This window comes from Pedobacter sp. ok626 (genome assembly GCF_900100435.1).
Classification (GTDB): Bacteria; Bacteroidota; Bacteroidia; order Sphingobacteriales; family Sphingobacteriaceae; genus Pedobacter.
The window spans coordinates 1-57671 of record NZ_FNEX01000001.1 but is presented as its reverse complement, the minus strand read 5'-3'; the positions used below and the strand labels follow the sequence as shown (position 1 = coordinate 57671).

Here is a 57671-nt window from a genome sequence, read left to right as displayed (position 1 = left end):
GGAAACCCATCACGAATGATCTGTGTATATTTCCCATCTAGTCCTTGAATACGAATGCTTGAATTACCACTGGTTGCAGAAGTTTGTTGCGTTTGGATACCAGTGCTTTCAGCAAGCATCATTCTGATGTCTCCGGGCTTCATATTACCTTTCTCATCAAGCTCTTCCCCAGCAATCACCTCTACTCTTGTGGGGATATTATCAATGGTTCGACTCCCTCTTGTTGCGGAAACGACTACCTCATCCAATTCTTCTTCTCCCTCTGCTGCTTCCAATGTGATTAGCATCGGGGCTGTTTGCACTAGTGGAAAAGTTAAAGTATCAGTTCTGGTCTTAAAACCGATATAACTAAACCGTAGAATCTGCTTGCCTGACGGTACATTATTCAAAGTGATTAAGCCATCAGTTGCCGAAATTGAACTGATATTTGTACCCTGAATTTTTAGCGTTGTTCCGGGTATAGTTTGATTTGTCTTTGCATCTTTAATGATCGCTTTATAAGTATTTTGAGCATAGACAGAAACTGTAAAAAACAGCGCTGCCATAAGCACAACTAATTTCTTTATCATGTATTTTATAATTAAGTAATTCGAATAAATTCAGCCTCAAATGGCTGCACTAAAATTCTAACTTAATTTTGGCGGTTGCCAAATGAATGATGTAGTCTGGGTAAGTTCAACAGGAAGATAAATACTGTCATGCTGAACCGGCCTTAAATAAGTTCCAAAAGTGATTGCCGAATAGGAAGTAATGGTGAAACCTACGCATCTCCCACAAACATAAAAAGGTGAACAATCTTTACAACAATCATCATCCTTATCAATACATTTATGTGCTTTCTCCTCCTGATGATACGCTTGATCATCCTCTAATGCACAACAGGGAACTGTTGTTAAGAAAAGTACGATTACAGATAAAATCAGGGCTATGAACTTCACTTGGTAAAAATATATAATTCAGATCAATTCCTCTTCTATTCTTTCAAGTATCCTTTATCCTTAAGTTTAGTGATCAATTTTTGGCCTATTTCTTTACCCCATTCCCGACCTGAAAGTATCGCTTTTTAAGAAATCAAATGAGTTTTTTGTACTTGTATAGTTTAAGCATCGGGCAGCACACGAACATAACTGGTGTCGTCCTCATTGTCATTTAAACCTACTAAAGTTCTATTGCACTGCTAATCTTTATCCTATAAATCTTTTTTATCAAACTTCCTCAACGATATAAATAACGGTATTACAACCCAGACAAATAAACCAAAAAAAGAAAGCGCCACTCCAACCTGATTTCCAAAAAACTCTCTAAATATTGCCCCTGTATAGCCCATTAATGCGGAAATATCCATTTGCAATAAGATTTGAACACGCCCTAAATCAATCGGATTAAGAAAACTAAAAAAGACCATCGCTCTTTCCAGCGGGTAGTCCTGAAACTGAAATAAAAAAAATAAGACCAGTGCATCAAAAATGAGAGAAAAATAGAGCCACAGCAGTATGGATAGCCCTATTCCTCTCGCTTTATCGCGGGTAATACCCGCAGCTAGCAGGGCTATACTTACAAAAATAATCGTTAAAAATAGCCCTGTTAAAATCATGGTGATGCCCGTTGCATCGGCATGATACAACAGAATGGGTATCCCCGCTCCAATAAAAAAAGCGAGTGACAATGATGCCGCCAGTCCACCAAATAAACTTAGCCAAATGGACTTTCTTTTTACAGGCTGGCTAACCAGTAACTCTATAAATTCAGAACTATTGTAAATATAAATTGTCGAAAAAATAATACTGATTAAGGGTACCAATATGAGTATAATGTTTAAAAGACTGAGCAAGCCCTTTGCAGAATTACTTTCCAAATTAAAGACACTTAAGGAAATCAACAACAAGAGAAAGGTATAGATTAAAACTATCTTGTTTTGAATGATATCTACGATTACGTATTTTAATATTTTTTTCATCTTTTAAGCGACCATAATTTTAACAATTGCTTTTGACAGCTTTTCTTCCCCGGTATCCGTCATTAACTCTGAAAGTTTTTTATAAAACATCAGCCTTCCATCCTCCATATAAAAGACCTCGGTGATCAGGTCATCCAATTCACTTAAAACGTGTGAGGTGATTAAAATCAATTTGCCTTTTTCCTTTTCAAGAATGATCTTATCCTTCAATTTTTCAGAAGATATCGGATCCAGTCCAGCAGTAGGTTCATCCAGAATTAAAACATCAGGATTGAATAGAAATGCCAGGCAAGCACTCACTTTTTGTCGAGTACCACCCGAGAGGGTATGCATTTTTTTATTCATTAATGCGCCGAGGTCAAAGCTTTGTATGAGATCCTCATCTAAATGCATCTTACTGTCTTTTCTGATATCCTTCATCATTTCGATAACGTTTGCAATCGTCATATTTTCTGGGTAGCGACCGATCTGTGGCATGTATCCTACCTGACTTCTATATAACCATTCACGATTTATAGGCCGACCATTGAATTCAATGGATCCGCTGTCTGGGACAACCATCCCTAAAATTGATTTGATCAGCGTGGTTTTTCCGCAGCCATTTGGCCCCAGCAGGGCTATACACTCACCCTTGTTAAACGAAACAGAGATGTCATTTAAAGCCTTTAATTTTCCAAAGGTTTTCGTAATATTTTTTGCTACTATCATAAAGATATGGGTCTCATTACCGGTTTGTTATCCCTTAAATTTTCTGGAGTCACACCCGGCAGAATTTTTTCTGTTTTATCTAATAAGGAAACAATTAGACTTCTAAAGAGCATTAGAGCGGCCGGATTGCTATCTATAATCATAGAATACATGCTTACGGGATGATAAGGTACATCACCAATATTATCCTTAAAGAGGTCGTATCCTTCGTATTTATCCCAGTAATTTCCGGTAAATGTATTCAGTACCAAGGATCCGTTTGTCCCGATATCGAACGTATTCCCAATAAAGTTATTCCTGCTGAAATCATTATTGTCACAACTGGCCTGAATTTTAACAGCCCATCCATTGTTATTAAAGATGTTCTTGTACAGCTTAATTCTACTACAGCCCTCCATATGTAACCCAACCGTATTTTTAGTAAAATGATTACCGGAGATATCGCTATCGGTAATGTCTTTCAATAAAATTCCGTAGGCTGCGTCGCCCCAATTGTCTAAAAAATGGTTATTATACATATGAATATGGTTGCTATACATCACAGCAACCCCTGCTTCATTGCGTTCAAAAATATTGCTCACATAAGTATTGCGATTAGAAAACATGAAATGAATACCATAGCGTACGTTCTGTGTGCTTACATTTTTCCAGATCAGAGAGTTTTTCACAAACTCAAAATACAGTCCATCGCGATGTCCTTTTATTTTATTGCCTATGATAATCAGACTATCAGACCGCCAGCAATGGATGCCATTTCCACTTTGGACTTCATCTTTCCCATAAGCCGTTATCGAGTTATCTTTTATAGTGCATCGTTTACTATTCTGAACGTAAATACCAAAATTTGTATCCTCCAAAATATTATTTAATGCCGACACCTTGTAGCTGTCGTAAATCATTATTGCCCCCAGATCCTTGATCTCTGAGCGTCCAGTATGCTGTAATTTAAAGCCTTCTACAGTTGCATTCCTCGTTTTTATTGAAATAATGGCATATTTATTTTCGCCATCAAGCACCGGATAATTGATACCTTTTAAAGTAATCGATTTTTGAATGATGATATTTTTCTCTTGGTATAAGCCCGGATCAACAAGGACAGTATCTCCATTTCGAGAAAGATCTATCGCCCTTTGTATAGACGACACACTTCTCGATTTACCCACCTTGATAACTTTGGCATCAGCGGAGAAAACTGCACAGCAGCTGATCAGGATGATATATAGGACTTTTTTCATTTAATCGTTGGCATCAGTGAATTCAATTGCACCACTCCACCTTGTATAGATTGAGTAGTTGCTTTTAATTGCTTTTCTGTAAGGAAAGCAGCAATGTTACTTCGCATGGGAGACCTAAGCGTTTCGCCCTTAAACAAAAAGGCTTTTTGAAGATCAATGAACCCATGAGGCTCCTCATAGTCCACCAGATACATGCCTTGAACATCCGAATTTTTAACCGTTACCCCTTTCACAAATTCCATCAGGCAATGCAGATCATCAAATTTATAGATCTTTCCCTTTTTTGTAATCATCTCCGCTCCAAAGCGTTTATCCACAACCCCCATTTTACAAAAACTGCAAGCATCTGTACCTACTTTAATTGGTTTTGGCGTAACACTACAGGATGCCATCAGTAAAATCAACGACAAGAACAATAGAACTGGTGTTTTTCCCTTCATAACGACCGCATTTTTCTTATGTTTATATTGAAGTACTATTGCTGTTAGCAAACCGATTCCTACACCAATAAATATCCAGCCCCCAATGTCTGGAATTGAGTAAGCCCCAAAATTCAACAATTGCTTATAGCCAATAAGCGGCGGCTGATAACTCATCCCAGGAACGTTTATGGCGGCATTTGGATCCAGGTCATGCCCATACTGGTATTCCCATCGCCAAAAATCAGCCATTGCAACAATTCCAAAAATTACAAAGAGGGTAAATAACCCCGATAACCATTTAACAGTTCGAAGAAAGATGGCCACTGCAAGCGAAAACACAGCAAAAAAAGTAATGATATATGGCAACAAGGTAAATTCCAAAAAATCTTCCGTATGGAGCGTCTTCATTCCGATGTAATGATTAAGTCCATTGATGATGTCAACATTTCCAGCTAATTTGTGGGGATACATTTTAAGCACAAGTCCTTCAGGATATTGTGGTGCTGCCAACTCTATTTGCCAAAGTGGAACAAAAAGTACCACGAATAAAGCTAGCCCGCATACCAACACTATTTTTCTATTTGTGTCAGTTAAGTCTGTAGATTTCATAATTATAAGATCAGATAAAAATAGCCCTGGCCATGCATGAAGCATGAGCCGGGCTATTCAAAACTACTTTTTAAGTACTTCGTCTGCTGCTTCAGAGTTTTTACCAAGACTAAAAGAAATCGGCACTTTCGACCCTTTTACAGAAACCCGAACATAACCCTGCATTTCCTGGTGTAAAGCACTACAGAAATCGGTACAATAAATTGGGAATATGCCCGCTTTCTCCGGAACCCATTTTAGGGTCGTAGTTTCGCCAGGCATAATCAACAGTTCGGCATTCTTATTACCTTTTACGCCGAAACCATGAGGTACATCCCAATCCTGCTCCAGGTTAGTAACATGAAAGTAAACTTCATCGCCAACTTTTACGCCTTCAATATTGTCAGGAGAAAAGTGTGAACGCATTGCTGTCATGTAAACATGTATTTTGTTTCCCTCTCTAACTACTTTCGAGTTTTTCTCTCCCATGGTTACATAAGGATGCTTGTTCTCATCCAACCTAAAAATCTTCTGTGAATTTTTAGAAATTAACTCTGCGGGAACCATTTGAGCGTAATGCGGTTCACCGATAGTTGGATAATCCAGCAACAATTTCATCTTGTCACCACTGATATCAAAAAGCTGTGCGCTTTGGGACAGTTCGGGGCCCGTAGGCAGGAATCTATCCTTTGTGATCTTGTTGTAAGCAACCAGATATTTTCCATATGGCTTTTTAGTATCACCACCTGGAATAGTCAAGTGTCCTGGCGAATAATAAGTTGGCTGTCTGTCTAAAACTTTTAGATCTTTAATATTCCATTTTACAATTTCAGAAGAGATAAAGAAAGTGGTATAAGCATTTCCCTTACCATCAAACTCAGTATGCAAAGGGCCAAGTCCCGGTTTTTTAACCTCGCCATATAATGCGGCTTCATATTTTAGCACAGGAATCCCACCGTAATCACCATCATATGTTTTATTTGCAATAGCTTTCTGGATCTTACTAAAAGAAAACACCGGAATAAGTGCAGCTAATTTACCACTACCTACGATATATTCACCAGATGGATCAACATCACAACCATGCGGAGATTTCGGACATGGAATCATATAAACCAGGTCTGGAAAGTCCCTTACATCGATTAATGTAGTTTCTGTCTCCATTTTTGAGGTTGCACTATGTGTAACTTCGCTATAGATATTATGTGCGTAATTCGCTTTAACTTTCTTCCCTTTACCCTGTTTAACGTATTCCGCTGCTTTTTTCCAGTTTACCGCAAGGATGTAATCCTTATCTCGTTTAGAAGCATTTACTTCTAATAAGGTATGCGCTTGCTCTGAGTTATAACAACTGAAGAAGAACCATCCGCTACTTGGGCCTTTTCCACTGTGGCTCAAATCGAAATTCATGCCCGGCAGTAACATCTGAAAAGCTATTTTCATTTCACCGTTTGTAGGAGCAACACTGACAAAGCTTAAGGTACCTTTAAAATTCTTTTTGTACGAATCAATCGGTACATCCCCATTTTCATAATCCATAGGTACACTAAAACGTGTTCCTGCAACTACGTACTCTGTGTTTTCGGTAATAAAAGGTGAGGAGTGATTTCCAGCACTGTTCGGAATTTCAATGATCTCCGCAGTACGGAAGGTTTTTAAATCAATCCTTGCAATACGCGGCGTATTATTTTCATTTGCAAATAACCAGCGTCCATCTATTTCTCCATTAGTTTGGGAAAGGTCGAGATGGTGCTGATCTCCCCAGGGAATTTCTCCGTGAGAGGTATTTAACATCGGTTTAGTTTCTTCGCTAAATCCCCAACCTTTTTCAGGGTCGACGGAAAAAACCGGAATCACCCGTAGCAAGCGTCCGGAAGGAATCCCATAAACACTAACCTGACCGCTAAAGCCGCCGGAAACGAAGTTGTAGAGTTCGTCGTATTTTCCTGGTGCGACATAAACCCTTCCGGCTGCGTCACTACCTGTGGCATCACCTGCATTTTTTGGTTTACAACCAGATAAGTTCGTCAACATTAACAATGCTGCACATGAACATAATATATATAAGGTTCTTTTCATATCAATCTTTTATTATTTTACACCATCATTTTTTCTTAGGAATTCCAGGATGTCTCTTGCATCACCATCACTTAGATTTTGATTCGGCATGCGTACCATACAAATTTCAAGCATAGTCTGCACTTTAGGGTCTTTATCGATCATCGCATCAGTATTGGTTATGAAATTCATGATCCACTCTGGCTTATGTCGTTTAGTAACCCCAGCCCATCCCGGCCCAACCAATTTCTCGTTGGTAAGCTTATGGCAGGAAGTACACTTTAAATCAGCAACCTTTTCACCCCGGACAGCCATTTCCGCATCCAGTTTGTCGCTAATTTTTAGATCTGTAAATTTACCTTCTCCCCTATTCGGGTCATAAGCTTCCGTGCCAGGAGTCTTTGTTTCACCTGCAGCAGATTGTTCGGTTGAACCGTTGGAATCAGAATTGCCTCCACCCGCGCATCCCGCGACAACCAAGGCTATTGAAAATATCAAAAACAGCTTTTTCATAACATTTTATTGATTTATTTTATGATGTAATGTTACGGAATACCTCATCCACAGAATATGATTTCAATCATATTAATACTACTAAAAACATGATTGTGATCATATTTTTTATGACATTAATTACCTTAATTCAAGAAATTTTAAAACAGCAGATTTTCGCTGTCCCACATTATGGAAACCATTCAATTCAATAGCAGCAGGTGGATCAGAATTGCACTGATCAACTTCTTGATCGTAGCCCTGGCCGGTGTCATCTTGCGATACAAAATCAATTTCCCATTACCCTTCATCAATCAAAAATTCCTGTTACATGGTCACTCCCACTTCGCTTTCGTTGGCTGGGTAACACTCGCACTAATAGCGATGATGGTAAATTACCTCATCAGATCCGATGTAGTTACCAATTATAGAAAATACCATTGGCTACTGATCGCCAATACGCTAACCGCCTATGGCATGTTATTCGCCTTTATCTTTCAGGGTTATGCTTTATTGTCAATCACTTTTTCCACCTTATCTATTTTCGTATCTTATTTTTTCATCTATCACTATTGGAAAGATCTCAATAAGATTAAACAGGAAGGACATATCACGATCTGGTTTAAATCGGCTTTAATATTATTGGGCATTTCTTCCATTGGAGCATTTGGACTCGCTTACCTAATGGCCAGTCGCACCGTAATTCAGGAGCTTTATTTTGCAGCCATCTATTTTTTCCTGCACTTCCAATACAACGGTTGGTTCATTTTTTCCAGTTTTGGACTGCTATTTTCGTTTCTAAAAGAAAGAAACAAACCACACTTCATAAAAATCAATAAACATCTATTCCTGACGCTGGCCATAGCTGTTGTACCGAGCTATCTGCTGTCTATATTTGGACTTAAAATTCCGGATTACCTATTTTGGATCGGTACGATTTCCGCTATTATTCAACTTGCTGCACTTTTCTATAGCTACAAACTTTTACAAGCAATCCAGAAGAGTCTGAGCATTCAATTCACAAAAATGACAGCCCTTTTATGGAGTCTGGCCTACATTTCATTCGTACTCAAAATCATTTTACAGACTTTATCCATCATTCCTTATTTTAGTAGTTTTGCCTTTGGCCTCAGACCGGTAATCATTGGCTATCTCCATCTGTGTTTTCTCTGTGTGATTTCATTTTTCATTCTTGGCTATATCAATGAGCTATTAACTAGAAAAGGCATTAAATTAAACAAATCAGGATTGCTGATTTTTATATTCGGCGTAATCTTACAAGAGGTAGTCTTAATGATCCAGGCCTTAGATGCAATGATGAATAAAACCTCAGCCAATACACATATAGTTTTACTCATCGCTGCAATTGCTATGGCAAGCGGTCTGGCCATGCTGGTTAAAACTAAGCGGTTAAAAAGTATTTAACCATAAAAGCCAAGCATTTGGGTTGCTTGGCTCATTCAACAATCAGGATATTCAATATCAACCTGCTACTACCTGCAGTACCTTTTCTGCTGCAATAGCTTTAGGAAACAGCACATTATTTTCCAGATGCACATGTCTATGTAAATCGTTCTCATATTCATCAAGCTTTTTGTAGAGTATGGCGTAGGAGTTGCAGGCATCTTGCGGTAAGGTAAAATTATTGGTAATTTCACGTATGGTATGCAATGCTTCACCCGCCAGTTCATGCTCAGATTCCATCATCTGAATGGGATTGGATACTTTTCCAAAAGCACTAGTCGGTACTGAACCTCCTTGATGCTGAACCGCAGCCAATTCCTTAATAAAGGGGAATAAGACTTTCTCCTCTTTACTCATGTGTAACATTAAATCTGCCCCCACCTGACTAAAGAGCTGGGCAATCCTGAGGGTTTCGGGATGCTGACCGCCGTGCACTTTCGCTACTTTATTTGCGAGCTCCATAATAAATGGGGTATTCTCTTTTACGTATTGATGATGTGTATTGATGATGTAATCTGTCAAAAATCCAATGTCCCATTTTAGATAATCATTTTCACTTGTTGTAATCTCATCGCTAACCAACTCTAAGGCTCCTTTTACCGCCATCACATCAATTCCCTTTTTTTCGCAAACCTCCGCAACAGTCTTTTTCCCTCCACAGCAAAAATCTATACCAAAGCCCTTAAATACCTGAGCTTTTCTGTAGTCTTTTGTTACAATTTCACCAATAGTTTCTTCATCACCCTGAGCTTCCTTTTTTGCAATTTTCACTTTCCAAATTTCAGGCCCATTTTCCAGATAATCCCAGGAAAATGTTTGTCCTCTCTCTGCCAAAAACTGATAATACAGAGGTTTCGGGTCATGATCATTTTCAATTACAAAGGCTTGCCCCGGATTTAATCCGTCATACATTTCAAAAATCCTTGGGTGTTTTAAGCGTGGCTCCAAAGCCGTCACATTTAATGTCTTCATCGTTTCCATAATATTAATTTTAGGTGACTCTATTATATGAGTACAAATTTACCAGCTACAATGCGCGCTGTTTATGATCTCAATCACATTGAAATGATCTGTGTACATCAAAGACCCCGAAGCTTTCTTAATCCCGCTTCTGGTATAGTCCTGTAGTTCCATGCCGGCTCCCAAACCAGAGATACCTCTGCCTGATAATCCGGAAAAGTACGTATAATGCAATTTTTAACGCCCGATAAAATACTATCGCTCATAGGGCAGTTTTTGGAAGAGAGGGTCATCTTGATCAGGATACACTTATTTAGATGATCTACCCTTACATGATACACCAGGCCCAGATCAACAATATTGACATGCAATTCAGGATCAACTACAGTTTTTAAGGCATCTGTAACGGTGGCTTTCATGAAGAACAAAGGTTCTGGAATATCAAATGTGATCATAATCTTCTGTCTTTGTTTGATGTAAAAGAAGAACAATGAGGTGGGAAAAATAACTTAATGCGGTTGCCGACAGACTGCCGGCGGCAATAATTTTAAGCGTAAAAGAATTTAAAAGGAAACCAGAAATGAATGCCAGTAGGAAAAGTAAAAAGGCAAAAGATTGTACATACAGCAAGCTTCTGTTGATCAGGTCTGATGGAAGAGGTGTTTTAACCTTTCCCGTAAGCTGTTCGTAGTGCTTTACCCATACGATATACGGCAGGGTTTTAAAGGTTTGACCTAATATCAGCAGACTGATCCAGCCCATAAAGATCAGGCTTCCATACAGTGTGGACAGGTTTACTGCAAAAGCATCATTTTTTAAATGATAATACAATATAAATGGCAAAATCAATATCCCAGCAGCAAGAAAAACAAACGAAAATAAACTCTTTACCATGGGCAAATCAACATCTTTGCGAATGCGGGACTGAAAACATCTGAAAATATAAACCAGGTAAAAGCAAATTCCGGTAAGGCCCAACAGCAAAAAAAGATAGGTATTAAAGCTCATCCCATGAAGATACCCATCGATAAGAAACAATAGCAATGCTGCATTGATAAAATAATAACTTAATGAAAGCAGATGTGTTTTTTGATATTCAGAGATGAGAAACATAGGTAGCAATTTTGCGCTGACACCGATAATAAGCATCAGAAACCAACCTGCAATTCCCATGTGGGCGTGTAATCTCAGAAAATGTAAATGGTCTTTTTGCAAGAATGAATATTGAAAATTAAAAACCATCAACAGCCCAAGCAGTGCCGTTAAAGTAAGCCATAAAGAGGCTGTAATTATAAATTCCTGAAAAATGGATTCCTGTTTTTTATGCTTAACCGTAAAAAAAACATTTACATTAAACAATGTAATTGCAGTAAACACCAACACCCCGGCAATTTGCATATACCTCCCAGGATCGAAAATCCAGAAACAATAAACCAGAAGTATAATTCCAGGCACAAAGAAAGTAATACTAGCCCAGGCCAGTTTGATACTATATAACTTTGTTTCCAGGATAACGGGAAGTAGCTGATACAAAGCACCAAAAATAATCATACTCCCCCATCCTAAGGCGGCCGTATGGGTCATAGCCAAAATTTTAGGCTGAAAGTAATGTCCGGACAAGGCTTCAAGGGAAAACAAGAACATTCCGGCCAGCACCAAAAAAAACAGTCCCGCAATTAAATAATGGGTTGATACAATTTTATAAAGTGGGTTATTGTGGCCGATAGCACTCATGATCTATAAATTAGCATGTCCAGTTCATCGACTGATTTACGGTTAAGCAGAAACAGCAACCCCTTTCTCTTGAGTTCAGAAAGCAAGTATACAGGTACCTTTTTATGGTAAATGTATAGCAACTCATCAGCATTCAGATTTTCAAGTTGTGCCAGAATCTGAATCATCGGTTGGGGCATTTTCAGCTCACTTACGTCGATATATGTAATTTTGTTTGCAGGAAACCGGCTTAATACCTTATCAAATAGCCCTTGCTGGGCGTCATCATGAGGTTCAGCAGGTAAGGCTGTTAATTCAATTTTATCCGCGGTCTTTTCAAACCAGGTAATGATTAATTTTTCACTCACAACTTCAGTGAAATACAAAAAACCTTTTTCGGCTAGTAAATTTATCAAGGGTACCGGCTCAAAAGAATTGATGATCTTCATGCGTTCTCCGACGCCAATTCGTTTAGCCAGGATAAGAATTTCTTTGAGCGGGTCATGATCTCTGGAAAGGGATGGACGAACATCCAATTCGTGGACAATTGTCTGCCGGTCAAAATCGATGGTATTTACTTTTGTTTTTACTGGCTCTTTTATACTTTCATCAATAACAAAACCGATGGCTTTCATGCTGTTAAAAAAAATATTGGGACTACATCCTGCAATTTTACAGGCCTCGGCAATGGTTATACGACGGGCCAATAAATTACGCAAGACAGGATTGCGCAGCTTTGAGAAATTGCTGTTTATTTTTACAAGACTGTCAATTACTTTGTCCCGGTCCACATCCAATAATGCTTTTATCCGAGTGTTCAAATTGATATTCATATCTGCTGTATTTACCTGAAAACAACTTTTATATTATGCTTGGGGCAAGCAATGCCTTTCAATTGATTATAAGAGTAACCTAAATTGCCAATTGTAGGAACACCGTTAACGGAGTTCTGGATATAATAGGTACCTGTATATTTCATCAAGCTCAGGTACCGGACCATATCTCCAAAATCTTTCTCCTTGATCAAATCGGAATGAACAGTAGTCCGCACTTCAAATTCTTGCTCCGATGCGACTAAAAAACTTAAGGTACGTTCAAAATTCTCGAATAGATTTGAACCCGTTATCTCTTCAAATTTATCAGGCATTACCTTAAAGTCTAAAGCAATATAATCCACCAGGCCCAAAGTAACCAGATGCTCTATCATCAGTGGCCGTGATCCGTTGGTATCGAGTTTTATAAAGAACCCCATCGCCTTTATCTCTTTTATCAGCCAAATTATTTTACTGTGCATGGTGCATTCACCTCCACTCAGGACCACTCCTTCCAGAATCCCTTTCCTCGACTTCAGGAATTCCAGCACTTTTTCAAAGTTGATTGATCCTTTGCCCAAAACAATGTGTGGTTTGTAACAGTACACACAACGCATGTTGCAGCCTGCAAACCAAACGACACAGGCTACCTTATCTGGATAATCCAGTAAGGTGAACGGTGTGATGTTATATATTGGAGCTGGATCCTTCATTTGAGGTAAAATGTTTTAATTCTATGTATTTATTAGGCCTTGCCCATTCTGCTTTTTTCCCTAAATGATATTTCAAAAACGAAATAACACAGGGCCAAAATGCCGAGCCCAAATATCGTGTCACCAATTGCTCTGAGCCATTTTAGTGTAACCATTCCAGGTTGCTGCATGAGTTCGCTGGAGCGGGCATACCACATTCCATGTTCTATGCTGGCTATGGCCTGCCAGATCCCTACCGGCAAAAGGCTTAATAACGCCATAGCTAACAACCCGACGTTGGTGGCCCAAAAAATAAATTTCATCAGTTTCTCGTTCCACACTTCATGCCTGTAAAGACTTCTCAATACAAAGAGCATCAATCCGATCCCAAGCATTCCATAAACCCCGAACAAAGCTGTATGCCCATGCAAAGGGGTTGTGTTCAATCCCTGCACATAATACAACGCTATTGGAGGATTAATAATAAAGCCAAATACACCTGCCCCCAGGAAATTCCAGAAAGCAACTGCAATCATAAAATAGATTGGCCATTTATAATCCCTGAGCCATGTTGTGGATTTTGAAAGTCTGTAATTGTGATAGGCTTCATAACCAATTAGCACGAGTGGAACAATCTCCAGTGCACTAAAAGTCGCACCAAATGCCATTACACCAACGGGAGTTCCAGAAAAGTATAAATGGTGGCAAGTACCTAATATTCCGCCCGACATAAAGATAATAGTTGAAAAGATCACATTTAAAGTTGCGGTTTTAGTCTTTAGTAAACCCAAACGGACGAAAAGAAAGGCAATAACAACAGTAGCAAACACCTCGAAGAATCCTTCCACCCAAAGGTGAACAACCCACCACCGCCAGTATTCAGCAATAGCAAGATTGGTTTGTCTTCCCCACATTAACCCAGCAGCATAAAATAAGGCTATTGCAGTGCAAGAGATCAGGAACATAATGATCAGATTTTTTTCAGCTGTTTTTTTCCTAAGGACGGGAAGCAAAGGCCTAACCATCAGTGCCAGCCATAAAAACAGGCCAATCAACAAAAACACCTGCCAAAACCTACCCAGATCTACGTACTCATAGCCCTGATGACCAAACCAAAAGTTTTGAATCAAATTGAGCTTTTGCATTACCCCCATCCACTGTCCTGCCATCGAGCCTAATACAATAATTAACAAGGCAACGAAGAGAAAATTTACTCCGAAAACCTGGAATTTAGGATCTTTACCGGATACTGCCGGAGCAATGTATAATCCTGTTGCGAGCCATGCGGTTGCAATCCAGAAAATTGCCAGCTGGGTATGCCAGGTTCTGGTGACTGCATAAGGCAGAAACTTATCCAGAGGAATTCCGTAAAAGCCGTTTCCTTCTACTCCATAATGCGCCGTGATTACTCCCATAACCACTTGCAGCACGATCAATAAACTGACGACAAGGAAATACTTTTTAATCATGAACATTGACGGCGTCATGCCCTGTTTCAATAGCGGATCGGCTGCAGGTGTTTCGAAATGTTCATCTTCACCTGATTTTACGTGATAAAAAACCAACACTCCGATACAGAAAATCAACAAGATGATGCTGACACCCGACCAGATTAATAAATTTGAGGTTGCCACGTTTCCAACCAGTTCATCAGAGGGCCAGTTGTGCGTATAAGATATTTTGGAACCCGGCCTTTCTGTTACTGTTGCCCAGGTTGCCCAAAAGAAAAAGGCATTCATTTTATGCATCCTTTCCGTATCCTTAATCGACATTTTTGGAATTGCATAATCGTGACGCAGCTGGTCAAATTTTGGGTCGTCCATAAATAACCCCTTGTAGTAATCGCTTAAATAAGCAATCGCTGCCATCCGGTCGTTCGAGACGGTTATCGTATTGGTCTGCGCATTAAAGGTATTCTTGCGCAAATCCTGCTGGAGCCTGATTTTTAGTCCTGCTTTCTGCTCCTCCGTTAATGCATCAAAGTTGGTATTAAAGTCCTTCTTTGCATACTTATCCAGGATAAAGACCGCTTCGCGGTGCAGCCAGTCGGCTGTCCAATCAGGAGCCACATACGCACCGTGGCCCCAGATAGAACCGACCTCCTGTCCACCTATGCTTTGCCAGATGTTCTGACCATCTTTTATCTCCGCTTCCGTAAAAATAGTTTTGTTCTCTGCAGAAATAATCTTTTCTGGTATGGGTGGAGACTGCTGATATATTTCATAACCGAAATAGCCCAGAATGGCAAAGGAAATACCCATTACCAATGCAAATCCAATCCAAAGTTTTCGTTCTCTATTCACTTTATATGTGTTTTAGGTTCTTTATTCTACAATCAGTTTACCCTTCATCATAGAAATATGGCCAGGGAAAGAGCATATAAAATCATATGTACCTTTTTCAGTAACCGTAAAAGTTATGGTATCTGATTCCCCGCCACCAAGAAGTTTCGTATGTGCAATGACACTGGCACTTTCGGATTTAGGAATGTAATCATTGTCTTTTGCCTCCATCGCTTTTTTTGCGAAAGCATTCATATCAGTGCCTTGCTTTAGTAAAACGAAGTTGTGTCCCATTGCATTCTTCTCCAGTGTACCTGTGTGTTTAAGTGTTAAAGTAACAGACCGTCCCGCAGCAATTTTAAACTCGGTTTGATTGTACTGCATTTGATCATTTCCTTCCAGGGCTAGCACATTGCTCATTTCAGGCTCAACAGGCTTTACAGGTTCAGCTTTTACGGTTGCTGCTGCAGATTGTGCTGCTGTGGATTCTTTTTCTGAATTTCCTCCACAAGAAGAAAGTGCAAAACTTAAGGCGAAGACAAGTACGGTGTTATTCAGTATTTTTTTCATTGTTGGTTATTTTTTTGACAATTAATAGTTATAAATTATCATCAAAGTTACCAGCTCCTGAGGCTGGGCTTTATGAGTGAAATCATAAAGTTTACAAGTAAACTTTGCGGTTACTGATGACCAATTCACCCTTCTTTTCGAGTGATTTTATAGAACGGATGACTGTTTCCACTCTTAATCCGGTAAGGTCGGCTATTTGCTGTCTGGTAATTTCGACCTTATACTTACTACCAGGTGGCACTTTATCTATTTTTGTTTTAAAGTAATCCATTAGCTTTAGTACCCGGTGTTCAGGTTCCTGGGAGGAAATCTCTGAAGCCATGATAGATTTATAATAAAGCCGCTTTGCTAAATTCGTCGTCACGTTGAGGTGAATCTCTGGGTTAGCCATTAGCAATTCCATAAATTTATCCTTCGGTAAAAGAAAAACTTTCGAACATACAATCGCTACTGCATTGGCAGGATAAGTATCTTTAAGAAAAAGCGGGGGTTCGCCAAAACTATCACCTTCACTAAAAAGTCCCTGAACAAATTCCTTTCCTTCATCATTAAAATTATTCATTTTTATCGCCCCACTAAGGATTTGAAAATAGTATCTGGGCATATCACCTTGATTAAACAAAACTTCCCCCTTATCAAAACTGGCAAGCTTAGATCCAAACTGAGCTAATAAATTTTCATCAATCATAGTTTTTAAGATTAGTAATTACTTAAAATTTTAAAGTCAGCAAACCATAAATATTCCTCCCAGGTCTTAAGGTTGTTCCCCAGTCCAGGTGGTCAGCATAGGCTTTGTTCAATAGATTTTCAATACCCAGGGAAAAATCTAGTTTATGCCTTTTCATGACAATGCCATAACCAGTCCTGATATGGAACAGGGTATATGCCGGGCTTACGCCTTCACCGAAATCGACATTGATCTCACTTTGCTTCGAGCTGATTTCATTCTCCACCTGAAAAAACAAAGTTCGATGCTTGAAACGAACACTAGTCATGATTTTTAAAGGAGAAATCAGCGGTAGCGGGGTATTTTCATTGTCTTTGCCTCGTAGCCATTTCCAGGTGTTGTTGAATGTCAAATGTCGATTCAGCAATTGGTAATTAAAACTGCTTTCAGCACCGAAAAGCCTGGCCGAAGGAATATTTTCATAGGAACGCACACCAGAAGCGCCGGTAGTCATCACACTTAAATCAGGCTGTGTTCTTCCCATGATATAATGCGCTACCCGACTGCTGAAAGCACTTAACTTCCAGGACCAATCTTTTGTGGCACACAGCAGATTAAACTCCGTATTCCAGGCCTGTTCATTTTTCAACAAAGGGTTCCCCACATAATCATGATTGTCCATCTGGTTAAATAGATAGAAACCATACCTTTCAGACGTAGTCGGAAATCTTTCATTAAAACCCGTGCTTAAATAAACCGTAAACATTGAACTCAGAAACCGGGTATAACTGATGTTCGCATTTTTCAAGATTCTGTTAACTGGCCCATGTACATCGTACCCTAAAACAGAAAACTGATCCTGTCCCATTTCATCGGTAACTTTCGCATTGGCCGCCTCGATCCTTAATTTCAGACCAAGTCGGCTGTTGTTTGACAGATACATTTCATCCTCTACAAAGAGCCCAGTTACCATCTGATGATTTTTTGGCCAGGTAAGCATGAACATTGGTGCTGCGTCCTTGGGATACATCGTCATATCAGCATGAACGGAATTGTAATAAAAGTCCGATTTTACCCTAATGGCATGTATCCCCATCTTTTGAAGTCGAAACTGGAGAAAAGCACCCATCGTATGGCTTTGTCCAGGCATATCCATATGCATAGCGATGGCAGGTCTTTGTGTGTCATCCATAGCATGGCGGACAGAATTTGTGTAAATTTTAGCTTCCAGCTCCTGCAGGAATTCGGAAGAATTATTCCGCTCGTAAGTAACAGAAGCAATTCTGGCTTTCGCATAGCCCACATCCATGGGTAATGCTGGAAATCCTATATTCCAGCCATCATCCAATAAAAAATCTGCTTTTATCGTGCTATTTTTGTTGAGCAGGTATTTTCCGGAAACACTGGTATTCACTTTGCCGTATTGTGAAAAATCGACTTTTTTATTTCTGCCATCTGTATAATCTCCCCCTTTCCGATACACACCACTAAACCGAATGGCCCATTTTTTCTCACTATAATTCATCACTACTGCGTTTTGTACGGCGGTAGCAGCCGAATAATATCCTGAAGCAAGACTTCCCCTAAATCTGGCATTGGAATCGATCAGGGCATCAGCCAATTTTAAATTTAACGTCCCACCAATAGTCGCCCCCATTCCAATACCATCTCCACCGTACTTAATGTCAATACTTTTTAGATTTACAGGTTCTGTATAAATCGTTACTGGATCCATCTTATCCGTACAGGCACCAAAAATCCTCATTCCATCAATGACAACGTTAATCTGTCCTGCAGAAAAACCTCTTAAAACCGGCTCCATACCAATAGGTCCGCGTCTGATCAAATTTACGCCTTCCACTCTGGCCAGAATATCCTCCGTACTGGCTAGCATAGATGATTGATAAAAAGTGGTTCTAGGTTGTTTACTTTTCCTGGTGCTGTGTATCTCGATCTCTTTTAAGGACAGTTCTCTGATCACACTGTCCTGCTGAGTCTGCGCCATAGCTGTCGATGTGGAAAGCACCAAAATAATAGCCATAACAAACTGAAAAGAATAGCACATATCCTTAAAAAGTAAGGTCAAAAAATGTAGTGTTTTTCTGTCCTGCCTTGGCCAAGTCCAAATTGATCCTCCAGTCGCCTGTCATGGTAAAATTAACCTTTCCTTTGTAATACCCATTTTTTGTATACACAGGATTGACATTGTTGGGAGAACCATGCCCCATAGCGGGCATTTCAGGTGTAATGGTCAGGAGGTAGTTATCAGCGGGGAGAAAACTCATCTTATCCTGCTGACGATAAATGATCATTTCAAGCTCATTTATTCCGATTTTTGGATGGATAGGAAAAAAGTAAGCAACCACCAGTTTATCGCCTTCTGCGGTCGTCAGCATTTTTACCCGCTCAGGCGAGGAAGATCCGACTTCCGCTGCCAATCTAGCAGTACCAGTCTTATTTTGTCCATCTCTTTTAATGGTCACTTCAAGAGACCATTTATTTTGGTCGGTGTTACCCGGCATCGTAAAAACTGCCGCAAGAGGAAACAAGGTGTTTTCGGCCCGATCGCTTTCCGGTTGCACGCTGGGTGCTGAATGAGACATGTGCATTCCATTCATTTCCATATCCATTACTGGCAGGACTTTAACCTCAGCCTTAGTGATCGTTTGGTTGGAAACAGAATCATAAAGTGCCACAAATAATTGGTTATATCCTGTTGTAAGGCTACTTTTAGCCCATAACTCTATTTTGGTAGATATCCCAGGTGCATAAGCTTCTGAGATTTTTTTTAGCCCCTCTTTAGGGTCAGTAATATTTTCATTGTCTACATCTTTTTTACAGGCAGTTAAAATGGCCAGTAAAAAGACAAAAGCATATAGTTTTTTCATGATGATTTAATATTAAAAAGCATAAAACAGCCGCTTCGCTTGCGAAAAAGCAAATTATCGTGGTGAAAAATTCTAGATAGCAATTGGTCCACTAGCAACATATGCTAACGAAAATCGCTTAGGCAAAGCGAGTTGAAGGGGGATGAAATATATTGATATAGATAATATGCTTATAATTCGTAATCAGCGTTATATTGCTTTCCGCGATAACAAATGATCCAACAGCAGTACGTTCATCAACAACGATAAGGAACAAAGGTATCTCCAATTGCTTCTCTATTCCAGAACCTTGCCGCTCGTTTTTTTCGGCATCAGCTAACCTTTTTTTCAAGAAACACTTTCCTTCACAATGCATTTCAGGCCTGTTTCTATTTATGCAAAGCGATTTAACGATATATTCTTTATGGAATTGATAACTGGCCACTAGTCCCAATTGGATCAGGCATTGTGCGCTTAAAACTAAAATTAACACAATACTTAGTACCTGTTTCATCCTGTTACCTCTCTTGTTATTCTAAGGGTAAAAGTAATGACTAAATAGATGCGACTTAATGATGAGTATCATGCTAAAACCTGATTGATATCAGCCTAACAAAGAAATAAAAACTCAAAATTTACATATTATTTCTTAGCCATGACAACATCAATAGAAGACAACGAACTAGACGCCGAGTTGCAGGAACTTTATCTGACGGGCAAGCAATGGTTAGCAGACCTTGATTTTTTTGCGACTGAGCTTATTTTTTTAAAAAAGCTTAGTCAAACCAAGATCCAATCGCCTAATGACGTTAATTTTTCAGAACGATTGGAAAAATTAACACATCATTATTGGGATTTAAAAAATGACATCCAGAAACTCATTCAAACTTTAGGTATGATTACTGTAGCCTCAGAGAAAAAAATAGAACTGAGTTTCCTGGAGGACCATATCCAGTTAAAATTCAAAATTGAAACGCTGTTGCAAACCGTCCAGAGTGAAAGAAAAGCAATTTTCGCATTATCATTGGGGAAACATACCCTTAACTCCGAATCTCGCGACGCATGAACAAATAGTAGGACAGCGCAAAGCAAGCTACAGTCGCCCCTATCAAACCGCTTACTTGTGGCCATACCACCATTAGGCTTTCCCTGAATGGCAGAGGTGCAGGTATTGCCCCAGCCATCTGCTCCATTGTCATCGGGCCAAGACTTCGAACGGAAGGCATCAGCATCGTGGTACTCGCATCTGTATAAAGCTGATTAGGTGCAATGCGCAATAAACCCAGGATAAACTCATTGTAACGCAGAATTTGATCTTGCGTCAAAAATGTTGGATCCGGTAAAAAAGATCTGATGATCAGGTTGACAACAATTTGATAAAATACCGTAAAAAACAACCATATGCCTATAGCCGTAAGGGCTGAAGTTGCGGCTTGCTTGAATTTGATTGACAGAACAATTGACAAACTCAACCAAAAGCCTACATAGAATATGCTAATCACTATGAATCCTAAGATCCGCAACAGCTCGGCTGGCTCCATTCTGACCCCGGTCAAAACCAGCCCGCCTCCTATCATCAGCATAGCCAGGATTAAGAATAATCCCCCAACCATAATAAGGGCACTCACAAACTTGGCTAATAACAAGTTATCTCTGTAAATAGGCTGTGCCAGCAGCCTTGTCAACGTCCCGCTATTCTGTTCGGCATTGATCGCATCGAATCCCAGACTGATACCCAATAAGGGGGCCAGAAAACTTAAAAAAACGTGAAAAGGAGGTATAGAATTATCTGTGGTAGTTAGCAATTTAAGGTATAAAAAACTGCGATCTGGATCATTGGCATTACCCATAGCCGATCGGATATTACTCAGGGATACGTACATCGATGCAACAAATGTTAGTATGATCAACCCAATCAGTACGATAAATCGCCAGCTTCGAATATGGTCTGCCATTTCCTTGTGAACCATTACACTAAAAGGGCTGGAAAGTGATTGACTCTTCATTTTCTTTAATTAATGTCCTCAAAATATTTTTGATAGATGTCATCCAGACCATAGTCTTTTTGATGTACGCCAAGAATATCATATTCCTTTTCGACAAAAAAACGGACCAGTGCTGGCGTGATGTTCTGCTTACACTCAAATTCTATCGTCTTTTTATTTATTGTGATCTGCTCAATAGTCTCCCATTGTCTAAGTTCCTGCGCTAATGGCCAGGCTTGTGGAACGACTTGCGCTAAAGTAACGGATACCACATGCCCCTTATTGCTAAACAAGTTTCCTGATAAAGTATCAATATTACCCTGGGCCAATAGTTTGCCTTTCACGAAGATCCCCACCCTATCGCATACTTGTTGCACATGATGCAAATGATGTGAGGAAAGCAAAACGGTCAATTCCTGCTCTTTACTTAAGCGCTTTATTAATGTCAGAAATTCCCGCACACCATTAGGATCTATCCCAAGCGTCGGTTCATCAAGGATGATCACATCGGGTTCCTTAATTAACACATCAGCCAGACCTAATCGCTGTTTCATGCCACGGGAAAAAGTCGATGTTCGCTTATTCATAGCTGAGGAAAGCCCAACGATCTCCATAACCTCTATTGCGCGCTTCATGATTTCCTTTTCGGCCAGGCCGTTCAGTCTTGCAATGTACACCAGGTTTTCCAGCGCAGTCATGTTATCATAGAAACCTAAGGTATCCGGCATATAGCCTACCTTTCTTTTCACAGAAATGGGGTTGTTAGTTGCGTTGTAACCACAGACAAATGCAGAACCACTTGTTGGATCGGTAAGCCCCAACATCATCAATATGGTCGTCGTTTTACCTGCGCCATTTGGGCCCAATAGTCCAAAAATCTCTCCCTTATAAATGTCGAGGCTCAAATCATCGACAGCCTTTTGTGAGCCATAACATTTGGTCAGGCCCTTAAGTTGTATAATAGGATCTTTCATCTTTCTATCTTCTACCGTACTTGCGGATCAGATAATACACCAGAGCAACGGCCAAAAGGATAACCAATATACCGATCCATCCAGAAAGCAACGAGGTTGTCACTACCATTCTAAAGGCGGCCTGAGAATTACCATTGCTATTTGTTGCAGTAAAGGTAGCGGCGTAATCTCCCGCAATCGTTTTATCAGGAACTTTAAGTTTTGCCGTTATGGCTAATGTCTTCCCTGGCTCCAATTGCTTAATTTTTGAAGGTTCAAAAGTTGCTTCCCAATTGGTAGGTAACTGCGAAGAGAAATCAATATCGTTCAAGGGTAGTGTGCCTGAATTCTTTACCTCCAAATGGATTTCCTTATGGCTGCCAGAGGTCAACTCTTCACTCAATTTTCCGCTTGGTGTAGTCAATGTTATTCCATAGGATCCCTTTACTACAGCCTCTAGATTTAGAGATAGCGTATCGGCATTAACTATTGCCTTTACTGGTAGCTTATATTTGCCTGGTGTCGTAGTTGCCGACGCATTAACTTCTATGGATACATCACGCGTGCTCCCCGGATCCATGTTGAGGGAAGTAACCTGGTTACCATCCACCTTATAGCTGATCACCCAGCCAATAGGCAAATTAGTTTTGAATTCGAATACAGTCGCTTTTCCAGCCCCATTATGCAAGGTTGTATTGTAACGAAATGTTTCATTCGTAGCAGCTTCGATATTGATCAACTTTGCCGTAAAACTGGATTGACCATCGATGCTTGCCGCTGGAGTTTGGGCATGTAATGCCTCTTGAGATGCAAAAAGGGATAGGAAAAACAATAAAGATCTGAACCTTTCGCAGAAATTGGTAAGTGAGAATTTTGCTAACATGATCTGAACACTAGAATTTATAATAATAGCTTAAAAAAATGTCTGTCCGATATTTTAATTTGACGGAACAAATCAAAAAAACAAAATAAAATTTTCAAATGCATTTAACATTTTTTAACAAAAGGGTCGACTATCTAAATAAAGTCTATTAGAACAAAAAACATTCAAAGGATTGAAACGTGGATTAGATCATTCCTGTAGCAATGCGCTACAGGAGTTTTATTTTTATCGTTGCGGTTTTAAGCCATTGCGCAGTAAACCGCAGCGACACCTCATCTGATGGCTGACCATTGGTTTGTATATAAACAATCATCTTACCATGGAAAACACGTTGTTTGTTATCCGTATAATCACTCATATCTGCATTGTTCCCCGCCTCCATCCCAAGCAATCGTCCGTTTCCGGCGATTTCGCAGGTGATCTCATCATCCGAATTTGGTACAAGAATACCATCTTCATCAACAATCTGAAGCTCTAGCTGAGCCAGACCATTTCTGGCTTCAACCTGCATCTCCTCCCCTTGTACTATTTTAATAACTTGCTGGCGTTTGCTGGATTGCAGTTGGTGGCGAGTAGTCTCTTTTCCTTTCATGTCCATCCCCACCACTTCCAGTTTCCCTGAAGCAAAAGGAATATCCCAATAGATGATGCCCTGTTTCTGATCGTAGGCTTTCGTTTTCCCTACGACTTTCCCATTCAGCTCCAATCTTGCATTTTCCGCATTGGTATAACAAACCACCCGGATTAGCTGTCCATTTTGATAATTCCATATGGGCCAGGCATCCATTGAAGGAGCTTCATTTTTTTGTTTGCCCTGTTCTGCTTCCAGCACAGACCATGCATCAATTGCGGCCCCGCCACCACGGAGCGGGTAGGTACCAAGATAGACCATGGGTTTATCTGACCATAGTGACTGACGAAAATAGCCCCGGGGTTTGATAAATCCCGCGAAATCAAGCAGTCCGGAATAAAAGCCGCGTGAAGGCCAGCGACCGGATTCGCCCAGATAATCTATTCCTGTCCATAGAAACTGTCCCAAAATATGTTCATTGTCCTTAACAGCCTTCCAGGCATCAAAGTCGTGACGGTTTTCACTACCGAAAATGACCCGTGTCGGATACTTTTTATGGTCCTGCTGGTACCTGCTTTCTGTGTAATTGTAACCTGCAATATCCAGTACACCTGGGTATGCTGTTTCATTAGACATGGCGACTCCGGCGAGGCCAGCAGTTACCGGGCGACTTGTGTCGTACTTTCTGACTACGGCAGCAAGTCTTTTAGCGATATCGCCTAGATGCATGGCATCAGGCGCATCCTTCTTATAGCCACCAAAAATGGGCTGTGTAAAACCACCTTCCTTTGTTCCTGCAAGTACAGGATGAGAGTAAGGATCGTTCGGGTAATCCACTTCGTTACCAATACTCCAGGCAAATATGGAGAGGTGGTTACGGTCACGTCTAACCATATCTGCAAGGTCCCTTTCGCCCCACTCCTTAAAATGGTCAAAGGACCCCTGAAATCCGGGCACTCCGACATTCCATCCCTGAAGCCATTTGCGCTTCGGGAACTCCCATTCGTCAAAAGCTTCGTCCATCACCAGCAACCCTAATTCATCGCACAGGGCATACAATGCCGAAGCCTGAGGGTTGTGACTGGTCCGGATTGCATTGACACCTAGCGACTTTAAGGTCAGTAATCTGCGGCGCCATACATTTGGATACATTTCGGCACCAAGCACACCTGAATCATGGTGTATACATACCCCCTTTACCTTCATTGGCTCTCCATTCAGAGCGAAACCTTTATCGGGATCAAAAGTAAAAGTACGGAAGCCTGTGACCACGAAGGACTTGTCTACTACTTGCTTCCCCTGCGTAACTGTGGTACGGAGGGTATAGGTGTCTGGACTCGCCACACTCCATAACTTTGGCTGATCTACCTCCAAAGTGGATTTGAGCTGATTTTTGTTGCCTGCGGTAAGTATAGTTTTGGAGACTTTCTTCGCGACAACCAGTCCTTTTTGATCCAGCAGTTCGTTGAGTACCGAGAGGTCGGCCGCTTTCGCTGAGGCATTGACCAGTTCTGTTTCGATGTGCAGCTTACCTTTTTTCCCTTTTACTTCAGGATAGGCATACACTCCCCATTGCTCCAGATGGACAGAATTTGCCCTGATCAGCCAGACATCGCGGTAGATTCCGGAACCTGTGTACCAGCGGGAGTCCGCGTCCTGACTATGGTCTACCCGAACAGCAATCAGGTTCTCCGTTCCAGATTTAACATAAGGCGTAATGTCATAGCCGAATGAAATGTAACCGTTCGGACGTTTACCTACGGAATGCCCGTTTACAAAAACCTCACTGCGGTTGTACACGCCCTCAAAATAGAGGAATAGCTTTTTGCCCTGATCTGCTTTCGCCAGGGTAAGTTTCTTTTGATACCAGCCTATTCCCCCCGGAAGATATCCGGAAGCACTGGCAAAGGTCGGGCTGAAGGTCTGCTTCACACTCCAGTCGTGCGGTAACTGTATACTTTTCCAGGAGTTGTTATATTCCAACAGATTTTTACCATCTACGTCCCCCAGGTGGAAATGCCAGTCGGCGTTGATCTTTTCAGCTTGTCCAAATCCCGCCTGTGCGAAAATAGCTCCAGGGGCTCCTAACCAGACTGTGAAAGCAAAAATCGAGGTTTTAATAAATTTCATCATGCGGTTTAATTTAATGCGTTGGCTTAAGGGGTATAATGTGTCCTTGTTCGTCGAAATACATCTGGTCCATACAGACTTCGCGGTTAAAGCCTGCGGCATCACCCATAGATATTCCCTCCGGATAATTAAACCTATGGTAAACCATATACCATTCATCTTTTCCGGGAATCTGCAATACAGAATTATGGCCCGTTCCAAAAATACCCTGAGCAGGATCTTTCTGAAGGATCAGGTTATTTTCCTGAATGTCGATCGGGCCGAGCGGCGATTTCGAAGTTCCGTAACGTACTCGATAGTTCTCACTGCGGGTATCGTCTTCCGACCAAAGGAAATAATAGGTCCCTTTACGGTAAAACACATAACAGCCTTCCCTGAAGGTTTTATCGGTCTTCAATACTTTTATGGTATTCTTTTTCATTGACACCATATCTTTATTTAACTCAGCTACAGCGAGATATCCGTTACCCCAGTAGAGGTAACTCTTCGCTGTTTTTGGATCGGTAAATACTGCGGGATCGATTTCCTGTCCACCTTTTACGCCCTCAGGTTTAAAATTAATGAGGGGTTTCCCCGAATCGATGAATGGACCGCTGGGCTGATCTGAAACTGCAACACCGATCTTTTGCGCAGCGGTAAAATAAAAGTAATATTTGTAGTCGCCTTTAACTTTTTTCTCGGTGGTGGTAGGTGCCCAGGCATTACGATCGGCCCAGCTCACATCTTTCTTCAAGTCAAGAATTACCCCTTCATCCGTCCAGTTTTTCAGATTCGAAGAGGAGAAGGTTTTAAAGTAAAAGCCGCCCCATCCATCGAAACCATCGCTGGTTGGATAGATGTAGTATTTTTTAGTTTTATTGGAATACAGCACATCTGGATCCGCATAAAATCCATCGAGCACCGGGTTCGTTTTGAGTGTCAGCTCCATTCCCTTCGGTATGCCCCAACGGTCGGTCAGGCTTTTCAGTTCCTTACGGGAGACCGGAATGATGGTACCATGGCGGGGATGGAAATCCATTGTAACTTCATGGTCTATCACCTTGAAGTTATCCAGGTCATAACTTTCACAGAACTGATATTTTCCCTTACTGTATACATCATACATCAGGATGTACTTGTCGGATTGGTTCAGCTTAAATACTCCGGATCCTTCCACGGCATCTCTTGTCTGCTGTTTATAACCGGCCTGTTGAATCCATTTACCGGAAGTCAGGGAATCAGTGATGGCTAGCTTTATGCCATTTCCATCGCCTTCAGTTTTATAAAACAGGTAAAACAATCCATTTTTGTTGATGATGTCGCCATCGATGCAGGATCTGCCACTTTTCGGATGGAACAATACTTTGGGCTCCGTTTCAAAATCGGTAAAATCACTATTGGCGTAAGCATAGTAGATAATGTCCGGACCAGCTCCATGTTGCATAGACCAGTATACCATATACTTTTGTGTTGCCGGATCGAATATGGTTTGTGGTGCCCATACCCTTTTGAGGTCGTCATGCCCTTTGTATCGTTGCTGAATATTGATGACGGTATGTTTCCAGTTCAGCAGGTCATCAGACTTCATCAGGACCATGGCCCGGTTAGAGTCCCATCCTTTGGAGGAAGTCATATCTGTCAGCACCATGTAGAACGAGCGGCCATCCGCTCCGCGAAGGATGTGTGGATCGCGAACGCCGCCAGTAGAACTGACGGCTTTCGAATCTATAACGGGCTCATTATTATTTAATGCGCGATAGTTGTATCCATCGGTGCTGATGGCATAGCAAACAGCCTCATCTTTCAGCGCATTTCCTTTGAAGTAGGTAAACAAATATCCTGCAAAATCTTTTTCTGCGGAGCCGGATTTATAGCCTTGACTAAAAGTACTGCCAATAAAGGCGGTGTTTAAAAAGATAAAAAGAATCAGGCGCAGAATTGAGTGTTTTCTTGTCATCAGCAATGGTTATTTTAACGCTATTTTTTGTACTTGTGTGTAGACATATTCACTGGAAGCTGTGGCTTTGATGCCCAGTCTGGCATAAATATAATCCAGGTTTTTAAGGTTATCTGGAATATTTGTGGTTATCGTGGCCTGCTGCCCGAACACCAGAGTTCCCACATTTCCATCCTGAAGATGCTCCCTTTGAACCTGATCTGTCAGTATCGATTTTCCAAGATATAAACGTACCAACTCCACATTTGCTGTGGGTACCACTTTATTGACCACAAACTGGGCTGTTATCGAGTTACCAGATTTTTGGTAACTGTCGCTCGTAAAATTAAAGTAAGGAGTAACGGGTACGTCAATACTGGTATTTCCTTTAACATTTACAATAATGGTATCTGTTGCTTGTTGCAGCCAGGGGGCATCTCCCCGTCTGACCAGCTTATATTGTCCATCGAACAATTGAGCTGAAAATGTTCCGTCCTGATCAAGGAAAACCTCAATTTTTGATTTAAGCGCAAAGCCATCCTGCCACAACTCCAGCTGAGGCCCATTATTGCGTACGCTGATCGCCTTTCCATCATAAACAACCCTACCTGTCAGCATCGATTCGGGTGCATTAAAATTATCATATTCGCAGCCTGACAATAATAATCCGGCAGCTGCGCTAAGTGTCAATAATATATTCAGTTTCATAATAGAAAAGTTTATTGTAATGGATTTCGCACAATTTTTGGATTGTTGTCCAACACACTTTGGGCGATAAATGTATAATAGTTAAACATTTGGAAGAAACGTGCTCTCCTGAAACGAGTAGGTCTGATGCGTTGATAAATGTATTTACCATTGTCAGGATGACCAGGCCGTACTACACGATAGGCATAAAGTCCCATCACTACAGAATTTGCATCGGTTTCCGAACCATCCCATACCAAATGGGCAATTCGCCATCTCTTCAGATCAAAATAACGGTGATCTTCAAAAGCAAGCTCAACGCGACGCTCGTTGCGAATGATGTTCGTGGTTAGGGCGCTGAGGCTATTTGCAGGGAAACCTGCACGCTGACGCAAGGCATTGATGTAGCCCAGGGCTTCAGGCTGGCCAGTTTCAAATGCAGCTTCAGCGGCGTTCAGGTAAATTTCTCCCAAGCGGAACCATGGCCACCAGTTGGTTGCCGATGTTCCCCTGGTACTGGCAGCAGGTGCATCACTTACAAATTTGCGGATGTAAAAACCGGTATTACTGACATCCTGAGCATCATTCTTCGGGCCATCAAATCCGGTCCACAGTTGTCCATCTTCATAATTTTTCCCCAATTCTGCAGAGGTTGTAAACTGATATGTTCCGTTATTCCAAACTGCTACCCCGGCTTGTATTTTAACTGGATTGCCTTTGAACGTCGTGCCTGGATAGATCACCGAACCATATAAACGGGCATCTTTATTTGCAAAGATGTCACTGATTCCGGTATAGGCAATGAAATTACCGGCACCATCTTTATCGCGCAACCTGCCGTTACTTCCATCCAGATAATTGAAGCTTTCTACAAAGCTCAATGACGGCGAAATAGTTGAAGAGGATTCATTGTCTTCGGTCATGCTGCGGATGATGTTATCGTAAGTGAAACGGTGTACCTTAAGACTGGTGATAAAATCTTTTGCGAAAATCACTTCAGATCCAGTTTTTTTATTCAGCATGTCGTAGAAGTTCGCACCCTTATCAGGATTTTCATTATACAAGACATATGGCCCGGCGATGATTTCTTTTGAAGCTTTTAGTGATTTTGCATAATACTGATCAGCCATTGAAGCAGGGATGCCGACTTCAGCTCCGGGAGTGCTCAAAGGGGCCGCCATCAGGTTGTTGTATTTGGCTATAGATCCCGCATACAACATCGCCCGGCTTTCCAAAGCTAGTGCAACATATTTGTTAGCCCTGGTTTTACTGGCGTTGTTTGCTGCAAGGTCGTCTTTAATGGCTTCCATTTCTTTAAAAATGTAATCATATACCTCGTACTCTTTCGCGCGGGGAATTTGCAGGGGAGTAGGGTCGCCGCTGAAGTCGTAAACAAGCTGTTTTTCTACAATGGGTACCCCTCCCATGCGTTTGACCATCTCAAAGTAGACAAACGCACGGATGAAACGCAGTTCTGCTGTAAAAAGACGCTTATCCTCTTCTTTGAGTTTTACACTTTGTGTTTTTAGGTTCTCCAGGGAAAGGTTAAGGTCCCGGATCAGCCCATAATCCCAATAACGGCCGTAATCATTCCCGAATTGAAAGTCATTTCTCCAGTTCTGGTCCCGATGTCCCGACCACATGGCATCATCCAGTTCTGTCATACCACCTGTATTGAATACGCCATGTAAACTGGGTAACCTGTCGTAGTAATTTCCCAACATGGAAATTAATAGTGACGGTTCATTCCATAGTTGGGCGTCGGTGATGATACCTTTAGGATCACGGTTAAACCAATCCTCATGCTTACAGCTGCTCAAACTCAGACAGGAGAGCAACATAGCTATATAAATTTTTTTCATTGTGTTCTGGTTTTAATGATGGAGCTGGTTTAAAAAGTAACGTTGAAACCAACCATAAAAACTTTTTGCTGCGGGTAAACTACTGCTGCCCGGGCTTCAATTTCGGGATCAATCTGGTAATCTTTCACATTGTCAAATGACAGTAAGTTAGATGCATTGATGTATACCCTGATTTTTTCTGCTTTAACCTTTTCGGTAATCAGTTTAGGCAAACTATACGCAAGTTCCAGATTTCTTACACGCAGATATCTGACATTGGTAAGCCAGAAATCGCTGTTTTTGCCATTATTACCACTATTGCCATTACGAATGGCTGGATAACGACCTGGGATCCATTCACTGTTTGGATCGTAAGGATCTGCGCGATGCCACCTGTCTTCCAACAGGTAGGCAGGTGAATTGCCACCACCGTGAAAAGCATTTCTCAGTTCATAGTCCTGGAACCAGGACTGCATAGCACCTCCTGCAAAATCAATATTGAGATCGATGCCCTTCCAGTTGAGACCAATACGGCCACCAAAATTCATCATTGGTGCCCAGCCTGTTGGATAACCGATCGGACGCTCGTCCATTCCATTGATCACGCCATCATTGTTTACGTCCTTGTAGATCAAATCTCCCGGCAGTTGTGTTCTGTTATTTGAACCATCATTATTGATCGGGTGGTTATTGATCTGCTCAACGGATTGAAATTGCCCCACTACCTGATACCCCCACCAGGTACCGCCCCAGCGTTCTTCAGCAGAGTTTCTATATTCATTCCAGGAATTACTGAAACGAGGTTTATAAGATTCCAATGCTTTAAATCTGGAGTAAGTGGCATTTGCACTTACTGTATACCCCAGTTCTCCAATATTACTAGAATAGGTGATGATACCTTCAGCACCATAGTAGCCATTTTTATTCAGGTTTTCGTTTGGTAATTCATACCCCACCTCGCTGGGTAACAAAACATCATATTTTCTGGCAGGATAGCCAGTACGGATGATTTTAAAAGCATCGGCGGTGATCGTAAGTTTATTTTCGAACATCCCCATGTCTACACCAATATTGTATGTTGTATTTTTAACCCAGGAAAGGTTCCTTGTTGCTAAGGGACGGGGTTGAACACCCGGGTAATACTTGCCATCTAGTACCGCACTACCTTGGGCAAAGTTGTAACCTGCGAGATAGCCATGCATGCCTACTCCCTCTTCTAATCCGGTTTGTCCTACTGAAGCCCGGATTTTCATGTCATTAACAATTCCTTTGATGGGCTTGAAAAAGGGTTCATCCGAAATTCGCCAGCCCAAAGTTGCACCAGGGAAGAAGCCCCATTCCTTGCCTTGATAATATAAGTACGACCCGTCATAACGGCCTAATACTTCTAATAAATATTTGCCTTTGAAATTATAGCTTATCCGGCCTATATAGCCTGCCCTGGCTTCGTAACTCCAGCTGTCGTCTAAACCATTGACCTCCGAAAGCTTCATCAACGAAATGAAATTACTGGAGGGATTGGCACCCAGCGCATTGTATGTCCTGTCCCAATCAGATCTTTCATAACCTACCATCGCAGAGAAATTATGATCGCCTAATTGTTTGGTATAGTCTAACTGAAATTGTCCGAATCTTGATATGGCTACACGGTCAGTTTTATACCGCCAGCGACTATCGGTTCCACCTGTGCGGGTATAAGCATCATTCGTATACCGATACACATCATAAGTGTACTGGAAACCATCAAATTTATTATTGGTGTAATTGTAAGACACTGTTCCTTTAGCAGATAGACCAAATTTGGTTTTATAGGAAGCAAAGAGGTTAACATTACCGCTTAAATAATTATTGTCTTTGTAACCCGCAATATCGCGGCTAAAAATTGCCGGATTGTAAGAGAAATCATTGGTATGATTTGGATATTCAGGATTGTCATTTGCGTAAGGACCTACCGTTGGCCTGTTCTTGAATATGGCCAGGATAGAAGAAAAATACCCATCGCCTCCCGGTAAACCCACATCTTTGGTGGCCTCCTGTCTACCCGAAATCTGCGCACCAATATTCATGCCCTCAAAAATGGTGGCCTCCAGATTGGCTTGCAAATTGGTTCGTTTGTAAGAAAAATCTTTCATCATCGCATCCTGATCCATGTGACCAACGGAAAGGAAGTAATTGGAATTTTTGCCCCCTCCGGTTACATTCGCATTCAGGTAACGCTGAGGTATATTTTTGCGGACGACCATGTCAAAATAGTCGTAACTTTTATAACCTGGTTCAGTCCCATTTTGCCATTTGGCCAGTTCTGATGGGGTATAAACACTGTTCGGGTCACGGTTTTCATTCTGAGCAGCTTCAACCATTCCTTTGGTATATTGTGCGGCATTCGCCATCGTCGGAAAACGTGTCAAATTTTGCCAGCCCTGGTAACCGTTGATATTGACCCTGGCCGTCTCATCACGCCTGCCTTTCTTAGTAGTAATTAACACTACTCCTTTGGAGGCCCGGAAACCGTACACGGCAGCTGCAGCATCTTTCAGAATGGAAATACTTTCGATATCTTCCAGATTGAGTGCATTGAATATGTCAGCGCCCGAAGCATTCTGTGTTCCCACCCAGTCTGTTCCGCCTTCACCTCCATAAGCTACACCGTCGATCACATACAATGGATTTCCCATATTACGAATTTCTATCGATGCACCCCTTCCCGGACGGGCGTCCTTGGCACGTACAGACACACCTTGTACCTTTCCTGCAAGTGCACCTGCGGTGGTAGTAGAAGAGGAACGGACAATATCTTCCGATTTGATGTTACTTACCGCACCTGTGATGTTGCGTTTTTTCTGTGTTCCATAGGCCACAACAATCACTTCATCGAGGTCTTCATTCGTGCTTTCCAGGAAAATAGAAACGCTTGTTTTGCCCGTAATGTCGACACGCTGATTTTTGTAGCCTACATAAGTAACTACTAAGGTGTTTTTTGTTGTTGTAAGCTGGAAGCGTCCCTGCCCGTCTGTGTTGGTGATTTCTTTTGGCATGCCCTCAACCAGAACGGTGACACCCGCAAGGGGTTCGCTTTTCTCGTTAAATACTTGCCCTGAAATCTTACGTTGTGCATTAGCATATGTGGGTAGCCCCCATATCACTACGCAGAGAAAAAAAATTTTCAGGATTTTCATATTTGGTTATATTGGTTAATGAGCCAAACATAAGCGATTCTGCCATGCGCCAACATATACGGATCCGTCAATAAACATTTAGTTTTTCGTCAAATCGACTTATTTTCTATTTTAAAGCGTCTTTTTGGTATTCAGACGGGAGTTGACCAAATTCTTCTTTAAAACATTGGCGAAAATAGATAGAGCTGTTGATGCCGACCATCAGAGACACTTCAGTGATGTTGTACTGTCCCTCACGTAACAGTTCTGCGGCCTTTTGGATCCTCACTTTACGTACGAGCTGATTGATATTTTTTCCGGTCAGGCCTTTAAGCTTTCTGTAAAGCGTAGACTGGCTCATGTTCATTTTATCGGCTAGTGTAGCCACGTCCAGGACTTCATCCTGTATACAGGCTTCTACCAGGCCCGCAAATTCCTGAACGAAAGCATTTTCCCGCCAAAGTTCCGTATCTGTTTTTACCGCTCCGGCACCGCGCTGGTTCTTTTGAGATGACAACTGGCCCAATACTTCTGCATAGACAGCCTTTTGTTTGAGCAACAGATTTTCAATGCGGCTATAGAGGAGCTGAGGACTAATGGGCTTGGTTAAATATGAATCAACACCAAGTTCGTAACCACGCTCCTTGTCGAGCTCCGTATCCCTGGCTGTTAAGAATATCATCGGGATGTGACTCGTTTCACGTTCCTGCTTCAATGCTTCCAACATCCGGAAACCATCCATATCCGGCATGGAGACATCGCTCAAGATCAGATCCGGGATACGGCTTTTTGCAAGTGTAAAACCATTTTGCCCATTTTCCGCCTGTATTACTTCATATTTAGCCGCTAACAAGGAGCCAAGATAATCCCTGAGATCACTATCATCTTCCACCAACAATAATAGGGGGCGTTGGTTATCTCCAGCGGCAGTCATGTGGTTTTCTGATCCTTTCGCAGCTGCGGATACCTGCCCCTCGGAAAGCACCGTATTGGTCAGGAGTCGAACACAAAACTCGGTCCCTTTTCCCGGTTCGCTTTTTACCGCAATCTTTCCGTGGTGTATGGCTGCCAACTCTTTGACCAGAGCGAGACCAACACCAGTACCATGCACAGTGGAGCGTGGTACCTGATAAAATTTATCAAAGATTTTATCCAGGTGTTCAGCCGCAATACCACAACCTGTATCTTTCACGTAAATCAGGGCACAAGTACTCAGTCTGTCCTTTTCGTACTCCAAACGCACTTCCACAGTTCCCGAAGCCGTGTATTTACAGGCATTAGATAATAAATTATCCAGTATCAATTGCACAATCTCCGCATCAAAGGTAGTTTTAATGTCCTCCTTCGCGACAATACATTTGATGGTCAGCTCTTTTTTATGATTTGCCTCTACATATTTCAGGACGGTGTCCTGCACCAACTCCCCTAAAAAGGCCTCCCCCAGTACTAAAGGCTTATACTGGGATTCCACTTTACGGAATTCCAGCAACTGATTGACCAGGGCGAAAAGCCGGTTTGCATTCTTTTGAACAATCTGTACCCAGTCTTTATGTCCTTTTAATAACTTTTCGTCATGAAGCAAATTGTCCAGGGGCCCAAGAATGAGGGTTAAAGGTGTTCGGAGTTCATGCGTGATGTTGGTATAAAAATTCAACCTTTCCATATGCAGCTGTCCGTCCTGTTCCAGCTGAAGCTTTTTCATCCGGAGTTCAGCTTCTGCGTTTACTTTTTTTACGTAAAAAGAAAAGATCGTCCATACGATGGCAGCGACAAGTATGACATAAAATACTATTGCCAAGGTGCTCAGGTAAAATGGCGGAGCAATTTTGATAAAGAGGTGTTTGTAGTCACCAGACCAGGGTTCGTTCTTTTGACGGGTACGAATCCGAAGCTCATAATTCCCATAGGGAATGCTCCGAAAATCGAGGTTTTTCTCATTACCGAGAAAGATCCAGTCATTATCCAGTCCCTGCAGTTTATAACTAAACTCTACCATATCATTCAAGGCATAATCCATGACGGCAAGCTCCACCCGGAAACTATTTTCATCATGTTCCAGGCATATCTCTTCAGCGAGGTTGGGATATTTTTCGGATTGGGCATGTGTCTCACCGGTATTAAATACCATGAAGCGGCTGATCCTGATGGGTGATTGCGGGAGATCCAGAGGGATTTCCGTAGGTTCAAAATAGCAGATGCCTGCCGGCATTCCAAAGAAAAGCTTGCCTTTCGCATCCATGGCAACGCTGTTGTTGGTGAAGCCTCCTAAAGGCAGACCAAATGCCTGATCATAGCTCAGGATACGTTTTTCCCCCGGCAGGTAACGAAGTAAGCCCAATCTTGTTGAGCACCAAATATTTCCGTTGCCGTCTTCGGCCAGGGCATTGATCGTAAGCCAGGCATCTGATCCAGGTATACTGATACGTTCAAATTTCCCCAATTCCTTATTTGCGCTTTGAAGCGCTAAGCCTTCATTTGTCGCAACCCAGATGTTGTTGCTACGGTCGCGGAACAGGTGGTTTATTGTATTGCTGAATATACCCTGGCCCCGGGTAAATCTTCCGACCAGTTTACGATTGCGGTCAAATACATAGAGACCTTGTCCGTAAGTACCTACCCAAATATACCCCTTGCTATCTTCAACAAGCGTACGGGGTGAATAATCGCCTAACATGGGGGTATTGATCACCAATTTTTGGAAGGTCTGTTTTTCGGGATTGTGAATAAACAAGCCTTCTTGTGCGGCGAACCATAGGTTACCCTGGCTGTCTTCTATCATCGCCCTTACCGACGACATTTTTTCCCCTGCATCTACTTTATGCCAGCTCTTGGTTTTTACATTAAAGAAAGAAACTCCTCGGTTTGGAGAACCGAACCATTTATTATTGTGCTTGTCTTCGAAACCAGACAGCAAAAAATTATCCCCGAGTCCACTATTTTGTACGGTCCTTCTGATTACTTTTCCATCAGGTTGTAACTGCAGAATGCCGTCGCCCGCTGTAGCTAGCCATAAGCTGTTGCCCCGATCGTGCAAAATCCCTGTCACTGTTGCCAGCTTTCCTAAACCCGGGCTGATCTCCACCGAAGGAAACACCGAGAAAAATGGTTTTATATGCCCAAAAAAAGCGACTCCTCCGCTATAAATAGCCAGCCATACGTTGCCAAATTCATCACGATCAATGTTTTGCACCGACGAGTTATTACCTCTATCCAGATAAAACGGAGTGATGGCGCTGATCTGCTGTATAGCCCTATCGGTGCCATATACAGGCTGGAGGATAAACAGTTGCGATGATTCGGCACCTACCCAGATCGAACCATTGATTTCCTTTACTGCGTAAATAAAAGGCTCAACTCCGTTTCTCGCCATAGCGGCAAGAGGGATGCGCCGCATCTGCTTTGTAAACGGATTGTATACTGCTAATCCTTTTCTGGTTCCAATCCAGATATTGTCTCTGCTATCGCAAAACAGGGCTTTTACCTCATTATCTGGCAATATGCCTTTTGTGCTTGTGACATCAAGTAACTCAACGCTTCTATTTGTGGTATTTAAAATAGAGAGCCCCTTACTGACATGCCCGATATAGAGTAGTCCTTCTTTGTCTTCAACAAGTGTCCAGATGCTATTTTCAGGCATAGCGGGAATACTTTTCCTATTGAAATGCCTGAATTCTTTTTTTATCGGATCAAAAAGCTGTACGCCCTGATGATAGGTGGATAACCATAATTTCCCGTTTTTACCTTTGATGATGTCTGTAATGTCATTTGTTGCGATCGAAAGCTGATCTGCAGGATCGTGAAGATAGTAGGAAAACTTATTGGTTTTTAAATCTAGTACATTGAGGCCATTTGAACGGGTACCAATGTAAAGGTGATCACTGTCATAGAACAGCGTATTAATTTCATTGCTGTTAATTGAATTTCCATCTGCTTTCCCCGACTTGTAATACTGTTTAAATGAATTGCTAGAGAACCGGTTTAGTCCCAATTCTGTTGCAATCCATATAAAACCATGATTATCATGTGCGACATCGAGTACCTGCTGACTCGACAGTCCTTCCTGCAAAGACAGAAACCTTGCCTTCTGTTGCCCCATGAGCGTCAGGGCATGAAAAAAGGCTACAAAAAAAAGTACTCGCTTCATGATCATCAATGTAATTTCTTTTGCCCGAATCCCAGGCCTACTTTCCGGTAATGATGGCAGCTCCGCCAGGCAGTAATTTAAGCGCCATTTGCTTATTTTTCTGAAGTTTCACTTTATTCACTTCTGGCTTTTTATTTTTATCATCAGTGTATAGCAATACCTCTTTACCAGTTAACATCGGCAGAGACACCATAATATTTTTTTCCTTTTGTTCTGCGTTGATGCCGGCAATGTACCACGTATCACCATGGCGTCGCGCGAGCACACAGTATTTTCCTGGATAACCGTCGATAAATACGGTATTGTCCCAGGTTGTTGGCACCTTTTTCATAAAATCTATCACATGCGCTGGCATCTCATTGAAGTTATTCGGAGTGATCCCAAAATTCTGGACAGGAGTCTGGAACAAGATGGCAGTTGCCAACTGAAATGTTTCGGTTGTCTTCCTGATAGTCCCTCCATTATTTGCCTTGTTATGGCGTTTATTCAGCAGAACAGGTCCAAAATCCATAGATCCTACGGCATTACGGATAAAGGGATGTAAAGTAGCATTAAATGCTTCAGTATCGTTGGCGTGCTGTGTAAAAATCAGATTTTCAGAAGCCAGTACTGCTTCACTCCCTACAAAATTAGGGTACATCCTCTCCCATCCACGTGGTAGCGTGCAGCCATGAAAAATAACAGTCAGCCCATAACTGTTTGCATCTGACAGAATATCTTCATACAATTTCATCGTTTCCTGCTTGTCGCCACCAAAAAAGTCCACCTTAATGCCTTTAATCCCGATGCTTTGCATCCAGGCCATTTCCTGTTTCCGGGCAACAGCCATATTCATTTTATTTTTAGGTCCCTGCGGGGCATCATTCCAAAAGCCATTTGAATTGTACCACAGACAGATCCCTACACCTTTATCTTTAGCGTAGGTTACCAATTGTTCAATTTTATCATGGCCAATCCTGGTATCCCACCAGTTATCGACCAGCACGTATTCATAGCCCATGGCTGACGACAGATCCACAAACTTCTGTTGATCACCGAAGTTGATGCTTCCATCCTGCCATAACAACCAGCTCCAGGTGGCGCGTCCGAAAGTATAAGTTTTAGAAGCCTTATATTGCGGTTCCACCACATCGAAGGCAATTGTAGTTTCGACAATTGGCTTGAGGTCTGCCCCTACTGTCAGTGTCCGCCATGGTGTATTGCCGGGTAATGCGATCGTCGGATTTGCACGTCCCATTCCGTTATTCTCCCCGTTTTCAGGAAAAGCGATTTTATACAAACCATCTTTTGTTCCTTCGCTCAGTTTTGCACCACAGTATGCTCCATTCACACCTGTTTCAGAAAGTAACACCCAACCTTTATCCCCCACATGGAACAGTGCCGGAAAGGTATAACCCAGGCCATATTTCGAGGGTATCCCTAATGCCTGATCCGGCGTATATTCTTCCTCATAGCTGGGCTTGGTTTTCATCCAACCGATCATCGGACTTGCCTGTGGCGTTAAAAATGTTGTTGTCGCTGCCGGGAAATTATACCCGCTTAATTCCTCCTCAATGATCAAATTCGCAGCTTCGCCAGTTTGAGGAACTCGATACCGAAATGCTACATTGTTGTTGCTGACGCGAAAAACCACCTCAATTTGGTTCTTAGCTAGATTTTCAAATTTGCAAACCAGTTCATTCGCCTGGTAATGAACAGTGCTGATTTTTATTTTCGGCTCAGAATAGGTTTCGTCGATGTGTTGCGAACTCTTATCTACCAGACGAAGGTTCGCGGACAAATCCACCTTGTTTCCACGCAGTCCCAAAGGCGACTTCTCCAGCATTTCGTTTCCCTCCAAAAGCACACGATAGTAGAGTCTACCCTCCTCTAATGATAATTTAACAGTCAGCTTTTCATCCGGACTGGAAATACTGAGGTCTTGCGCATAAGATTTTGAAATACATAGTATTATTAAACATCCGCAAAGCAAATTCCTTATGTTGATCATATTGGTAGTTATTTTTTTATAAATCGGTTAATTGTAATTTAAAAAACGGAGGCAGACGATGTTTAAGATGATGTACGATCAAACCAATATTTACTGGCAGAAGCATTCATAGTTGTGTATAGAAATTGGCTGTTCATACATTTGGTTAGTTTAAGAGGTAAAAAGTAGAGATTATTTTTTTAAATGTCAAAAATACATTTAAAAAAAGATATAGATAATGCAAAAAAAACACAATGGAGCATATTTTCTATCTTAGAGAAACAAAAACAGATACCATGTTGAATCTTTTTAAGAGAAAAAACAGCAACATTCAGCAGGAATGGCAAACAAAAGGGGCCGAATATGCCAGCGCCGTAAACGAAATGGTTCGCTTCGCAGAAGAGCATGGCTGGGACAACTGGAAAGGCGAAGATCCCAGCGATAAAAGAGGCTAACGAAAAGGGCGAAAACCAAAAATTCAGGCAGGATTTCCCACCTGCACATACTCCCCTGATCGACCTGATTGACGATAATGCACAAAGCATCTGCCAACTCCAATTCATCGAAGACCAGAAGATCGTTTTTCTCACCGGAGCAGCATACGAGCAGCGACAAGCCTATCTCCTATACGGTAGCGAGCTCCTTAAACTGGACGAAAATATCCGCGCCATCGGTAAATCAAAAATAGGAAACGTGTTTGCCATTGCAGTAAAGGACAAGATTACCATAACCCATGGCTGACAGGGCGAAACCATTGCAGAATTTACACTCAGTCAGCATTCTGGCCACGGCATCACCGAAATGACTCCGTTCAACGATGGCAAAAAGATCTTGCTGACAACCTCCGAAGGCATTTTTATCCTGTCGCAACAAGAGGAACAAATGATACATCCAGTAATAGACCAGGATGATGAGGAATGGAGTCCTAACATGGACATGGAAAATGCCACCATATCTGATGACAACCAGCTCATTATAGCAGCCGACCAAGGCAGCGACTACCGCGTTCTCGATTCCGAAGGCAACCAGATTGGAGTAATCGGACCGCAATCCTCTTACCCCCACTACTGCCTGTTTTCCAAAGACAGTAAACAATTGCTGACCAATTCCTGCCATTTCTATAATGGAACCAGCATCGGCATAAATACTGGCAAACTGAATGGAATCTTTATACCTGCCTACGAAGAAAACGGGGATTTTATTTTGCTGGATGACCAGATGCGCGTTTATTCGGGAGTAGCAGCCTCAAGATATTACATCCTTGGTGACGCCTATGGCTATATTAGGGCAATTGACAGCGAAAAGGAAATCCAACGGTGTGTTAGTGTTTGAGATAATTTTTAGGATTCACGCCAAATTTATTTTTAAATGCCCTATTGAAGTAAGACGCACTAGTAAATCCAGTTTGATACATAACTTCTGATACATTAGGCCCTTTGGTGGAGAGTAATTGGGCAGCCCTTTTTAATCGTATATCCAGAATAAATACTTGAATGGACATCCCCGTAAGACCTTTTATCTTACGATATAAAGCTGGACGACTCATCCCAGATTTTTGACTTAATTTTTCTACTGAAAAATCGGGATTATCTATATCCTGCTCTATTATAGCAATTAAGTTCTTTAAGATTTTTTCGTCACGAGGCTCAACTTGCAATACAGCAGGTTTTAATGCAGCATCGTTGGATAACTTTACTTTTTGAAGTTCACGTTGTTTGACCAGATTTGACACTTTTAAATGTAATTCCTTCAGATTAAACGGCTTAACAAGATAATCATCGGCCATTGCCTCCAGTCCTTCTATTTTATTTTGCCCACTATCACGTGCTGTGATCATTAAGACCGGTATATCGCTGGTAGAAATATCGGACTTTAACATTTTACATAATTGCAGACCATCCAGTTGGGGCATCATAATATCCGTAAGAATAATGGCTGGCTTAACCTTACGAATCAGCTTCAGTCCTTCCTGACCATTCTCAGCTTCAAAAACACAATAATCGTTTAGAAATTCATTTTTAAGTAATGTACGTAGCTCATTATTGTCTTCCACAATTACCAATTTTGTCAATGACCGATCTTTATCAAGCTGTCCGTTAACTGATAAATTTTCAACAGCATATTGTTCCTGTAAAGGCAACCTAATGGTAAACGTTGTTGTAGTATCTTCAGATAAAGATCCATTTATGCTTTTAACTTCTATATTTCCGCCATGCAATTCTACCAGTTCCTTTGAAATTGTCAAACCCAACCCGGTACCGGTATTGCTATTGTCTTCAGCTTGGTAAAAAGGATCAAATATTTTATTTTTTTGGTTTTCATCCAAATACGATCCCGTATTAGCTATGCTGATTATGATTTCTTTGTTGACACGATCTGCTCTTAGCTCTATCCTACCTTTTGGCTTTGAAAATTTAATTGCGTTAGAAATCAAATTAAGTAATACTTGTTCCATTTTAAATGGATCAAGGCGATAATAACTTTGGGTATCAACAGCTATTTTATAAATCAACTCTTTTTCACGGATCAGGTCAGTAAATTGAATAAAAGTACTTCTTAAAAACTCATCCAGGTCGACGCTTTCCTTATGAAGGATAAATTTACCATTTTCAATTTTTCTGAAGTCAAGGACCTGGTCTATTAACGACTTTAAGCGGCTAGCGTTCGTTTGTGCAATTTCCAAGCTAGGCAATATGGCTTTGGGAATATCTTTTCGATTAACAAGCTGTTCCAATGGGGTGATGATAAGGGTTAATGGAGTGCGTAGTTCATGAGAAACAATAGTAAAGAAATCCATTTTATCCTCATATAACTTGATCTCCTGTTCCTGCTCATTACGTTTCAATGCAGCTTTATGACGGATCTCGATTTTCTTCAAAGCTCTCCTCCATTGTAGAAAAAATATCAGTCCGATCACAGTAAGGTAAAGAACATATCCGCCTTTGCTATTCCAGAATGATGGTAACATGATAATTTCGAGAGTCGTTGGTGTCTTACTCCAGACACCGTTGCCTCCAGAGGCATACAATTCAAACACATATTTACCAGCTGGCAATCCAGTATAATTAACAGATCGTTTAAGGCTACCTGAGTAAACAAAATCTTTTTCGAAGCCCATTAACCGATATTTATAAGTTATTTTCTCAAAATCATGGCTATGTACGCTAGTGAATTCCAGTCCAAAGTTTTTGATAGTATGATTAAGTTCTATCTTACCAGAATACTCCAATGAATTTTCCAAAATAACATCTCCGTTGACCACATCTCCCGGTTTGATGGTAATATTATTGATAATCAAACGGGTAAGGACTGGCTGTGAAATAACTAATTGCCTGTTAATGGCATTAGGATAGAAAAAATTGAAGCCATTTATGCCCCCGAAGATGAACTCCCCTGTTTTGGATTTGAAAGATGATCCGAGCTTTATCGAATTGCTCTGAAGGCCATCATTTGAATCAAAATACTGGAAGCTTCCTTTAAGTGGATTGAATTTTGTTAAGCCAAATCCACCTATCCAGAAATTTCCTTCATCATCCTCCAACAATGTTTCGATATCATTAGTAAGCAATCCGTCCGCCGTTGTTAAAGTCTTAAAATGAAATCTATCGCCATCTGAACCAGTCAACCTACTTAATCCCCCACCGATAGTACCCAACCATAGATTACCTTTTTTGTCATAATGGATAAGTGATATCCAATCAGAGTGTACTCCCAGTAAATTGCTGTCCGCTACGAGATGGAATACATTTTTTAATTTTAAGCTATTGTTATCAAAATGAAGCCTATTAAGGCCTCGCCTGGTGGCTGCCCAAATTATTAATTGATTTCCATTCTTTTCCGTTTTTAGTACAACATCATTCACAAACGAATTTGAGATCTTTGTACTATTATCCTGATAGTCATTAGAATTATATACAAGATGCCTGTTTTCATCATAGCAAAACAACCCACCTGATGTTGCAACCCATGTTCTTCCCTTTTTATCTGGTATGATACAATTAACCTTGTATTTGAAGGAAACACCACCTATACGTTCAAATTTGGTTTTCCCATTGATCAGATCTTGGTAAGTTCCATTAACTGCATAAAAAATCCCATCACCGGTGCCCGCCCAAATACCTCCTTTAGGTTCTTTAAAAACTGCTGTAACATCTGTAGCTACATTGCCTTTTATACTACGATTTACACTCGTAAAATGATACCTCTCTGTATTACGATCATAAACAACCAGGAGACTGCCCCTGGTTCCAATTAGCAAATAGTCTTTATGATCGGTAAAAAAGCATAAAGGATATTTAAGTTTAGCAAATTCGGCAGAACTTACACCTCTTGGATAAGGCTTGAATGTTGAACTGCTTGAATTCAAAATACGCACACCTTCACTCGGCATTGAAATAAATATACTGGAAAATCGATCTTTATATATATCCTTAACAACCGCCTGCTTTTGTTCCAGATTATTTCCAAATATGTAGTGATCAAGAACATTACCTACGCTATTTAGAACATAAACACCCTGAGCCGAGGTACCTGCCCATATTTTGTCGCCACCGTCCTTTAAAAGTGCCGTTACATTCAGATCACTGAGTTTTTGGGCCGAAAAATCTGAAATAGCTATTTTATACAACCCAAAGGCAGTTCCCGCTATCAAATGATCGTCATCAAAGGATGTGATCGTATTTACAGCAGTAATAGGACTCGAATTTATTCTATTAAACCTTAACTGCTCTGGTGCCTTGTAATAGATTCCACCAGGTGTCGCTATCCAGGTTCCCTTTTTAGTATCTTGATGGATATAGTTTACTATACTTTCGTTTGGCAGCAATACAGGCTTGATAATTAGTTCTTTGGTTACACCTCTACTTAAATCCGCTACGTAAAGGCCATGCCCCGTACCAACCCACAGTTCATCCCCAAATAATTTAACACAAAACTTTTCCGTAATAACAGAATTTTTAGGACCTACAGGTAAGCGGGTAAATTGCCCGCTGATCAGATTCAGAAAGTTTAAGCCTCCAGATTGGGTAGCTATCCACAAACCTGAACGTTTATCATCATATGCCAAACTTAATATACGGTTATTTGACAACGAATTTGGATTCAAATGCTCACTTCTGAAAACAACGATATCGGTACCATCATACCGGCATAAGCCGTCAAATGTTGCAATCCATAAAAACCCTTTTGAATCCTGTACGGTACCGAGAGCATCAGTATGTGGAAGCCCATTATTGATGGTCAATGATTTAAATGGGGATTGTGCAAAGAGCTCATGTGAATTTAAAAACAGGAGCATGAACAGAAAGGTGGTTCGGTAAAAATTAGTCATAATCACTTAAATATTTTTGAAACTGACAAATAATTTCCGTCCTCATAAGCCCGGTGAATTTTCTGACCATCAAAGGTAAAAAAGTACATCGTTCCCCAGTTGTAAGGTAGCGTTTTACAGACATTAAGAAAATTTTCGGCTACAATGAACCTTTCCTCCTCAGTTTTAAACTCTTTTTTATGTCTCGCGAATCCCCACTCTGTTACCCAGAACTTTCTATTGTTCCCCGCGACTCTTACCAATGCATCCATAGTGAGCCGGATCTCATCACCCAAACTCTTTTTTGCTTTCTCCAGATCCAGTTCAGCAACCACAGGGTAAAAATGTATTCCTATACCGTCCGCATATTTTAAGTAATTAGTTGCCTTGGTCTGCCTGGGATGTGTACCCTGAAGAATATCCAAACAAACCTGTGGTGCTAAGATAGTGGCATCATGATTTTTAAACCATGTACCTAAACTCATGTGCCTAACAAGACCTCCTGATACCACCTTTACCCCCCCCTTGCCCCATGTCTTTTCCGCTTCCTTACGGATTATTTTCAATATCTGTCCGTAAAGATCCAGTCCTTTTCTGATTTTGACGTAATCCGGATCTTCCCAATCACTGTCATAATCATAGTATTTTCCTCCTGCAATTTCCGGCATATCTCCGTTAAAATCAATCCAGTTAAATTCGTTTCCAACTTCTACAACTTCAATAACTGCGCCCTTTGCTTTTAATTCTTTGAACATATTAGCCGCCCAAACCTGCACGTTGACTGGTTTTATATCACTTAACTGGTACCTCGGATCCCAATGCTTTTTTTTAGCCCGTCGCTGGGCGTTCGGATGATAGAACTCTGGAAATGCGAGCGAAACTTCGAAATTCACTTTAAAACCTAATCGGTTTGCATGTAGCACGTGTTGAACAAAATCTGCCTCTGCTTTTGAATTAGGGTTAAGGCGGACAGATCTGGCACCCATTATTCGCATCTTCTCTATTATCTCAAGTTCTTTTTCCAAGCTTCCCGCCCAACTTAAATTGGGCCTGTGTATTCCAATCGGGAAGGTATACTTTTCTGATTGCGCCGAAATGTTGTTTAAAAAAAATTGGCTAACAATAACAATAGCTAAAATTTTAACGCTCATCTTCATCTAATTATTAATATCCAGGATTTTGGTGCTCTCTTAAATTTACATTAAGATCAAGTTCCCGTTGGGGCAATGGGAACCAGATTTTATTCTCCTTCCAATTGGCTTTTAATTCCTGGACCCTATAATTGGAATGCAATGGCGCAGCGTGACTAAGACTATTAAGGTAGGCAGTCATTTTACCAAATCTTATTAAATCAATTCTTCGTTTACTTTCGAAACAGAGTTCCCTGCTTCGTTCGTCCAGTAGTTCAGTAATAAAATCTGCTTTGTAATAATAAGTATTGAGATTAGCAAGCGTTTTGCCAGTCTTGACCACCCGCGTTCTTAGGTCTGAGAAAATCAATCTTGCTGCAGGCTCGCTGCCAGTAAAATATAATGCTTCTGAGTATTGCAACATGATATCCGCATATCTTAACAAGGGAATAGAAATACCGCTGGCCCACAATGGAATGGTTTTAGCCGAAGGCTTTACATGACGAAACTTAGCCGCATTATTTTGCCAATGGAGGCCGGTAGAGGGTCTAGGTTCACAATAGGGAATACCATTGATAATGATATCCGGAATAGCAGGGGTACCGCCATAAGGCAAAGTGATGTTGTGGCTAAATCTTTTATCTAAATCTTTGCCATATTTTAATACGAATTCGTTTGTGGGACGGTGTGTCCACCAGGTACCACCGAAAGTATTTACATCACCACCTGGCGCAAATAGCTTGACAATACTTGGATAGGTAGCGGTAAGCTGATTTGAGGCCTCTGCTAAAAAGAGGCACTCTTCGTATTGCGCTGCTTTTGTAGTTTCCCTGAAGAGATAATCATAATTGGCAGTTAACTTATAGCCACTGTTATCAACAACCTCTTTTAAAATGTTTTTTGCGCTATTGCTCATCTGACCTTCATCAACCCATGAAAAGCTATTCAGCTCAAAATTCAGATCGCTACCGACGTTACTACGTTTACAGGAGGCTAAATAATTATAAACCACGCCTAAATAACCGGCTGCAGTCCATTTGTTTGCCCCCCCCGACACCGTTGCCCTATGTGGTAAGGCTTGGTAACCAAATATGAGGTCCGGAATAATAAGTTCCGAATAAAGTGTCTTTAAATTCACCCTTGGTGCCAGAGGGTCAGGAGATGCGGTTGTAATTAATGGCACTCCACCAAATAAGGTAGCAAAATGATAATAATAAAATGCCCTTAAAAAACGAGCCTCCGCAATAATTTCATCCAGGCGTTTTTTAGATTGCTCGTCAAAATTTACCTCTGTTGATTTTTGGATCAATACGTTACATCGCATAATCCCTGCATAATAGGCCTTCCAAAAATCACCGATAGCAGTATTGGTACTGGTATACTGTGCTACAGCAAATTTTTCGACATCAGGCCCTCCCCCGGCGCTATTAAGTGATAATTCATCTGTCCCAGCACTTAACATGTACTGTAAACCACTATTATAAGTTCCTTCACTAACATCATCCCCTGGAAGTTCACGCGCATTTATCATTTGATAACATCCGGTCAAGGCCATCTCGAAATCTGAGAGTTGCTTATAAAAATTTGTTGGTGATATAAATGATAATGGAGCTTTATTCAAAAAAGCCGACTTTTCGCATGAGCCCAATAGGAGAACGATAACTGATAACGATATAAATTTTAATGCCTTTTTCATGTCTTAAATTTTGAGTATCCAATGCCTCTTAGCAGAAGCTAATGTAATTGCCTGATGACCTATTAAAAAGTCAATTCTAAACCGAATATGATGGAACGGGACCTCGGATAAGCAAGCCTGTCATATCCAGGGAGTAACTTATCATTAGATCTCACATCCGGGTCAAATCCACTATAATTAGTCCATACGTATAAGTTATCCAATGTTAAAAGTAGATTTAAGTTTGAAATACCAGTGGCCTTTAATAAGCCATTATTTTTAAGGCTGTACCCAAACGACAAAGTCTTAAATCGTAAATAAGAGCCATTTTCAACGTAGTAACTGGATGCTTCAGCATCAGTATTGGCTGAAGATATGCTGGCATATCTATTTGAAGGATTTTCAGGTGTCCATCGGTTGTCCCAATATTGCTGGGTCAGATTAAAGGATACCTGTCCACTCCCTGATTCTACCCGTGTAGGAAATTCATTAAAGATCTGATTACCATACCCCCCTTCAAAAAAAGCATTCACAGAGAAATTCCTGAATGTAAAATTGCTGGAGAATCCACCACTAAACTTTGGATTACTATTGGAGATCACCGTTCGGTCCGAAGCATTGATAATTCCATCGCCGTTCTGATCTTTATATTTAAACAATCCGGGCTGTGCTCCAGAAATACTAGTAATCCCATTCTTGATGGTGTAAGTCCTCGACTGGTGTGGAATTGCTGCATCACTGTTGTTTTGCCACGTAAAATCATTAATCTGGTAAATACCGTCCCACACATAGCCAAAAGCTGTCCCTATGGGCTGGCCTTCCTTCACTATCCCAACATTGTTGATGTAACCATTATTAAAAATCACAGGTTTAGATTCCGTTCCGCCTAAACTGACGATCTTATTTCTGTTAAAGGAAATATTGAAAGTGGTATTCCATTTAAAATCAGCGGTGTTGATATTTACTGAGTTGATGGTTATTTCCAGCCCCTTATTACTTATTTCTCCAATATTCTGCCATTGGGTCGGAAATCCTGTTTGTGAAGCAACTTCTGAAAGTAATAACAGATCTTTTGTGGATTTATAATAGATATCAGTAGTCATATTAACTCGATTGTTAAATAAGGAGAGGTCCAAACCAACGTCATACTGCGCAGTTGATTCCCATTTTAGATTTAGATTTTCAGAGGAAATCGGAGACAATCCAAATCGTACAGTCCCGTTACCGGCATAACTTGTTGTACCGAGCTCGGACAAAAATCTATAGGCCGGAATCCTGTCATTTCCAGTTACTCCATAGCTTAGCCTTAACTTCAAATCCGAAAAGATTTGATTATTTTTAAGAAATTTCTCTTCTTTAATGCGCCATGCAAAAGCTGCAGAAGGGAAAAAAGCTGATCTGTTTCCTGGACCTAGTTGAGATGAATTGTCATTTCTTAATGTGGCAGTGAAAAGATATTTATTGCTAATATCATAGTTGAGCCTGCTAAAAAAGGAGATACGATTTTGCTCAATAAAATTTGAGCTGGGAAACCCTGGTGTTAATCCTTTGGCAAGATTGAAAACTCCTGTCGACTGATCTTGGAAATTTGAGATGCTGGTCCCAAAATTTTCATAATTATAGGAATTGAATTCAGCTCCTATCATCGCTTTTAGCACCTGTCGATTAGCCGTTTTAGTCCAGTAGTCCAACGTGCTATGAGCCTGATAATTTCCAGTTTGCGTATGGTTATTGTTGGCCTTTCCATTATCCTGTTGCCCCCAAAGGGTATTTTTTCCATAAAATTCAGAGAGTTTTGAAGAAGTGGACGAACCTCCTCCGCTTACTCTCAGTTTTAATTTCTTAGTGAATGCATAAGTGAGGTTCGCGTTACCTATTAGCCTATCAAAATCTGTAAGCTTATAGGAATTAAGAAGTTGATCTAATAGAGAAACGGGCGTAAAGGAATCATCTACCGCTTTGATCAGCACAGGCTGGAAGGTGTAGGCAGCTTGTATCAGGCCCGAGAAATTGCCTTCGCCCCCACCACTTGACGCCACTCCTCTAGTTTTGGTTTTGCCCCAATTGCCGGTCAAGCTAAAATCTAATTTATCGGAAACTCTATGGTTATATTGGAAACGGGCAGAGTAGGTTTTAAAATCATTGTTGATCACCAGTGCATCCTGATCAGAATAACCCAAACCGAAGGAATAACTCGATGAATTTGATCCTCCCTGTCCAGATAAATTGTATTTCTGTGTTGCACCTCTCCTGAAAATAGCATCTTGCCAATCATAGCTCTCCAACGCACTTACATCCCTAACCACATCCGGTACGCCATCATTATCCAGATCTGTTCCAAAGCCCCTATCATTGGGCGATCTCAAAAAGCGGTACTGGACGTAATCTTGAGCATCCAATACATCAATCCTTTTGGTAATTTCGGACGAGGCATAAGAGGAGCTCAGGTTAAATACAGGCTTTGAACCTGATTTACCGGATTTCGTAGTCACTATAATCACCCCGTTTGCCCCTCTGGCCCCATATATTGCAGTTGCCGAGGCATCCTTGAGGATATCAACGGAAGCAATTTGATCGGGACTTATTGTTGATAGCGGATTTAACGTCGTACGTCCGCCAACTTTTGATGATGCCACTTCAGATTCCTGCATTTCAATCTGCACACCATCAATCACATATAATGGAGAGGATGAGCCATTGATCGAATTCCCCCCCCTTATTTCCACACTCACTCCAGCCCCCGGTTCGCCAGATTGGGAATTAACCCTCACGCCCGCTATCTTACCTTGTAACGCATCTACAAAAGAGGTAGCAGTGGCACTTTTGATGTCCTCACCCTTTAAACTACTGATGGAGCCCGTCAAGTCTTTCTTATCACTTGTTCCATAACCGATGATCACTACTTCATCGAGCTTGCTCTGGCTTGCGTTCAATACGATCTGTAAAAAACGCTGGGAATTTATGGGTATTTCTTTTGTTTCCAGCCCCAAATAAGAAACTTTCAAGACCGCATTTCGATTGGATACCCTTAGGGAAAACTTACCCCCTGCATCTGTAATACTCGTAGTTTTCCCATTTTTTTCAGAAACGGTTGCCCTTGCCAATAGTTTGGAATTGCTATCCCTTACCAAACCGGAAATAAGTATACCGGTCGAATCACTTAGGGTCTTGGTTGTAGTAGACGGGTTTTGTTGACTGGCCCCAAAACAGTTCTGGGCCGAGACAAATGAGATAAAGGCTATAATAGAAACACGTAATGCATTGAATGTTGCAGCCTTCAAATAGCGCTTGCAAGTATTGTTTATTGTACTAATATTCATATGTTCATAAAATATTTGGTTAAACCTTAAATTTCTTGACCAGGGTTTCAGTGCCCGCACTGACCCTTACAACATATATCCCCTGAACAAGCTGTATCGGGAGCGCTATTTGATTAGAGCCCTCGTATAAAACGACCTGCTGCTCGGCCAATTTTTTGCCAAAAATATCATATAAATAAATGGTTCCCTTAGCGTTGCCCATGAATAAAATATTTACGATTGGTCTTTCCTCGGACACCGTTACAAAAAGACTGCTCGAGCCCAGTTTGGTATGAACAGCGATGACCTCGGAATTGGAATACTTACCATCAAAATCAATTTGTTTTAAGCGGTAATAGTTAGTTCCGGGTAAAGGTTTGATGTCCTCGTAAGTATAATATCGTTGTTGATTGCTGCTGCCGGCCCCAGTCCTGGTGGCTATCTTTGAAAATTCCTTCGCATCGGAGGACCTGAACAATTCGAACCGCTCATGATTTGTCTCGCTGACAGTCGACCAATTGATAGTTATGGACTTACCTTTGGCCGCCCCCCTAAAAGCATTAAGTTGAACAGGGAGCATCAAATAGCTAAAGTCTTCAAATATTTTTGCTGTTTTCAGTAATTCCCCTTTTTTATAAATCACCCAATCATTTTCGGCGGAGCTGGGATGGTCAAAAGTGTATAAATAAAATCCTCCCCACTGGTAGGATGATAGCTGTGAAGCAGCTTGAATAAATCTATAATGTTTCAGATAGCGATCTTCTTCAGACACTGGAGATATACTCCGATAGCCAAATTCAGTAACATAAAGCATTTTCCCGCTGTTCTGAATAATAGCGTTTACAGGGCCCGCCAACGCTTTGATTTCATCACCTACCTCCTCTTCTGGTGTGTCGGGAGAAGGGTAAAGGTGAATGCCTATGCCATCCAAATAATTAAGATAATTTGTTGATGACTGTTGATTGGGATGGGTACCTTGTAATAGCTTAATCCACATATCGGAAAGCACAATTGCTGCGTTGTGGGAAATATGCCAACTATCCAGTTGACGCTGCATCACCAATCCGCAAGAAATCAACTTGGGTCTATCTGTAGGAAATTGGATACCTATCTCTTCATACATACCTTTGATACATTCCCCATATTTTTGAATCCCTTCCCTGATCTTAACATACTGTGTATCATTCCATGGCGTATTATAGTCATACATCCTACCTCCAGGATAGGCATCCACATCGTTGTTAAAATCCATCCAGTTCAATTCATTACCAAATTCGATGGCAGCGATATCAATCTCAGCCACTTTTAGCTTTGCCAGATAGGAAGTAAACCAAGTACGCATTTTTACTGGATCTATCTCTCTAAGCCGATGCTTTTCTCCAAAACTGCCAGTTGCATATTTTTTGGTGCATATCGGATAAAAATCGGGAAATGTGATCGGAATTTCGATCAATACCTTTAATCCCTTCGAATTGGCATATTTTAACTGCTCGACAGAAATGGCCTGTCCCTGAAAATGTGGATTTGGGTTTAATCTTACACAGGTTGCTCCTGTCGCAGCTATCTTATCTAGGATCGCCTTCCACTCATCGCTGTTGCTCCCACTGGCATTACCATCAGTAACCCAGGATAGATTTGGTCTGTGCAGGCCGAGCGGAAAAGGAATAGATTGTGCTAACGCGCTCTTGAGAACTCCCAGAAGGAATATCAAGGCAAAAAAAACTGATTTCATATATTCAAGTAAGTTTCGGTTTCTAATTGATGGTGATCACATTTGAGCTGAAGATAGCCCCATCACAATCATATTGTTTCAACTTATAATAAGTGGTACCAGTGCCGGGACTGTTGTCCTGCCAGTTATAGGGTTGTATTTCCGTAGAGTTTCCTACAGCAGTTAAACTTGTTACCGATGCAAAATTTTGGCCATCAGAGGACCTTAAAACCTCAAATCTGACAATGTTCAACTCTGTTGTAGTCGACCATTTAAGATTAATGGCCCCACTCTCCCGAATACCTTTAAATTCTTTTAACTTAATTGGCAAAAACACTACATTACCAATCGTGCTCAGTTCAATATTATCCAGATGGATATCACAACCCACCTGAACACCAGTTGGATATGAAGGAGAATACGATGAAAATTTCAAAGACCCAAATGTTAATGTGTTTGAGGCTAATGCTAAATCATCACAATATTTTACTAAAGTACCACTTTGTGTTTTTGCATAAACATCATAAGTGTAGGCTGCATTTGTTTCCGTGTTACCCAAAGGGTTAGTGTAGGTCAGTACATTCGCCGAGTTATTAACTATGACCTGAAAGGCCGTAGAATCAGCAGTGAACGGTACCGATACACCACTGACATTCGTTGGGGTGGCAAATCTGTACGTAGATGCACCAGTACTTAATTTAACTGAGGTAAAAGGCAAACTCATCAGTACAGTACCAGTTTGGATACCGGGATTGGTCTCAGTTATAACAGAACCATTATCGCCCACTTGTACAAAAAGCGCTCCGAACATGTTGACGGATCCACTAGAAGGCGTTGGGGTATTGCTATTGATGATTAAAGTGAACTTCAGCATAATGGCAGTTGGAGCCGTGCTAAAGTTAAACTTTCTCAACATACCAAATCTATTATCCCCGACAGTAGTAAGCGGGCGCAGGATTGAAAAGAGTTGATTATTTGGTTTGACTGTTATGCCTACAGATGCAGAGGGATTTCCTAAAGGACTGGCATAAAACGCCCCCAGATTAGCGCTATTGTTATAAGTAGTCCCAGTATTTCCTTTAATATAATCACTCACTTCATTGGAGTACTGAAAATTTTGCTTAAAAAAAACGTTATCAAACGTTTGTGCTTTTAAGACGTAACTGAGCAATAGAATCCCAGCACTGAGTAGCATTTGCTTCATATTGATTGGTTTATGTTTGGTTAGATTGTAAAGATCAGCACACTATAACTATTGAATTGACACTCATCGCTTGAAAAATTGCACTGAATATCAATCAGCACTGATCTGATAGAATTTGATATCTATAATCTCTCCACCCTTTACAAATTCAGAACCTTATCCTGCATGATTTGAGGCTATTGGCGGCTTTAGTGCTTCCCGAAAAGCAATAATAGAAATGTAATGCTTTGATAAACTGAAGATAGCCACCATCAGTCAGTGCTTTCATTTTGGATGTAGAAACATTTTGCCATTCACAGTAATCCAAGCGAAATAATTGTATGGCCACTCTTTTGTTTTATTAATAGCAATTTTAGACAGTTGCTGATCGTCTATTGGTTCGATATAGACTTTACCGCTGGGATAATGGCATTGGTATAGCAGCTCACTTGTTGTAAAGGCTATAGTTTGCTTATCTGGCGACAATGCTGCAAATTCCCCCCGGATTCTGTCTTTTCCTGGCCGGGTTATTTCATAAGCTTTACCGGTTCTCTGGTTAAAAATATAGTCATTATCTACCATTAACAATTCAGGTCCAATCTTCAGCATATCACGGTTTTCCCATTGTCCGTCACCCTCTATAACTGTAGGTCTGTCTATACTATAGACCTTTAAACCCGATTTTTGCGCGGTGAATAAATAAAATCTATTTCCTATACTATTTGGACCGGAAATGCGCGCAATGAAACTCGTTTTGGCTGGATTAATATAGGTAAGATCATAAAAGTCGTATTGTGAACGCTCCTGAGAAGGGTAAGATGATGATTCGGAATCGCTGGGGGGAGCAACCTGGGGATTTATCCTGATAACTGTACCATTGTAAAGCACTTCGTTCCACTCCATGAATTGGTTAGATCCGAATAGCCCCCCGATCCATTTTTGTTCCTTGCTTTTTAGATGCCGCTGTGAAAATATAGGTTTTTTACCATTTGGGAGTTCATTCAAATTAACTTTTACATCAAAAAGTGCAGCTTGATATACTTTTTCATGCTTACAGGATGAAAATATGAAAAAGGATAAACAGAGTATAAGCTTATTTTGAAAATGAATATTGGTCATAATTTTACTAAGATAACTATAGTATATCTAGCGCATTGAAAATTTGATCTGCCCGTGCAATTTGATCAATTATATAATTTTCATTTCATCAATTCTTTCACCTTCAATTGGGCTTTGGGTTTCGTATTTTATTTTCAGACGGCAACTGCATAGAAATAACACAATATTTAACCCTAATTAACGTCTTTATATGTGAGAGCGTTAATTTAGATGAAGCGGGAGTGGTCGGAGATCATTCCCGCTTTCTTTTTTATAAGCCTTATTTCTTGACTTTCTCTTTTAAATCAGTAAAATCAAACAACTCCGTTGGATTAACTTTCAAAAATTTGGCATATGTTGATGCATGACTAATGCTGGTTAAAATCTTCATCCTTTAAATACTTCACAAGGCAAATAGACACCTATAAAACAAATTAATTAATAGCAAATTCGCTATTAACATAAATACTACTGATCTGCCATATATGAATTAGAAAAACGAACGAATATTAAAATTGCGGTTCTACCATTAGTGATAAAGAATTGCTTACAAGCCTCGCAACTAAATCTGACAGTTTAATCCCGAGAGAGTAAGTTGAGCAACCAAAACCCTATATTTGCTATAGGGTTGGTGCTCCCTTATGTCTGTTGTGGGAGCTCTTTCGAAAGAAAGGGTGGCTTTGTCAGAGCCAAGTTACATTATATTTAAGTGAGTTACCAACCCTATTCTTTTTACTAGTAACCACTTATTCGAGGCTTATTTAATGTTAAAAACAAAACTAAAAAAGTACTTTAACATGTTCTTCCTCCGTCATTTTTAAAATAATTGACCTCATGATTTTTTAGACGAGACCAATAAATCCCCCGCCTCAACATCCAAGTAAACAGCTATTTGGAATAATTTTTTAATAGAAGGTTGTGCTGAATTTGTACACCAGCTAGAAACAGTTTCCGGCGCGATCTGTAAAGCATCGGCCAAATCTTTATTTGTCCTCTTTCTTTCTGCCAATACTGACTTGATACGATTATAGGTTGTTTTACTCATATAAACTGATGTAAAGCAAATATAATACTCGCAAAATAATCACATCACTCCTTTCAGTAATGTATTACGTCAATATATTAATGTTATTTATCATTTTATTTGTGTTTTACATTAATAATTGAGAAGTTTGAATGAAAGTTATTATTAATTAAATATTATACTTTTGTAATTCTAGTCAAGAGAAATTAGGATTGCATACGAGCCTCGCAGCTAAATCTGGTAAATTTAATCTCAGCGAGCGTAAGTGTAGCATCCACCGCCCTATATAAATAGGGCTGGTGCTCGCTTATGTATGTTGTTGAGATCCATTCCGAAAGGTTGGCGGTTTACCAGAACCATGCTGCAACAAACTAAGTGAGTTACCAGCCCTATTTCCAAACAAGGTATCCATTTATTCGAGGCTTATTTAATGTTAAAATTAAATGAGATCAATATGGAACTACAAATTTTATCCCCAGCAGAAGACCACTCGATTTACTTTAGAGCGTTTATCGATCAGCTTGTCCAAAAGTTCAAGCCTCTTCAAATCTTTAGCTTTTCCAAAAACAGTTACACCCAAGATGACCAGGGCTGCTTTAAAGAAAAATCCGATACCTTTTATTGCAATTATTGCCTACTACTTGTCACCGAGAGCAATACCCGAATTGATCATGAGGTCCAAGATTTCACAAATGGCAATTACAAACAAGGTGTAATTACAATCCTCTGTCATGCGAAAGAAGCCATTGAGGAAGCTATTATAGCCAACAATCGTTTTTTCATTACGGTTTGCAGTACCGCCAAATTGATTTATAGTCATAATGGAATGACTACTTTCGATTTCTCCAATCGTTTTATTCCAACTGAAGCGGCTATAAAAGCAAGAAAACATTTCGACCACAGAATGACATTAGCAGACGGCTTCTTAACCGGAGCGCATGAGTGCATCGTTACTGAACAGCACAATGTATGCGTATTTATGCTGCATCAGGCAGTAGAACAAACCTGTATTGCACTGATCAGGGTGCACCTGGCCTATCGAGCAGAGATGCATAATTTACGCCGTCTTTTACACCTCTGCTCCTGCTTTTCAAATGCCCCCATTAAAATGTTCTTATCCGGTAGCCCTGATGACGAAAGACTTTTTGAAGTATTGCTTAAAAGTTATTCGGGAGCGAGATACAAAGATACTTTTAACATTTCCGAAGATGACTCCTGGCTTTTATACAATAAGATTATAGCGTTTGTAGCACTTGCTAAGGTAATGTGTGGAGAGAAAATAGCACAGTTAACACAACAAGCCATGCTATATAACGAATTTGCTAATCCAGCCACAGCCTCCAATTAGCAATCAATTTTACTATTCAATACTGATTTAAAAATAAGATTATGGAAAACATCATGAAAAAACTCGATTACCAGCCCACAAATTTATCAGACTATGAATTAGAAAACCCTTTAAGCACAATGGTCGACTTTTTGGATAACAATCATCTCCATCAGATTAGGGAGAAAACTTGGCA

Annotated in this window: 43 protein-coding genes (1 of these 43 running past the window's edge); 6 read left to right on the top strand and 37 right to left on the bottom strand. The window is 40.8% G+C overall.

Annotated elements, in window-relative coordinates:
• From BLS35_RS00210 to BLS35_RS00180, 8 genes are all read right to left on the bottom strand, one after another.
• Window positions 1-569 carry the start of a TonB-dependent receptor gene (locus tag BLS35_RS00210; RefSeq protein WP_254778568.1) on the bottom strand. It extends 1615 nt beyond the left edge of the window, so 569 of the gene's 2184 nt are visible here — the first part of the coding sequence; the start codon lies at window positions 567-569; its stop codon lies beyond the left edge, outside the window.
• A 57-nt stretch (window positions 570-626) separates the two neighbouring features.
• Complete coding sequence (locus BLS35_RS27455) at window positions 627-938, bottom strand: DUF6660 family protein (protein ID WP_132225907.1); 312 nt, start codon at window positions 936-938, stop codon at window positions 627-629.
• 251 nt (window positions 939-1189) lie between these two features.
• Window positions 1190-1957 (bottom strand): ABC transporter permease subunit, encoded by a 768-nt coding sequence (locus tag BLS35_RS00205; protein ID WP_090776775.1) that lies wholly within the window; start codon window positions 1955-1957, stop codon window positions 1190-1192.
• 3 nt (window positions 1958-1960) lie between these two features.
• Window positions 1961-2665 carry an ABC transporter ATP-binding protein gene (locus BLS35_RS00200; protein WP_090776774.1) on the bottom strand — a complete coding sequence of 235 codons (705 nt, stop codon included), beginning with the start codon at window positions 2663-2665 and terminating at the stop codon, window positions 1961-1963.
• Window positions 2662-3900, bottom strand: a complete 1239-nt coding sequence (gene nosD, locus BLS35_RS00195) for a nitrous oxide reductase family maturation protein NosD (protein WP_090776773.1) — start codon at window positions 3898-3900, stop codon at window positions 2662-2664. Before nosD ends, BLS35_RS00200 begins: the two co-directional genes overlap by 4 nt.
• On the bottom strand, window positions 3897-4931 hold the full coding sequence (locus BLS35_RS00190) for a nitrous oxide reductase accessory protein NosL (protein WP_207909069.1): 1035 nt from the start codon (window positions 4929-4931) through the stop codon (window positions 3897-3899). Before BLS35_RS00190 ends, nosD begins: the two co-directional genes overlap by 4 nt.
• Before the next feature lie 63 nt (window positions 4932-4994).
• The gene (gene nosZ / locus BLS35_RS00185) at window positions 4995-6989 is read right to left on the bottom strand and encodes a Sec-dependent nitrous-oxide reductase (protein ID WP_090776772.1); all 1995 of its coding nucleotides are present in this window, start codon (window positions 6987-6989) and stop codon (window positions 4995-4997) included.
• A gap of 12 nt (window positions 6990-7001) precedes the next feature.
• Window positions 7002-7481 carry a c-type cytochrome gene (locus BLS35_RS00180; protein ID WP_090776771.1) on the bottom strand — a complete coding sequence of 160 codons (480 nt, stop codon included), beginning with the start codon at window positions 7479-7481 and terminating at the stop codon, window positions 7002-7004.
• A gap of 171 nt (window positions 7482-7652) precedes the next feature.
• Between BLS35_RS00180 and BLS35_RS00175 the strand changes: the two genes are divergently transcribed.
• Complete coding sequence (locus BLS35_RS00175; protein WP_090776770.1) at window positions 7653-8885, top strand: hypothetical protein; 1233 nt, start codon at window positions 7653-7655, stop codon at window positions 8883-8885.
• 57 nt (window positions 8886-8942) lie between these two features.
• Here the strand turns inward: BLS35_RS00175 and ric are convergent, their stop codons facing one another.
• From ric to BLS35_RS00120, 11 genes are all read right to left on the bottom strand, one after another.
• Window positions 8943-9905, bottom strand: coding sequence for an iron-sulfur cluster repair di-iron protein (gene ric / locus BLS35_RS00170; protein ID WP_090776769.1), 963 nt, complete (start codon window positions 9903-9905; stop codon window positions 8943-8945).
• Between the two features lie 98 nt (window positions 9906-10003).
• On the bottom strand, window positions 10004-10339 hold the full coding sequence (locus BLS35_RS00165; protein ID WP_207909070.1) for a metal-sulfur cluster assembly factor: 336 nt from the start codon (window positions 10337-10339) through the stop codon (window positions 10004-10006).
• A complete protein-coding gene (locus BLS35_RS00160; RefSeq protein WP_090776768.1) occupies window positions 10326-11618 on the bottom strand; it encodes a hypothetical protein in 1293 nt (430 codons plus the stop codon). The genes BLS35_RS00165 and BLS35_RS00160 overlap by 14 nt, the downstream gene beginning before the upstream one ends.
• The gene (locus tag BLS35_RS00155) at window positions 11615-12430 is read right to left on the bottom strand and encodes a DUF2249 domain-containing protein (protein WP_090776767.1); all 816 of its coding nucleotides are present in this window, start codon (window positions 12428-12430) and stop codon (window positions 11615-11617) included. The genes BLS35_RS00160 and BLS35_RS00155 overlap by 4 nt, the downstream gene beginning before the upstream one ends.
• 11 nt (window positions 12431-12441) lie before the next feature.
• Entirely contained in the window at window positions 12442-13122 is a 681-nt protein-coding gene (locus tag BLS35_RS00150) for an anaerobic ribonucleoside-triphosphate reductase activating protein (RefSeq protein ID WP_090776766.1), read from the bottom strand.
• Window positions 13123-13154: 32 nt separating this feature from the next.
• Window positions 13155-15404 (bottom strand): nitric-oxide reductase large subunit, encoded by a 2250-nt coding sequence (locus tag BLS35_RS00145; protein WP_090776765.1) that lies wholly within the window; start codon window positions 15402-15404, stop codon window positions 13155-13157.
• A 21-nt stretch (window positions 15405-15425) separates the two neighbouring features.
• Window positions 15426-15953, bottom strand: coding sequence for an azurin (azu, locus tag BLS35_RS00140; RefSeq protein ID WP_090776764.1), 528 nt, complete (start codon window positions 15951-15953; stop codon window positions 15426-15428).
• A gap of 91 nt (window positions 15954-16044) precedes the next feature.
• The gene (locus tag BLS35_RS00135; RefSeq protein WP_090776763.1) at window positions 16045-16641 is read right to left on the bottom strand and encodes a Crp/Fnr family transcriptional regulator; all 597 of its coding nucleotides are present in this window, start codon (window positions 16639-16641) and stop codon (window positions 16045-16047) included.
• Between the two features lie 22 nt (window positions 16642-16663).
• Window positions 16664-18661, bottom strand: coding sequence for a TonB-dependent receptor domain-containing protein (locus BLS35_RS00130; RefSeq protein ID WP_165973197.1), 1998 nt, complete (start codon window positions 18659-18661; stop codon window positions 16664-16666).
• Window positions 18662-18689: 28 nt separating this feature from the next.
• Window positions 18690-19508 carry a FixH family protein gene (locus tag BLS35_RS00125; protein ID WP_090776761.1) on the bottom strand — a complete coding sequence of 273 codons (819 nt, stop codon included), beginning with the start codon at window positions 19506-19508 and terminating at the stop codon, window positions 18690-18692.
• 118 nt (window positions 19509-19626) lie between these two features.
• Window positions 19627-20001: a hypothetical protein gene (locus tag BLS35_RS00120; protein ID WP_090776760.1), complete on the bottom strand. Its 375-nt coding sequence runs from the start codon at window positions 19999-20001 to the stop codon at window positions 19627-19629.
• A 141-nt stretch (window positions 20002-20142) separates the two neighbouring features.
• Here BLS35_RS00120 and BLS35_RS00115 point away from each other — a divergent pair, with 141 nt between their 5' ends.
• Window positions 20143-20553, top strand: a complete 411-nt coding sequence (locus tag BLS35_RS00115) for a hypothetical protein (RefSeq protein ID WP_090776759.1) — start codon at window positions 20143-20145, stop codon at window positions 20551-20553.
• Here the strand turns inward: BLS35_RS00115 and BLS35_RS00110 are convergent.
• The 10 genes from BLS35_RS00110 to BLS35_RS00065 all read right to left on the bottom strand — a co-directional run bounded on the left by BLS35_RS00110 (window position 20528) and on the right by BLS35_RS00065 (window position 39741).
• On the bottom strand, window positions 20528-21493 hold the full coding sequence (locus BLS35_RS00110) for an ABC transporter permease (protein WP_090776758.1): 966 nt from the start codon (window positions 21491-21493) through the stop codon (window positions 20528-20530). The two genes, BLS35_RS00115 and BLS35_RS00110, sit on opposite strands and share 26 nt — an antisense overlap.
• Window positions 21494-21498: 5 nt before the next feature.
• The gene (locus BLS35_RS00105; RefSeq protein WP_090776757.1) at window positions 21499-22446 is read right to left on the bottom strand and encodes an ABC transporter ATP-binding protein; all 948 of its coding nucleotides are present in this window, start codon (window positions 22444-22446) and stop codon (window positions 21499-21501) included.
• 4 nt (window positions 22447-22450) lie between these two features.
• Window positions 22451-23308: a COG1470 family protein gene (locus BLS35_RS00100; RefSeq protein ID WP_090776756.1), complete on the bottom strand. Its 858-nt coding sequence runs from the start codon at window positions 23306-23308 to the stop codon at window positions 22451-22453.
• A gap of 208 nt (window positions 23309-23516) precedes the next feature.
• Window positions 23517-26012, bottom strand: coding sequence for a glycoside hydrolase family 2 TIM barrel-domain containing protein (locus BLS35_RS00095; protein WP_207909071.1), 2496 nt, complete (start codon window positions 26010-26012; stop codon window positions 23517-23519).
• A gap of 10 nt (window positions 26013-26022) precedes the next feature.
• Window positions 26023-27945, bottom strand: coding sequence for a glycoside hydrolase family 43 protein (locus BLS35_RS00090; protein ID WP_090776755.1), 1923 nt, complete (start codon window positions 27943-27945; stop codon window positions 26023-26025).
• 9 nt (window positions 27946-27954) lie between these two features.
• The gene (locus tag BLS35_RS00085; protein ID WP_090776754.1) at window positions 27955-28632 is read right to left on the bottom strand and encodes a DUF3823 domain-containing protein; all 678 of its coding nucleotides are present in this window, start codon (window positions 28630-28632) and stop codon (window positions 27955-27957) included.
• A gap of 11 nt (window positions 28633-28643) precedes the next feature.
• Window positions 28644-30473 (bottom strand): RagB/SusD family nutrient uptake outer membrane protein, encoded by a 1830-nt coding sequence (locus BLS35_RS00080; RefSeq protein ID WP_090776753.1) that lies wholly within the window; start codon window positions 30471-30473, stop codon window positions 28644-28646.
• Between the two features lie 29 nt (window positions 30474-30502).
• Window positions 30503-33628, bottom strand: a complete 3126-nt coding sequence (locus tag BLS35_RS00075; RefSeq protein WP_090776752.1) for a SusC/RagA family TonB-linked outer membrane protein — start codon at window positions 33626-33628, stop codon at window positions 30503-30505.
• 106 nt (window positions 33629-33734) lie between these two features.
• Window positions 33735-37751 (bottom strand): hybrid sensor histidine kinase/response regulator transcription factor, encoded by a 4017-nt coding sequence (locus BLS35_RS00070; RefSeq protein WP_165973198.1) that lies wholly within the window; start codon window positions 37749-37751, stop codon window positions 33735-33737.
• A 37-nt stretch (window positions 37752-37788) separates the two neighbouring features.
• The gene (locus BLS35_RS00065; RefSeq protein WP_090776750.1) at window positions 37789-39741 is read right to left on the bottom strand and encodes a glycoside hydrolase family 97 protein; all 1953 of its coding nucleotides are present in this window, start codon (window positions 39739-39741) and stop codon (window positions 37789-37791) included.
• Between the two features lie 233 nt (window positions 39742-39974).
• Here BLS35_RS00065 and BLS35_RS00060 point away from each other — a divergent pair, with 233 nt between their 5' ends.
• From BLS35_RS00060 to BLS35_RS00050, 3 genes are all read left to right on the top strand, one after another.
• Entirely contained in the window at window positions 39975-40175 is a 201-nt protein-coding gene (locus tag BLS35_RS00060; protein ID WP_090776749.1) for a hypothetical protein, read from the top strand.
• Window positions 40126-40461, top strand: a complete 336-nt coding sequence (locus BLS35_RS00055) for a hypothetical protein (protein ID WP_090776748.1) — start codon at window positions 40126-40128, stop codon at window positions 40459-40461. Before BLS35_RS00060 ends, BLS35_RS00055 begins: the two co-directional genes overlap by 50 nt.
• Before the next feature lie 141 nt (window positions 40462-40602).
• On the top strand, window positions 40603-41052 hold the full coding sequence (locus BLS35_RS00050) for a hypothetical protein (RefSeq protein ID WP_139205877.1): 450 nt from the start codon (window positions 40603-40605) through the stop codon (window positions 41050-41052).
• Here the strand turns inward: BLS35_RS00050 and BLS35_RS00045 are convergent.
• The 8 genes from BLS35_RS00045 to BLS35_RS00010 form a co-directional block, all read right to left on the bottom strand.
• The gene (locus BLS35_RS00045; RefSeq protein ID WP_090776746.1) at window positions 41042-45049 is read right to left on the bottom strand and encodes an ATP-binding protein; all 4008 of its coding nucleotides are present in this window, start codon (window positions 45047-45049) and stop codon (window positions 41042-41044) included. The two genes, BLS35_RS00050 and BLS35_RS00045, sit on opposite strands and share 11 nt — an antisense overlap.
• A 2-nt stretch (window positions 45050-45051) precedes the next feature.
• The gene (locus tag BLS35_RS00040) at window positions 45052-46179 is read right to left on the bottom strand and encodes a hypothetical protein (RefSeq protein ID WP_132225910.1); all 1128 of its coding nucleotides are present in this window, start codon (window positions 46177-46179) and stop codon (window positions 45052-45054) included.
• Between the two features lie 13 nt (window positions 46180-46192).
• Window positions 46193-47854: a RagB/SusD family nutrient uptake outer membrane protein gene (locus BLS35_RS00035; protein ID WP_090776744.1), complete on the bottom strand. Its 1662-nt coding sequence runs from the start codon at window positions 47852-47854 to the stop codon at window positions 46193-46195.
• A gap of 62 nt (window positions 47855-47916) precedes the next feature.
• The gene (locus BLS35_RS00030) at window positions 47917-51153 is read right to left on the bottom strand and encodes a SusC/RagA family TonB-linked outer membrane protein (RefSeq protein WP_090776743.1); all 3237 of its coding nucleotides are present in this window, start codon (window positions 51151-51153) and stop codon (window positions 47917-47919) included.
• Window positions 51154-51172: 19 nt separating this feature from the next.
• Window positions 51173-52864, bottom strand: a complete 1692-nt coding sequence (locus BLS35_RS00025; RefSeq protein WP_090776742.1) for a T9SS type A sorting domain-containing protein — start codon at window positions 52862-52864, stop codon at window positions 51173-51175.
• A 22-nt stretch (window positions 52865-52886) separates the two neighbouring features.
• Window positions 52887-54047 carry a hypothetical protein gene (locus BLS35_RS00020; protein WP_090776741.1) on the bottom strand — a complete coding sequence of 387 codons (1161 nt, stop codon included), beginning with the start codon at window positions 54045-54047 and terminating at the stop codon, window positions 52887-52889.
• A gap of 264 nt (window positions 54048-54311) precedes the next feature.
• Complete coding sequence (locus BLS35_RS00015; protein WP_132225911.1) at window positions 54312-54929, bottom strand: hypothetical protein; 618 nt, start codon at window positions 54927-54929, stop codon at window positions 54312-54314.
• A gap of 1027 nt (window positions 54930-55956) precedes the next feature.
• Window positions 55957-56169, bottom strand: a complete 213-nt coding sequence (locus BLS35_RS00010; RefSeq protein ID WP_090776739.1) for a helix-turn-helix transcriptional regulator — start codon at window positions 56167-56169, stop codon at window positions 55957-55959.
• Window positions 56170-56602: 433 nt separating this feature from the next.
• Between BLS35_RS00010 and BLS35_RS00005 the strand changes: the two genes are divergently transcribed.
• Window positions 56603-57496 carry a HEPN domain-containing protein gene (locus tag BLS35_RS00005; protein ID WP_165973199.1) on the top strand — a complete coding sequence of 298 codons (894 nt, stop codon included), beginning with the start codon at window positions 56603-56605 and terminating at the stop codon, window positions 57494-57496.
• Window positions 57497-57671 lie beyond the last annotated feature (175 nt).

What these genes read in the sequence shown, in the direction of transcription:
- BLS35_RS00020 (WP_090776741.1), bottom strand. Translation starts at nt 54,047, where the DNA reads ATGAAGCAAATGCTACTCAGTGCTGGGATTCTATTGCTCAGTTACGTC.
- BLS35_RS00205 (WP_090776775.1), bottom strand. Translation starts at nt 1,957, where the DNA reads ATGAAAAAAATATTAAAATACGTAATCGTAGATATCATTCAAAACAAG.
- BLS35_RS00080 (WP_090776753.1), bottom strand. Translation starts at nt 30,473, where the DNA reads ATGAAAAAAATTTATATAGCTATGTTGCTCTCCTGTCTGAGTTTGAGC.
- BLS35_RS00135 (WP_090776763.1), bottom strand. Translation starts at nt 16,641, where the DNA reads ATGATTGATGAAAATTTATTAGCTCAGTTTGGATCTAAGCTTGCCAGT.
- BLS35_RS00045 (WP_090776746.1), bottom strand. Translation starts at nt 45,049, where the DNA reads ATGACTAATTTTTACCGAACCACCTTTCTGTTCATGCTCCTGTTTTTA.
- BLS35_RS00075 (WP_090776752.1), bottom strand. Translation starts at nt 33,628, where the DNA reads ATGAAAATCCTGAAAATTTTTTTTCTCTGCGTAGTGATATGGGGGCTA.
- BLS35_RS00160 (WP_090776768.1), bottom strand. Translation starts at nt 11,618, where the DNA reads ATGAGTGCTATCGGCCACAATAACCCACTTTATAAAATTGTATCAACC.
- BLS35_RS00120 (WP_090776760.1), bottom strand. Translation starts at nt 20,001, where the DNA reads ATGAAACAGGTACTAAGTATTGTGTTAATTTTAGTTTTAAGCGCACAA.
- nosD (WP_090776773.1), bottom strand. Translation starts at nt 3,900, where the DNA reads ATGAAAAAAGTCCTATATATCATCCTGATCAGCTGCTGTGCAGTTTTC.
- BLS35_RS00095 (WP_207909071.1), bottom strand. Translation starts at nt 26,012, where the DNA reads ATGATGAAATTTATTAAAACCTCGATTTTTGCTTTCACAGTCTGGTTA.
- ric (WP_090776769.1), bottom strand. Translation starts at nt 9,905, where the DNA reads ATGGAAACGATGAAGACATTAAATGTGACGGCTTTGGAGCCACGCTTA.
- BLS35_RS00150 (WP_090776766.1), bottom strand. Translation starts at nt 13,122, where the DNA reads ATGAAGGATCCAGCTCCAATATATAACATCACACCGTTCACCTTACTG.
- BLS35_RS00105 (WP_090776757.1), bottom strand. Translation starts at nt 22,446, where the DNA reads ATGAAAGATCCTATTATACAACTTAAGGGCCTGACCAAATGTTATGGC.
- BLS35_RS00175 (WP_090776770.1), top strand. Translation starts at nt 7,653, where the DNA reads ATGGAAACCATTCAATTCAATAGCAGCAGGTGGATCAGAATTGCACTG.
- BLS35_RS00010 (WP_090776739.1), bottom strand. Translation starts at nt 56,169, where the DNA reads ATGAGTAAAACAACCTATAATCGTATCAAGTCAGTATTGGCAGAAAGA.
- BLS35_RS00030 (WP_090776743.1), bottom strand. Translation starts at nt 51,153, where the DNA reads ATGAATATTAGTACAATAAACAATACTTGCAAGCGCTATTTGAAGGCT.
- BLS35_RS00090 (WP_090776755.1), bottom strand. Translation starts at nt 27,945, where the DNA reads ATGACAAGAAAACACTCAATTCTGCGCCTGATTCTTTTTATCTTTTTA.
- BLS35_RS00015 (WP_132225911.1), bottom strand. Translation starts at nt 54,929, where the DNA reads ATGGAGTGGAACGAAGTGCTTTACAATGGTACAGTTATCAGGATAAAT.
- BLS35_RS00100 (WP_090776756.1), bottom strand. Translation starts at nt 23,308, where the DNA reads ATGTTAGCAAAATTCTCACTTACCAATTTCTGCGAAAGGTTCAGATCT.
- BLS35_RS00110 (WP_090776758.1), bottom strand. Translation starts at nt 21,493, where the DNA reads ATGAAGAGTCAATCACTTTCCAGCCCTTTTAGTGTAATGGTTCACAAG.
- BLS35_RS00130 (WP_165973197.1), bottom strand. Translation starts at nt 18,661, where the DNA reads ATGGCTATTATTTTGGTGCTTTCCACATCGACAGCTATGGCGCAGACT.
- nosZ (WP_090776772.1), bottom strand. Translation starts at nt 6,989, where the DNA reads ATGAAAAGAACCTTATATATATTATGTTCATGTGCAGCATTGTTAATG.
- BLS35_RS00060 (WP_090776749.1), top strand. Translation starts at nt 39,975, where the DNA reads ATGGAGCATATTTTCTATCTTAGAGAAACAAAAACAGATACCATGTTG.
- BLS35_RS00065 (WP_090776750.1), bottom strand. Translation starts at nt 39,741, where the DNA reads ATGATCAACATAAGGAATTTGCTTTGCGGATGTTTAATAATACTATGT.
- BLS35_RS00200 (WP_090776774.1), bottom strand. Translation starts at nt 2,665, where the DNA reads ATGATAGTAGCAAAAAATATTACGAAAACCTTTGGAAAATTAAAGGCT.
- BLS35_RS00125 (WP_090776761.1), bottom strand. Translation starts at nt 19,508, where the DNA reads ATGAAAAAACTATATGCTTTTGTCTTTTTACTGGCCATTTTAACTGCC.
- BLS35_RS00055 (WP_090776748.1), top strand. Translation starts at nt 40,126, where the DNA reads ATGGCTGGGACAACTGGAAAGGCGAAGATCCCAGCGATAAAAGAGGCT.
- BLS35_RS00005 (WP_165973199.1), top strand. Translation starts at nt 56,603, where the DNA reads ATGGAACTACAAATTTTATCCCCAGCAGAAGACCACTCGATTTACTTT.
- BLS35_RS00050 (WP_139205877.1), top strand. Translation starts at nt 40,603, where the DNA reads ATGATACATCCAGTAATAGACCAGGATGATGAGGAATGGAGTCCTAAC.
- BLS35_RS00035 (WP_090776744.1), bottom strand. Translation starts at nt 47,854, where the DNA reads ATGAAAAAGGCATTAAAATTTATATCGTTATCAGTTATCGTTCTCCTA.
- BLS35_RS00070 (WP_165973198.1), bottom strand. Translation starts at nt 37,751, where the DNA reads ATGAAGCGAGTACTTTTTTTTGTAGCCTTTTTTCATGCCCTGACGCTC.
- BLS35_RS00180 (WP_090776771.1), bottom strand. Translation starts at nt 7,481, where the DNA reads ATGAAAAAGCTGTTTTTGATATTTTCAATAGCCTTGGTTGTCGCGGGA.
- BLS35_RS00155 (WP_090776767.1), bottom strand. Translation starts at nt 12,430, where the DNA reads ATGAATATCAATTTGAACACTCGGATAAAAGCATTATTGGATGTGGAC.
- BLS35_RS00040 (WP_132225910.1), bottom strand. Translation starts at nt 46,179, where the DNA reads ATGAGCGTTAAAATTTTAGCTATTGTTATTGTTAGCCAATTTTTTTTA.
- BLS35_RS00190 (WP_207909069.1), bottom strand. Translation starts at nt 4,931, where the DNA reads ATGAAATCTACAGACTTAACTGACACAAATAGAAAAATAGTGTTGGTA.
- BLS35_RS00115 (WP_090776759.1), top strand. Translation starts at nt 20,143, where the DNA reads ATGACAACATCAATAGAAGACAACGAACTAGACGCCGAGTTGCAGGAA.
- BLS35_RS00025 (WP_090776742.1), bottom strand. Translation starts at nt 52,864, where the DNA reads ATGAAATCAGTTTTTTTTGCCTTGATATTCCTTCTGGGAGTTCTCAAG.
- BLS35_RS00085 (WP_090776754.1), bottom strand. Translation starts at nt 28,632, where the DNA reads ATGAAACTGAATATATTATTGACACTTAGCGCAGCTGCCGGATTATTA.
- azu (WP_090776764.1), bottom strand. Translation starts at nt 15,953, where the DNA reads ATGAAAAAAATACTGAATAACACCGTACTTGTCTTCGCCTTAAGTTTT.
- BLS35_RS00165 (WP_207909070.1), bottom strand. Translation starts at nt 10,339, where the DNA reads ATGATCACATTTGATATTCCAGAACCTTTGTTCTTCATGAAAGCCACC.